39 protein-coding genes and 1 pseudogene are annotated in these 48,999 nt (G+C 74.1%); 17 read left to right on the forward strand and 23 right to left on the reverse strand.

Annotated features, from left to right (window positions below):
* The coding region (locus OO48_RS37700; RefSeq protein ID WP_280842437.1) for a non-reducing end alpha-L-arabinofuranosidase family hydrolase at positions 1 to 150 on the forward strand (150 nt) is incomplete at its 5' end.
* A 97-nt stretch (positions 151 to 247) separates the two neighbouring features.
* Here OO48_RS37700 and OO48_RS28215 read toward each other — a convergent pair.
* The 7 genes from OO48_RS28215 to OO48_RS28245 all read right to left on the reverse strand — a co-directional run bounded on the left by OO48_RS28215 (position 248) and on the right by OO48_RS28245 (position 8,983).
* Entirely contained in the window at positions 248 to 1,951 is a 1,704-nt protein-coding gene (locus OO48_RS28215) for an ABC transporter substrate-binding protein (protein WP_033221299.1), read from the reverse strand.
* Between the two features lie 59 nt (positions 1,952 to 2,010).
* Positions 2,011 to 3,048 (reverse strand): ABC transporter ATP-binding protein, encoded by a 1,038-nt coding sequence (locus OO48_RS28220; RefSeq protein ID WP_081952440.1) that lies wholly within the window; start codon positions 3,046 to 3,048, stop codon positions 2,011 to 2,013.
* The gene (locus OO48_RS28225; RefSeq protein ID WP_033221301.1) at positions 3,045 to 4,100 is read right to left on the reverse strand and encodes an ABC transporter ATP-binding protein; all 1,056 of its coding nucleotides are present in this window, start codon (positions 4,098 to 4,100) and stop codon (positions 3,045 to 3,047) included. The genes OO48_RS28220 and OO48_RS28225 overlap by 4 nt, the downstream gene beginning before the upstream one ends.
* Positions 4,097 to 5,059: an ABC transporter permease gene (locus tag OO48_RS28230; protein ID WP_051732973.1), complete on the reverse strand. Its 963-nt coding sequence runs from the start codon at positions 5,057 to 5,059 to the stop codon at positions 4,097 to 4,099. The genes OO48_RS28225 and OO48_RS28230 overlap by 4 nt, the downstream gene beginning before the upstream one ends.
* A 3-nt stretch (positions 5,060 to 5,062) precedes the next feature.
* Positions 5,063 to 6,052, reverse strand: coding sequence for an ABC transporter permease (locus OO48_RS28235; RefSeq protein ID WP_033221303.1), 990 nt, complete (start codon positions 6,050 to 6,052; stop codon positions 5,063 to 5,065).
* 91 nt (positions 6,053 to 6,143) lie between these two features.
* Positions 6,144 to 7,586, reverse strand: a complete 1,443-nt coding sequence (locus OO48_RS28240) for a GH1 family beta-glucosidase (protein ID WP_033221305.1) — start codon at positions 7,584 to 7,586, stop codon at positions 6,144 to 6,146.
* A 329-nt stretch (positions 7,587 to 7,915) separates the two neighbouring features.
* On the reverse strand, positions 7,916 to 8,983 hold the full coding sequence (locus tag OO48_RS28245) for a LacI family DNA-binding transcriptional regulator (protein ID WP_209439551.1): 1,068 nt from the start codon (positions 8,981 to 8,983) through the stop codon (positions 7,916 to 7,918).
* Positions 8,984 to 9,287: 304 nt separating this feature from the next.
* Between OO48_RS28245 and OO48_RS28250 the strand changes: the two genes are divergently transcribed.
* Together OO48_RS28250 and OO48_RS28255 are read left to right on the forward strand one after the other, a co-directional pair.
* Positions 9,288 to 10,259 carry a glycoside hydrolase family 6 protein gene (locus OO48_RS28250; RefSeq protein WP_033221306.1) on the forward strand — a complete coding sequence of 324 codons (972 nt, stop codon included), beginning with the start codon at positions 9,288 to 9,290 and terminating at the stop codon, positions 10,257 to 10,259.
* Between the two features lie 102 nt (positions 10,260 to 10,361).
* Positions 10,362 to 11,654, forward strand: a complete 1,293-nt coding sequence (locus OO48_RS28255) for a glycoside hydrolase family 6 protein (protein WP_245194836.1) — start codon at positions 10,362 to 10,364, stop codon at positions 11,652 to 11,654.
* A gap of 470 nt (positions 11,655 to 12,124) precedes the next feature.
* On the opposite strand, the gene OO48_RS28260 is transcribed toward OO48_RS28255, so the two are convergent.
* The 3 genes from OO48_RS28260 to OO48_RS28270 form a co-directional block, all read right to left on the reverse strand.
* Positions 12,125 to 13,009 (reverse strand): fructosamine kinase family protein, encoded by an 885-nt coding sequence (locus tag OO48_RS28260; protein WP_245194837.1) that lies wholly within the window; start codon positions 13,007 to 13,009, stop codon positions 12,125 to 12,127.
* Positions 13,010 to 13,151: 142 nt separating this feature from the next.
* Positions 13,152 to 14,300: a LacI family DNA-binding transcriptional regulator gene (locus OO48_RS28265; protein WP_033221308.1), complete on the reverse strand. Its 1,149-nt coding sequence runs from the start codon at positions 14,298 to 14,300 to the stop codon at positions 13,152 to 13,154.
* 232 nt (positions 14,301 to 14,532) lie between these two features.
* A complete protein-coding gene (locus OO48_RS28270; RefSeq protein ID WP_051732974.1) occupies positions 14,533 to 17,637 on the reverse strand; it encodes an OmpL47-type beta-barrel domain-containing protein in 3,105 nt (1,034 codons plus the stop codon).
* 354 nt (positions 17,638 to 17,991) lie between these two features.
* On the opposite strand from OO48_RS28270, the gene OO48_RS28275 reads away from it, so the two are divergent.
* The 5 genes from OO48_RS28275 to OO48_RS28295 are packed head-to-tail and all read left to right on the forward strand — an operon-like array spanning position 17,992 to position 24,256.
* Positions 17,992 to 19,284 (forward strand): extracellular solute-binding protein, encoded by a 1,293-nt coding sequence (locus tag OO48_RS28275; RefSeq protein ID WP_033221309.1) that lies wholly within the window; start codon positions 17,992 to 17,994, stop codon positions 19,282 to 19,284.
* 11 nt (positions 19,285 to 19,295) lie between these two features.
* Complete coding sequence (locus tag OO48_RS28280; RefSeq protein WP_033221313.1) at positions 19,296 to 20,318, forward strand: carbohydrate ABC transporter permease; 1,023 nt, start codon at positions 19,296 to 19,298, stop codon at positions 20,316 to 20,318.
* Positions 20,318 to 21,160 carry a carbohydrate ABC transporter permease gene (locus OO48_RS28285; RefSeq protein WP_033221315.1) on the forward strand — a complete coding sequence of 281 codons (843 nt, stop codon included), beginning with the start codon at positions 20,318 to 20,320 and terminating at the stop codon, positions 21,158 to 21,160. Before OO48_RS28280 ends, OO48_RS28285 begins: the two co-directional genes overlap by 1 nt.
* Before the next feature lie 38 nt (positions 21,161 to 21,198).
* The gene (gene arfA, locus OO48_RS28290; RefSeq protein ID WP_033221316.1) at positions 21,199 to 22,698 is read left to right on the forward strand and encodes an arabinosylfuranosidase ArfA; all 1,500 of its coding nucleotides are present in this window, start codon (positions 21,199 to 21,201) and stop codon (positions 22,696 to 22,698) included.
* Positions 22,699 to 22,735: 37 nt separating this feature from the next.
* Positions 22,736 to 24,256, forward strand: coding sequence for a glycoside hydrolase family 43 protein (locus OO48_RS28295; RefSeq protein ID WP_033221318.1), 1,521 nt, complete (start codon positions 22,736 to 22,738; stop codon positions 24,254 to 24,256).
* A 30-nt stretch (positions 24,257 to 24,286) separates the two neighbouring features.
* Here OO48_RS28295 and OO48_RS28300 read toward each other — a convergent pair whose 3' ends face one another.
* The 4 genes from OO48_RS28300 to OO48_RS28315 all read right to left on the reverse strand — a co-directional run bounded on the left by OO48_RS28300 (position 24,287) and on the right by OO48_RS28315 (position 29,162).
* Positions 24,287 to 25,198 (reverse strand): 2-hydroxyacid dehydrogenase, encoded by a 912-nt coding sequence (locus tag OO48_RS28300; RefSeq protein ID WP_033221320.1) that lies wholly within the window; start codon positions 25,196 to 25,198, stop codon positions 24,287 to 24,289.
* A gap of 121 nt (positions 25,199 to 25,319) precedes the next feature.
* A complete protein-coding gene (tpg, locus tag OO48_RS28305; RefSeq protein WP_033221322.1) occupies positions 25,320 to 25,862 on the reverse strand; it encodes a telomere-protecting terminal protein Tpg in 543 nt (180 codons plus the stop codon).
* 105 nt (positions 25,863 to 25,967) lie between these two features.
* On the reverse strand, positions 25,968 to 28,358 hold the full coding sequence (gene tap / locus OO48_RS28310; RefSeq protein ID WP_063830752.1) for a telomere-associated protein Tap: 2,391 nt from the start codon (positions 28,356 to 28,358) through the stop codon (positions 25,968 to 25,970).
* Between the two features lie 189 nt (positions 28,359 to 28,547).
* The gene (locus OO48_RS28315) at positions 28,548 to 29,162 is read right to left on the reverse strand and encodes a hypothetical protein (protein WP_245194838.1); all 615 of its coding nucleotides are present in this window, start codon (positions 29,160 to 29,162) and stop codon (positions 28,548 to 28,550) included.
* Between the two features lie 51 nt (positions 29,163 to 29,213).
* Here OO48_RS28315 and OO48_RS28320 point away from each other — a divergent pair, with 51 nt between their 5' ends.
* Positions 29,214 to 29,786, forward strand: coding sequence for a hypothetical protein (locus tag OO48_RS28320; protein ID WP_157845556.1), 573 nt, complete (start codon positions 29,214 to 29,216; stop codon positions 29,784 to 29,786).
* 110 nt (positions 29,787 to 29,896) lie between these two features.
* On the opposite strand, the gene OO48_RS28325 is transcribed toward OO48_RS28320, so the two are convergent.
* Entirely contained in the window at positions 29,897 to 30,247 is a 351-nt protein-coding gene (locus OO48_RS28325; protein ID WP_033221350.1) for a 5-carboxymethyl-2-hydroxymuconate Delta-isomerase, read from the reverse strand.
* Between the two features lie 110 nt (positions 30,248 to 30,357).
* On the opposite strand from OO48_RS28325, the gene OO48_RS37705 reads away from it, so the two are divergent.
* Positions 30,358 to 31,434 carry an SCO2583/SCO2584 N-terminal domain-containing protein gene (locus OO48_RS37705; protein WP_063830753.1) on the forward strand — a complete coding sequence of 359 codons (1,077 nt, stop codon included), beginning with the start codon at positions 30,358 to 30,360 and terminating at the stop codon, positions 31,432 to 31,434.
* A 421-nt stretch (positions 31,435 to 31,855) separates the two neighbouring features.
* On the opposite strand, the gene OO48_RS28340 is transcribed toward OO48_RS37705, so the two are convergent.
* The 3 genes from OO48_RS28340 to OO48_RS28350 all read right to left on the reverse strand — a co-directional run bounded on the left by OO48_RS28340 (position 31,856) and on the right by OO48_RS28350 (position 35,435).
* Complete coding sequence (locus tag OO48_RS28340) at positions 31,856 to 33,316, reverse strand: oxygenase MpaB family protein (RefSeq protein ID WP_245194839.1); 1,461 nt, start codon at positions 33,314 to 33,316, stop codon at positions 31,856 to 31,858.
* Between the two features lie 303 nt (positions 33,317 to 33,619).
* Positions 33,620 to 34,471 (reverse strand): DUF4253 domain-containing protein, encoded by an 852-nt coding sequence (locus OO48_RS28345; RefSeq protein ID WP_063830754.1) that lies wholly within the window; start codon positions 34,469 to 34,471, stop codon positions 33,620 to 33,622.
* Between the two features lie 169 nt (positions 34,472 to 34,640).
* Positions 34,641 to 35,435: a GNAT family N-acetyltransferase gene (locus tag OO48_RS28350; protein ID WP_051732980.1), complete on the reverse strand. Its 795-nt coding sequence runs from the start codon at positions 35,433 to 35,435 to the stop codon at positions 34,641 to 34,643.
* A gap of 214 nt (positions 35,436 to 35,649) precedes the next feature.
* Here OO48_RS28350 and OO48_RS34615 point away from each other — a divergent pair.
* Positions 35,650 to 36,559, forward strand: a pseudogene (locus OO48_RS34615) (NlpC/P60 family protein).
* Positions 36,560 to 36,599: 40 nt separating this feature from the next.
* Here the strand turns inward: OO48_RS34615 and OO48_RS28360 are convergent.
* Positions 36,600 to 37,568, reverse strand: a complete 969-nt coding sequence (locus OO48_RS28360) for an EamA family transporter (protein ID WP_280842436.1) — start codon at positions 37,566 to 37,568, stop codon at positions 36,600 to 36,602.
* 81 nt (positions 37,569 to 37,649) lie between these two features.
* Between OO48_RS28360 and OO48_RS28365 the strand changes: the two genes are divergently transcribed.
* From OO48_RS28365 to metX, 3 genes are all read left to right on the forward strand, one after another.
* A complete protein-coding gene (locus OO48_RS28365) occupies positions 37,650 to 38,531 on the forward strand; it encodes a LysR family transcriptional regulator (RefSeq protein ID WP_033221325.1) in 882 nt (293 codons plus the stop codon).
* 291 nt (positions 38,532 to 38,822) lie between these two features.
* Positions 38,823 to 40,142: a bifunctional o-acetylhomoserine/o-acetylserine sulfhydrylase gene (locus OO48_RS28370; protein ID WP_033221326.1), complete on the forward strand. Its 1,320-nt coding sequence runs from the start codon at positions 38,823 to 38,825 to the stop codon at positions 40,140 to 40,142.
* On the forward strand, positions 40,139 to 41,293 hold the full coding sequence (gene metX / locus OO48_RS28375) for a homoserine O-acetyltransferase MetX (protein WP_081952443.1): 1,155 nt from the start codon (positions 40,139 to 40,141) through the stop codon (positions 41,291 to 41,293). Before OO48_RS28370 ends, metX begins: the two co-directional genes overlap by 4 nt.
* A 44-nt stretch (positions 41,294 to 41,337) precedes the next feature.
* Here the strand turns inward: metX and OO48_RS28380 are convergent, their stop codons facing one another.
* A complete protein-coding gene (locus OO48_RS28380) occupies positions 41,338 to 41,760 on the reverse strand; it encodes a DUF350 domain-containing protein (protein ID WP_033221330.1) in 423 nt (140 codons plus the stop codon).
* A 142-nt stretch (positions 41,761 to 41,902) separates the two neighbouring features.
* Between OO48_RS28380 and OO48_RS28385 the strand changes: the two genes are divergently transcribed.
* Positions 41,903 to 42,241, forward strand: coding sequence for a hypothetical protein (locus OO48_RS28385; protein ID WP_063830755.1), 339 nt, complete (start codon positions 41,903 to 41,905; stop codon positions 42,239 to 42,241).
* Between the two features lie 5 nt (positions 42,242 to 42,246).
* On the forward strand, positions 42,247 to 43,476 hold the full coding sequence (locus tag OO48_RS28390; RefSeq protein ID WP_033221332.1) for a glutathionylspermidine synthase family protein: 1,230 nt from the start codon (positions 42,247 to 42,249) through the stop codon (positions 43,474 to 43,476).
* A 16-nt stretch (positions 43,477 to 43,492) separates the two neighbouring features.
* Here OO48_RS28390 and OO48_RS28395 read toward each other — a convergent pair whose 3' ends face one another.
* The gene (locus OO48_RS28395; RefSeq protein WP_033221333.1) at positions 43,493 to 43,729 is read right to left on the reverse strand and encodes a hypothetical protein; all 237 of its coding nucleotides are present in this window, start codon (positions 43,727 to 43,729) and stop codon (positions 43,493 to 43,495) included.
* 232 nt (positions 43,730 to 43,961) lie between these two features.
* Complete coding sequence (locus OO48_RS28400) at positions 43,962 to 46,862, reverse strand: ATP-binding protein (RefSeq protein ID WP_033221335.1); 2,901 nt, start codon at positions 46,860 to 46,862, stop codon at positions 43,962 to 43,964.
* A 592-nt stretch (positions 46,863 to 47,454) separates the two neighbouring features.
* Between OO48_RS28400 and OO48_RS28405 the strand changes: the two genes are divergently transcribed.
* Positions 47,455 to 47,949 carry a DUF5709 domain-containing protein gene (locus OO48_RS28405; RefSeq protein ID WP_063830756.1) on the forward strand — a complete coding sequence of 165 codons (495 nt, stop codon included), beginning with the start codon at positions 47,455 to 47,457 and terminating at the stop codon, positions 47,947 to 47,949.
* Positions 47,950 to 47,980: 31 nt separating this feature from the next.
* Here the strand turns inward: OO48_RS28405 and OO48_RS28410 are convergent, their stop codons facing one another.
* Positions 47,981 to 48,709 (reverse strand): carbon-nitrogen hydrolase family protein, encoded by a 729-nt coding sequence (locus OO48_RS28410; RefSeq protein WP_342449667.1) that lies wholly within the window; start codon positions 48,707 to 48,709, stop codon positions 47,981 to 47,983.
* Positions 48,710 to 48,999 lie beyond the last annotated feature (290 nt).

Here is a 48,999-nt window from a genome sequence, read left to right on the forward strand (position 1 = left end):
CACGGCGACCTGGTCCGCAACAACCCCGACCAGACCATGACCATCGACCCCTGCAACCTGCAACTGCTCTACCAGGGCAAGTCCCCCACCGCGTCCGGCACCTACGACCAGCTCCCCTGGCGTCCGGGTGTCCTGACCCTGCAGCACTGACCGCTCCGACCGCGGCGGGCGCCTCCTGACGGGCGTCCGCCGCACGGAGAAGGGCCCCGGCCGGTCGGCCGGGGCCCTTCTCCGTGCGGCGGCGGGATCAGTCGCGCGGGGTGAGGTGGAGGATGATGTACTCGTACGCCTGGGAGTTCGGCGAGGGGTTGATGTAGGGGTCGCCCTCGTTCGGCCAGCCCGTGAAGTCGGTGTCGTTGTACTCGTACCAGGCCGCGCCGTAGAACACCGGGACGGCGGGGACGTCGTCCGACATGATCTGCTGGAGGGTGTTCAGCGCGGTCTTCTCGGCCTCGGCGTCGCCCGCGTTCTGGAACGCCTTGACGGCGTCGCGGACCTTCGGGGAGTCGTACTTGCTGAAGTCGCCCGCCGCGACCTGGCCGGTCTCGGCGCCCATGCCCGGGTCGAGAACGTACTGCAGGCGCTGGAACGGGGTGCCGCCCTGGCCCCAGTGGATGGCCGCCTCGTAGTTGCCGGTGGTGATCGCGGTGTTCCAGCTGTTGAAGTCGAAGGCGCCGTTGGTGCTGACGTCGAAGCCGAGCGCGTTCAGGTCCTTGGCCATCGCCTGCGCGGTGCACCAGTAGTCGGAGAACGAGTTCGGGTCGATGATGGTGAACTTGATGGTGTGGCCGTCGCGGGTCCACTTGCCGCCGCTGTCCTTGGTCCAGCCCGCCGCGCCGAGCAGCGAGTCGACCTTGGCCGCGTCGGCCTCCGGCTTGAGGTCGTTCGCCAGCGCCGGGTTGACCATCGCCTGGTCGGCCGGCAGCAGCAGCCCGCCGGAGGAGGTGGCGGGAAGGGCGTAGTCGGTCTCGCACTGGCCCGCGTACGCGCGGCGGTTGAGGCCGGCGCTGATCGCCTTGCGGACCGCGGGGTCGGCGAGCGCGGGGGAGGTGGCGCTCTTGTTGTTGAGCATCAGGGAGACCGTGTTGGAGGCCGGGAAGTACGGCGCCGCGGCCTGGAACAGGTGGTGGTGCTGCGGGTCCTTGCCGACGAAGGTGTTCTGGACGTTGGTGATGTTGTTGCCGGTGAGGTCGATCTCGCCGTTGTTGAGCGCCAGGGTGGCGGCGTCGTTGGTGGCGTAGGCGGGGAAGGAGACGTGCTGCACCTTCGGCTTCTCGCGGAAGGCCGGGTTGACCTTGAAGGTGATGTTCTGCGCGGTGAACTTGTCCACCAGGTACGGGCCGGTGCCGATCGCCTGGTCGGCCTTGATGACCGCGGTGCCCGGGTTGCTGATCGTGGACCAGACGTGCTTGGGCACGATCAGCTGGTTGCCGATGCCGATGAAGTTGGCCTTCTGCGGGCCGTCGAAGGTCAGCACCACGGTGGTGGCGTCCGGGGTGGTGATGTCGCTGGGCAGCGGCGCGCCGCCGGTGTTGGTGGCCGGGTTGGCCTTCAGCATCTCGAAGGTGAACTTCACGTCCTCGGAGGTGAAGGGCTTGCCGTCGCTGAAGGTGATGCCGGACTGCAGCGCCAGGGTGAGCGTCCGGTTGCCGTTCGACCACTCGAAGGACTTGGCGAGCCACGGGATCGGCGGCTGGTCGGCCTTGAGGGTGTTGAACTGGAAGAGCGGCTCGAAGACCAGCGAGCGGGCGTTCTGGGCGGAGATGAAGGAGTTTCCGTCGAAGGGGTTGTAGTTCTCGGTGAACGACGGCATCGGGGCCGACTCGACCACCAGGGTCCGGTCGGCGCCGGCGTCGGTGGACTTCGAACCGCCGGAGTCGGTGCAGGCGGTGGCGCCGAGGCCGACGACGGCGGCCAGGGCGACGGCTCTGAGAGCGGTGGAACGGCGCATGGCAGGGTGCTCCTGGGGTGGGGTGTTCGGGTGGGTTCCGGGTGGTGCGTGAGGGTCGTTCAGGCGGACGCGGTGCCCGCTGCCCGCTCGGGGTCGAGCAGCCAGCAGGCGGCGACCTGGTCGCCCGCGGCGGGCCGCACCGGCGGCGCGGTCTCGGCGCACACCGGCATCGCGAGCGGGCAGCGCGGGTGGAAGCGGCAGCCGCTCGGCGGGTCGATCAGGCTGGGCGGTGCGCCGCGCCCGCGCAGCACCACCGGTTCGCGGCGCCGGGGGTCGGGGGCGGCGCTCAGCAGCAGCCGGGTGTACGGGTGCGCGGGGCTGTCGGTGACCTGGACGGCCGGGCCGGACTCGACGATCTGCCCGGCGTACATCACCACGACGGTGTCGGCGAGGTAGCGGGCCGAGGCGATGTCGTGGGTGACGTACAGGATGGCGAGCCGCTCGCGTTCGCGCAGTTCGTCGAGCAGGTTGAGCACGCCGAGGCGGATCGAGACGTCGAGCATGGAGACCGGCTCGTCGGCGAGCAGCACCCGGGGTCGTACGGCGAGGCCGCGGGCGATGGCGACCCGCTGGCGCTGGCCGCCAGACAGCTCGTGCGGGAACTTGTCGAGGTAGCGTTCGGCCGGGGTGAGGCTGACGCGTTCGAGCAGCTGCGCGGCGCGGGCGTCGAGTTCGCTCCCGCGCAGGCCCTGGTGCAGCTTGAGCGGGCGCCGCAGGTGGTAGCGGATGCTGTGCACGGCGTTCAGCGAGGAGAACGGGTCCTGCAGCACCAGGTGCACCTGGCCGGCGTAGGCGCGCCGGGCCCGCGCGGAGCCGCCCACCGGCTCGCCGTCCAGCAGCAGTTCGCCCGAGGTCGGGGCGGTCAGCCGGGTCAGCAGCCGCGACAGGGTGGACTTGCCGGAGCCGGACTCGCCGACCACGGCGGTGACCGTGCCCTCCGGCAGGGCCAGCGAGACGTCCTCGACGGCGCGCACGACCCGGCCGCGCCGCAGTCCCCCGTGGACCGGGAAGTGCTTGGTGAGGCCGCGGGCCTCCAGTGCGGGGGTGCCCGGGCGCTTCGGGCCGTGCACCACCCGGGTGGTGTCGGTGCTGGTCACGGGGTGCTCCCAAGGACTCGGGCGAGCGGCGCCGGGACGTGCTCGCCGCCGGTGTGCAGCCAGCAGGCGGCCGAGCGGGCCGCGGGCGCGCCGTCGGGTTCGGCGGGTTCGGCGGGTTCGGTGAGCCGGGGGACGTCGTGCGCGCAGCGGGCCAGCGCGAACGGGCAGCGCGGGTGGAAGGCGCAGCCGGCGGGCAGTGCGGTGAGCGCGGGCGGGGAGCCCGGGATGCCCTCCATCCGCACCCGTTCGCCGTGCAGGGCCGGGAAGGAGTTCAGCAGCCCCAGCGTGTACGGGTGCCGCGGGCTGTGGAACAGCCTCTGGGCGTCGGCGAGTTCGACGATCCGCCCGGCGTACATGATGGCGATGGTGTCGGCCAGTTCGATCAGCAGCGACAGGTCGTGGGTGATGAACACGATCGCGAAGCCGAGGCGGTCCTTGAGCTGCATCAGCTCGTCGAGGATCTCCCGCTGCGTCACCACGTCCAGCGCGGTGGTGGGTTCGTCCATGATGACGACCCGGGGTTCCAGCGCCAGCGCCATCGCGATCATCACGCGCTGGCGCATGCCGCCGGACAGTTCGTGCGGGTAGCTGCGCAGCCGTTCCTCGCCGATGCCGACCAGGCGCAGCAGCTCCACGGCGCGCTCCCGCCGTTCGGCGGCGCCCAGTCGGGCCCGGTGGGCGCGGAGCGCGTCGGTGAGCTGGGCGTCGATCCGGGCCACCGGGTTCAGCGCGTGCATCGCGCTCTGGAACACCACCGAGATCTGGTCCCAGCGCACCCGGCGCAGCGTGGCGGCGTCCGCCTCCAGCAGGTCGAGGACGCCGTCCGGGCCGTGGAAGCGCACCTCGCCGCCGGTGATCACGCCGGGGGCGCGCAGCAGCCTGGTGACGGCGTAGGCCAGGGTGGACTTCCCGGAGCCGGACTCGCCGGCCAGGCCGAGGACCTCGCCGCGGCGCAGGGTCAGGGTGGCGTCGGTGACGGCGCGCACGCCGCCCGGGCCGACGCCGTAGTCGACGCACAGGTCGCGGACTTCGAGGACGGGCTCGCCGGTCACGGCTGCGCCTCCTTCAGCGGGACGGGGTTCGACGGCGCGGCCGCGGGGCCGGGCGCCGCGGACTTCAGCACGGGGGTGAGGCCGAGGCGGAAGACCACCCCGCGGGCCCGGCCGGTGCGGGCCGAGGTCAGCCTGGGGTTGATCACCTCGTCGATCCCGAAGTTGACCAGGGCCAGGGCGATCCCGACCAGCGCGACGGCCAGCGCCGGCGGCAGGTACCACCACCAGTAGCCGTTGACGGCGGCGCCCGAGGACTGGGCCTCGTTGAGCACGGTGCCCCAGGTCACCGAGGCGGGGCTGATCACGCCCAGCCAGGCCAGCGCGGTGTACGTGCCGATGCCGTAGATGACGGTGAAGATGAACGCCGACGCCAGGATCGGCAGCAGGTTCGGCACCACCTCGAACAGGATGATCCGCCAGGTGCGTTCGCCGATCACCCGGGCCGCCTCGACGTAGTCGGCCGCGCGCAGCGCCAGGGTCTGCGCGCGCAGCACGCGCGCGCCCCAGGCCCAGGCGGTGAGGGCGATCACCGAGCCGATCAGCAGCGGATCGCTGGTCTCCGAGGGCGGCAGCGGCTTCATGATCACCATCAGGATCAGCAGGCCGGGGAGCGCCAGGAAGATGTTGGCCAGCGCGGAGAGCAGGTCGTCCACCAGGCCGCCGACGAAACCGGCGGTGACGCCGACCACGACGGACAGCGCGCAGGCGAACAGCCCGGCGAGGAAGGAGATCAGCAGGGTGTCCCGGCCGCCGGTCAGCAGCCGCGAGAACAGGTCGTGCTGCTGCTGGTCGGTGCCGAGCCAGAACCGGCCCGAGGGGGCGAGCGGCAGACCGCTGGTGCGGTCGGCCTGCCAGTCGGCGGAGTGCGGCGCGATCAGCGGGCCGACCACGGCCAGCAGCAGGAGCACCAGCAGCAGGGCCGAACCGGCGAGCACTTTCGGGGAGCGGAGGGCGCGCATCGCTCAGGCCTCCTTGCGGGCACGGGGGTCGAGGGCGACGTAGGCGAGGTCCGCGACCAGGTTCACGGCCAGCACGGTGAAGACGACGACCAGCAGGATCCCCTGGAGCAGCGGGTAGTCGCCGGTGAGGATGGCCTGGTAGATCTGCCAGCCGACGCCCGGGTAGGTGAAGACGATCTCGGTGACCAGTGAGCCGGTCACCACCAGGCTGATCGACAGGGCGAAGTTGGAGATGGTCGGCAGGATCGCGTTGCGCGCCGCCACCGCGGCCACCCGCCACTGCGGGAGCCCCTTCGCGGCGGCGACCAGGACGTAGTCCTCGTCCATCGTGGTGATCATCATGTTGCGCATGCCGATCACCCAGCCGGCCAGCGAGGCCAGCACCACGGTCAGCGCCGGCAGCGTGCCGTGCTCGATCACGCTGGTGACGAACGGTCCGTTCCACCCCGGCGTCAGGTGGGCGTGCCGGCCGATGTCGTAGCCGTTCTGGTAGGGGAAGAAGCCGCCGAAGTAGCCGAGGGTCATCATCACCAGGAAGGCCAGGATGAAGTACGGCACCGACTGGAAGAAGGTCGCGGCGGGCAGCAGGCCGTCCAGCAGCCCGTTGCGCTTCCAGCCGACGACGATCCCGGCCAGCGTGCCGACCACGAAGGCCAGCGCGGTCGCCGTGCCGACCAGGCCCAGCGTCCACGGCAGGGTGCTGCCCAGGATGGAGGAGACCGGCGCGGACTGCGAGGTGGACAGGCCCAGGTCTCCGTGGAGCAGGCCGGACAGGTAGGTCAGGTACTGGCTCGGCAGGCTGTGGTCGGCGCCGGTGCCGTACTGCGCCTCCAGCGCCCGGATCGCCGCCGGGTCGAGGTTGGCGCCGCGCAGCTTGGCCAGCGCGTTCTGCAGGGCGCTGCCGGGCAGCAGCCGGGCCAGGAAGAAGTTCAGGGTCACCGCGGCGAAGCCGGCCAGCAGGTAGAAGCCGAGGCGGCGCAGTAGCGTCCGCATGCCGATGCTCCCTTCGGGGTCCTCGGGCGCCTCTGGCGCGTGGGTGGTCGGTGCGGCCCGACGGCCGCGGGACGGGTGGGGCGGAGCACGGTCACAGCGAGCGCGGGACGGCGCCCGTGCGGCACGCCCGGCCGTACCAGTACGCGCTGTTCTTCGGGGTGCGCCGCTGGGTGGGGAAGTCGACGTGCACCATGCCGAAGCGCTTCGCGTAGCCGTACGCCCACTCGAAGTTGTCCAGCAGCGACCACAGGAAGTAGCCCGCCACCGGTACGCCCGCCTCGATCGCCTGGTGCACCGCGGTCAGGTGCTGGTGGACGAAGGCGATCCGCTCCCGGTCGTTCACCACGCCCTCGGGGGTGACGTAGTCCTCGCAGGCCATGCCGTTCTCGGTGATGATCACGGGCAGGCCGGGGCGCTCCAGGTGGATCCGGTCGAGCAGGTCGCGCAGTCCGGTCGGGTCGATGCTCCAGTTCATCGCGGTCAGCTCGCCGGGCGGCTGGTGGAAGGCCACGTGCTCGGCGCCGGGCCAGGGCGAGTGGTCGCTGCGGCCGTGGCAGTCGTCGCGGGAGGCGCCGCTGCCGGAGACCACCGCCGGGGAGTAGTAGTTCAGGCCGAGCTGGTCGATCGGCGCGCCGATCGCCGCCAGGTCGCCGGGGCGCACCAGCCGCTCCCAGTCGACCAGGTGCGCGGTGTCCTGGTAGAGGTCCGCGTCGTAGCGGCCGCGCAGCACCGGGCTCAGGAAGATCCGGTTGCCGACCGCGTCGATCCGGCGCACCGCCTCCTGGTCCTCGGGGCTGTCGGTGAGCGGCCGCACCTGGTGCAGGTTGAGCGAGACGGACAGTTCGGCGGTGCCGGGCAGCGCGGCGCGCAGCGCGGCCGCGCCCCGGCCGTGCGCCAGGTTCAGGTGGTGGGCAGCCTTGAGCGCGTCGGCCGGGTCGGTGCGGCCCGGGGCGTGCACGCCGGAGCCGTAGCCGAGGAAGGCCGAGCACCACGGCTCGTTCAGCGTGGTCCAGTGCCGCACCCGGTCGCCGAGGGCGCCGGCCACCAGGGAGGCGTACTCGCCGAAGCGCTCCGCGGTCTCCCGGACCGTCCAGCCGCCGGCGTCCTCCAGGTGCTGCGGCAGGTCCCAGTGGTAGAGCGTGGCCAGCGGGGTGATGCCGGCCGCCAGCAGTTCGTCCACCAGCGCGCGGTAGAAGTCGAGCCCGCGCTCGACGGCCGGGCCCCGGCCGGTCGGCTGCACCCGGGGCCAGGCCACCGAGAAGCGGTACGCGGTCAGCCCGAGGTCCTTCATCAGCGCGACGTCCTCGCGCCAGCGGTGGTAGTGGTCGACCGCCAGGTCGCCGGTGTCGCCGCGGTTCACCTTGCCCGGCGTGTGGCTGAAGGTGTCCCAGATCGACGGGGTCCGGCCGTCCTCGGTGGCCGCGCCCTCGATCTGGTAGGCCGAGGTGGCGGTGCCCCAGAGGAAGTCCGGCGGGAAGTGGAGGAAGTCGTCGGGCTGGGCCTCGACGGCCCTGCGGTCCTGGACCTCGGTCATTGCGGGAGCGCTCCCATGCGTTCGAATCGGAAGCCGCCGCGGGGTCTGAACGATGCGCGCGGCGGGCAGGTAGGAAGGAGAGTCTTGCTGGAAGCTGGAAGCGCTTCCAGGGTGGTGCCGGAAGTTTCTGGCTCGTCAGGTGCGTGTGTCAAGAGTTTGAACAGCCGATACCGGAATGAAACTGGAAGCGCTTCCAGTCGTGACCGGAGCCACCCGCCGGGCGGCGCGGCATACCGGGGCGTCGGACGGCGCGGCGGGGCCGGGCCGCCGGGCGCGGACGGTCGGGCCGCCGGGCGCGGGGCGGCCGGATCACCGGGTGCGGGGGTGGGTCAGACCCCCGTCGGCACCGTCGGCACCGTCGGCACTATCGGCCCCGCCGACGCGTCCGGGGCGGACTCGCGCACGGTCAGGCGGGTCGGCAGGATCAGCGGGCTGGGGTCGTGCCCCTCGATGGCGCCCACCAGCATCCTGGCCATCTCCCGCCCCAGCGACCGCACCGGCTGGTGCACGGTGGTGAGCGGCGGGGCGGTGTGCCGGGCGCTGGCCAGGTCGTTGAAGCCGATCACCGCGACGTCCTCGGGCACCCGCAGTCCGCGCGTGCGCAGCGTGCGCAGCGCGCCGATGGCCATCGCGTCGGAGGCGGTGAACAGCGCGTCCGGCGCGGGGTGGGCCGCGAGCAGCCGCTCCATCGCCGCGGCCCCGCCGTCCTCGGTGAAGTCGCCGGCCTCGATGCCGAGCAGCGGGACCCCGGCCAGGGCCAGGCCCTCGGTGAAGCCCTGCTCGCGGGCGACGGCGACCTGGGTGTCCACCTGACCGGTGATCATGACGGGCCGGCGGCGCCCGGTCCGGACGAAGTGCTCGGCCGCGAGCCGGGCGCCGCCCCGGTTGTCGGCGTCCACGTACCAGCGCGGCTCGCCGGTGAGCGGCAGGCCGCCGAACACCACCGGGAGGTCGGTCTGTTCGGCGAGCCGGCCGAGCGGGTCGTCGCCGCGCAGCGCCATCAGCATCACGCCGTCGGCGCGGCGCGAGCGCAGCAGCCGCTCCAGCCGGTCGCGCCCGCGCGGGGTGTTGGCCAGCAGCAGGATCAGCTCCAGGTCGGTCTGCTCCAGTGCGGCGCTCACGCCGACGATCACCTCGGCGAAGAAGGGGTCCGCGAACAGGCCCGGCTCGTCGCTGGAGACCGCCAGCACCACCGCGCCGACCCGGCGGGTGGCCAGTGCCTGCGCGGTCGGGTTGGGGACGAAGCCGAGTTCGCGCACCGCGCGTTCGACCGCCTCCCGCTTGGCCCGGCTGACGTGCGGGGCGTTGTTGATCACCCGGGACGCCGCCGTGCGCGAGACGCCGGCGCGCTGGGCCACCTCGTCGAGAGTGGGCATGCGCTTGGGTGACGGCTCCATGGAAACGGCTGCTCCTCGGGCTGCGGGGCGTCGGACAGGGGTCATGATTCCACGGCAACCGCAGGCCACGGAGCCCGCGGAGAGCGGAACCCGCCACGGTCCGGCCATGGAAACTGGTAGCGCTTCCAGCGTACTCCCGCCACCGAAGGGTGACAGGGGTCGAAGCGGGGACGGCGGACACCCCTGGTGCAGGAAGTATTGACACAGCTCTCCCCCGGGCCCAATCATCCCAATCACGCGATTCGATTCGCGCGAAACTGGAAGCGCTTCCACTTCTCCGCCCCCACCCACCGGAGGAAGAACCATGCGCAAGTCCACCCGAGCGTCAGCCGCGCTGCTGGCCGGCCTGCTCACCGCCGGCCTCGCCCTGGTCGACGCCGGCCCGGCGTACGCGGCCAACCCCACCACCATGACCAGCGGTTTCTACGTCGACCCGGACAACTCCGCGCTGCGCTGGGCCAACGCCAACCCCGGCGACGGCCGCGCCGCGGCGATCCGCTCCGCCATCGCCAACACCCCCTCGGCCCGCTGGTTCGGCAACTGGAGCGGCGACATCGGCGCGGCCACCGGCGCCTACGTCGGCCGCGCCGACGCCTACGACAAACTGCCCGTCCTGGTCGCCTACAACATCCCCAACCGGGACGTCTGCGGCGGCCAGTCCGGCGGCGGCGCGGGCAGCCGGGCCGCGTACGACACCTGGATCGCCGCCTTCGCCAGCGGCATCGGCAACCGCCCGGCGGTGGTCATCCTCGAACCCGACGCGCTCGGCGACCAGAGCTGCCTGACGCCCGCCCAGGTCTCCGACCGCAACGCCATGCTGAAGAACGCCATCGCGCAGTTCAACGCCAAGGCCCCCAACACCTGGGTGTACCTCGACGCCGGCAACCCCGGCTGGATCAGCGCCTCCACCATGGCGCAGCACCTCGCCGCCGCCGGGGTCGGCGGGGCCCACGGGTTCTCGCTGAACGTCTCCAACTACTTCACCACCGGCGAGAACACCTCCTACGGCAACGCCGTCAACAGCGCGCTCGGCGCGTACGGCTACACCAAGCCGTTCGTGGTCGACACCAGCCGCAACGGCAACGGCTCCAACGGCCAGTGGTGCAACCCGGCCGGGCGCCGGATCGGCACGCCCACCCGGACCGGCGGCGGCGCCGAGATGCTGCTGTGGATCAAGGAGCCGGGCGAGTCCGACGGCAACTGCGGCGTCGGGGCGGGCTCCTCGGCGGGGCAGTTCCTGCCGGAGGTCGCCTACAAGATGATCTACGGCTACTGACGCCGCGCCGGAAGCCCACCGCGCCACCGCGCCACCGGTCGGGCCCGGGGAACCGCTCCCCGGGCCCGCCACCCCCGACACCCGCCCCATCGAAGGAACACCGTGCGCACTCCCCTGCACCGCGCCGCCCTCCCGGCGAGCGCCCTCGCACTGCTGATCGCCGGCGCCGTCCCGGCCGCCGCCGCCGAGCCCCGGCCCGCCCCGGCGTCCCACACGCTCGCTCCGGGCACCCGGTTCTACGTCGACCCCGACAGCGACGCGGCCCGCCAGGCGCTCACCGACCTGAAGCACCACGACCCCGCCGGCGCCAGGGACATGGCGAAGCTGGCCAGTTGGCCCGAGGCCGCGTGGTTCACCGGCGGCACCCCGGCCGAGGTCGAGTCCCAGGTCCGGGACCTGGTGCGCCGCGCCGAGCGCGCCAAGGCGGTGCCCGTGCTGGTGGCGTACGACATCCCGCTGCGGGACTGCTCCCAGTACTCCGCCGGTGGCGCCCGGTCGGACGCCGACTACCGGGCCTGGATCGACGCCTTCGCCCGGGGGCTGGGCCGCAGCAAGGCCGTGGTCGTGCTGGAGCCCGACGGGCTGGCCAACCTCCCGGCCGACTGCGCCCCCGGCGCGGACCCGACCGGCGAGCAGACCGCCGGCCGGCTCGCCGACCTCAACCACGCGGTCGACGCGCTGGAGCGGCAGCCGAACAGCGTGGTCTACCTGGACGCGGGCAACAGCCACTGGCAGAGCGTCGGCACCGCGGCGCAGCGCCTGATCGACGCGGGCGTCGACCGCGCCCAGGGCTTCTCGCTGAACGTCTCCAACTACTTCGCCACCGACCGGTCCACCCGCTACGGCACCTGGGTCTCGCAGTGCGTGTGGTTCGCCACCAAGGGCCCGGACTGGGCCAGGGGCCACGCCGACTGGTGCGCGAGCCAGTACTACTCCCCCGCGGCGCCGAACGACGGGCAGCCGGGCGGCGCGGTCGACGTGGAGGACCCGTCCACCTGGCACTGGACCGACCAGTGGTTCCAGCAGAACGTCGGCAGCCCGTCCGCCGGTGAGCTCGCCCACTTCGTCGTCGACACCAGCCGCAACGGCCGTGGCGACTGGAAGCCCCCGGCGGGCAAGTACAGCGGCGATCCGCAGACCTGGTGCAACGCCCCCGGCAGCGGGATCGGCGACCGTCCGACCGCGGACACCGGCGTGCCGCTCGCCGACGCCTTCCTGTGGATCAAGACCGTGGGCCAGTCCGACGGCCAGTGCAACCGCGGCGTCCCGGGCGGCACCGTCGACCCCGAGTACGGCGTCGTCGACCCGGCCGCCGGCGCGTGGTGGCCCGAGCAGGCCGGGTCCCTGGTGCGCAACGCCAGTCCGGCGCTGACCTTCAACCCCGCCCGGCACTGACCGGCCCCGTTGCACGGCCGGTCGCCGCCCCTTCCCGCCCGGAGGGACGGCGACCGGCCGTATCCCTTCGCGGGCCCGTGCCCGCCGCCCGGCGGCCTACCGCCCGCAGAGCCGGGCGGGCGTTTCCGGCGGCCGGGCGAGCACCTCGGAGAACGCCGGCCCGGCGGCACCGATCAGCACGGTGTCGTCGCCCAGCTCGCCGACCCGCAGGCGCAGCCGTTCCCGGACGGCGGCCGGCGCGTTGGTGTTGATCCGGCTGCGGACCTGGGCCGGCGCCGAGCCGGCCCCGACCCGGTGCAGGGCGGCGCGCGGTGACGTCCCCCAGGTCGGCGGCGGGTCCCGGTCCGTGGGCTCACCCTCAGGAGCGCGGACCGGGAGCCGCCGGAGGTGCGCCGAAGGACAGGCGGCACCGACACCCGAATGTTAGCGCTCACAAAAAGCCTGTCAAGATTCCCGTGGGTCGGCCGGGCTCAGTGCCGCTGCCGGAACGGGGCGAGGGTGGCGCGCACGAGGTCGGCGGCGCCCCAGTCGGGGTCGAACTGGGCGATCACGGCCAGGTGCTGGCGCAGTTGGAGGATCGGCGCGCGTGCGCGCCAGTCGCGGTCGAGCCCGGTCAGTTCGGTGTAGCGCTCGAAGAACACGTGCGCCTCGGGCGGCGGCGCCGTCGTCCACAGGTGGGCCAGATCGACCTCGGCCCACGTGTACGACACTGCCGGGTCGATCAGCGCGGGCCGCCCGTCGGAGGCGGCCATGACGTTCGACGCCCACAGGTCGCCGTGCGTCAGGCAGGCGGGCCCGGCCGGCAGCAGTTCGGGCAGCCGGTCGCACAGCCGCTCCAGCGCCGCCCGGTCCGCGGCGTCGAGCGCCTCCCGGACGCGGCGTTCGCCGAGCCAGCGCAGCAGGCGGTGCCGGGCGAAGAACTCGAAGCCGTCGTCGTGCCAGGTGTTGACCTGCCGGCGGCGGCCCAGCCAGTTGTCCCGGTGCCAGCCGAACCGGGGGTGCCGCGTGGTGGTGTGCAGGCGGGCGAGCTCGTGCGCGAGCCGCTCCCAGAAGGGCTCGGAGGCCGGGCGGGGTCGCAGCACCGACAGCACGAGCACGTCGCGGTCCGCGAGGACGACCTCGGGGGTGGCGAGGCCGCCCGCCTCGCGCAGCGCGGTGAGCCCTTCGGCCTCCGCGGCGAAGGCGCCGTCCGGCGGCGGCCCGCCGAACGCCTTGACGAACACCGACGTGCCGTCGGCGCGGCGCGCGAGTCCGGCGACCGCGGCGAGTCCCCCGGCGACCGGCTCGACCGCGACGACGTCGGTCAGTCCGGCCGCGTGCAGGCGTTCGCGCAGGAAGGGCATCGGGTCCGTCACGGGTGTGCTCCTGTCGTGGTCGGCGTCGACGGCGGTGGCTCCGGGCCCGGACGTCGGCGGGGCGGACGCCCGGCACGGCGGCAGTGGCCCGGACGCACCGGTCGGACGGCGGGGCTTCGAGCGCGACCGCGGGGGCGTCGGGCTACCGGTTCGGCCCCGCTCCCGCCGCGCCGGCTCCCGGCGCACCCGCGCCGGGCCCGCCCGCTCCCGTCGCGTCCGAGAACAGCGCGGCCGCGCTGCCCACGCCCGCACCGGGCCGCCGTCCGCCCGCCGTGCTCGCCCTGACCACCAGCTCCGGCCGGACGCTCACGTGGGCGAGCGGGGCGGCCGGCTCGTCGATCAGCCGCAGCAGCATGCCGATCCCCTCCCGGCCGACGGCGGTGAAGTCCTGCCGGACGGTGGTCAGCGGCGGCGTGAGGTAGGCGCCCTCGGGGAGGTCGTCGAAGCCCGCCACCGCGACGTCCTGCGGGATCCGCACCCCGGCCTCGTGCAGCGCGTGGACGACCCCGAGGGCCATGTGGTCGTTGGCGGCGAACACCGCCGTCGGCCGGGAGCGGGCCCCGCGGCGGAAGACCTCCGCCACCTTCCGGCCGGCCGCGTGGCCCGAGGCGGGGCTCCAGTCGCCCGGCAGGTGCGGGGGCACCGGCAGCCCGGCCGCCTCCAGCGCGGTGCGCCAGCCCTGGAGGCGGCCCTCCGCCTCGATCCACTCGCCGGGCCCGGCCACGTGCCAGATCCGGGTGTGGCCCAGCGACAGCAGGTGCTCGGTGACCGCCCGTGCCCCGGCGAACTGGTCGACTGCCACGCCCGGCAGGTCGAGGTCGTGGCCGCCCTCCACCGTCACGATCGGGAACGGCTGGGGCAGCCGGGCCAGCGCCGCCACGGCGTGCCGGTGCGGCGTCATCACCACCACGCCGTCCACCCCCCAACTGCCCAGCCGCTCCAGGGCCTTGCCCAGGGCGTGCTCGGTCAGCTCCTCCAGGCCGACCGACGCCACCAGGTAGTCCTCCCGCCGCGCCGCCCGTTCCAGGCCCGCCAGGATGCTGGCCGGACCGAACAGCGTCGTGTTGGCCGCCACCACCCCGATCGTCCGGCTGCGCCGGGTCACCAGCGTCCGGGCCGCCGAGTTCGGCCGGTAGCCCAGTTCGGCGATCGCCTGCAGCACCCGCTCCTTGGTGGCCCCGCGCACGTTGGGGTGGTCGCTGAGCACCCGGGAGACCGTCTGGTGGGACACCCCGGCGACCTGGGCGACGTCTGCCATCGTCGGCGGTCGCCGCTCACCGGTCTCTGCCATGGTTCTCCCGTCCCGCCCGGCCCAGGCCGGGCCAACTAACCCGGCGTCCACCCTACTGGCCCTCCGCGCCGGGTGTCCCGCGCCTTCCCGGCGGACGTCTGACGGTGCGCCGGGAACCGGCGGCGCCCGGCCCGGAACGCGGCCGCCGGCCGGACGGGGTGCGTCCGGCCGGCGGTCGGGGCCCGGCGGCTGGCAGCGGCCCGGGCGTGCTGCCCGGGCCGCCGGGCGGGCCCTACGGGCGGTCGGTGACCGCCAGGGCGGCGCACTGGCCGGTCGCGCCCCGGGAGGTGTGGTTCACCGCTCCGCCGTCGACGGGCGCGGGGTCGTTCCCGGTGCAGTCCAGGACGCCGTCGACGCCGTTGCCGGAGACCAGCGGCGCGCTCCCGGTGTTCCGGGCGAGGTTCAGCGACCTGGCGAAGGCGTTGCCGACCAGGCTGATCCGGCCGGTGGTGCCGGAGAGCGTCGCGTTCCCCTCGAAGGTGCTGTCCTCGGCCACCACGGTGTTCCCCCGGTGGACGTTCAGCGGCCCGCGGACGGTGCTGTCGACCACGACCAGGACGGCCGTGTCGTCGACCACCGTGACGGTGCCGACCTCCGCGCCCTTCACGCAGGTCGTCCCGCCGGAGACGACCAGGGCGCTGCGGCTCCGCCCGGTGACGGTGCGGGTGCACTTCGGCACCACGTCCACGGTCGCGGTGCCGGTGGCACTGCGGTTGCCCGCCCGGTCGGTGGCCCGGTAGGCCAGGGTGTGCCGGCCCGGCGCGCCGACGGCGACGGTGCCGGTGTACGGCCGCCAGTCCCCGCCGTCCGGGGCGTACTCCAGCGCGCCGGGGCCGGAGCCGGTGTCCGCGCCGGTCAGGGTGAGGGCCGCGGAGCCCTCGTACAGGTGGCCCAGGGTGGGTTCGGACAGGTGCGCGGCGACGGTCGGGGCGGTGGAGTCCCGCTTCACCGCGAGGCGGGCCTCCTCGCTGGTGTTGCCGGCGCTGTCGGTCGCCCGGTAGCCGAACGCGGTGCTGCCCTCGGGCAGTTGGACCGGGGTGTGGTAGGGCTGCCAGACGCCTTCGCCGAGGCGGTACTCGATGCCGGCGACCCCGGAGTCGTCGGTGGCGGACAGCTCGACGGCCACCGGGCCGGTGAACCAGCCGTCCTGTCCGTCGGGCGCGGCGGGGGTGGTGCGCGCCGTGACGGCGGGGGCGGTGCGGTCGAAGCCGAAGCGCCAGTCGTCGACGTCGAACAGTTCGCCGGTGCCGGGGCCCTGGGCGACGAAGAAGACGTCGTGCACGCCGGTCACCCGGGTGGTGAGGTCGGTGCGGACCTCGGTCCAGGCGCCGGTGGACGAGGCGGGCACGGTCAGCGTGCCGACGGGGGTGCCGGAGGCGTCCGGACCGTCGAGGCGGACCTGGATCCGGCCGCCGGCCTTCGGCAGCACGTCGGCGGCCAGGGTGGTGGCGCCGTCCGGGCCGAAGTCGACGCCGGCCAGCGAGGTCCACTCGCCGTCGTGGACGTTGGTGAGCTTCTGCTCGCCGGTGGTGTCGGTGCCGGTCGGCAGCACCCGGATGCCGGACGAGGGCGCGTAGGCGTCCTGGATGCCGGAGTCCCAGGCGATCGTCTCGGCCTCGATCCGCCGGTGCGCGTCGAGCGTCCCCTGCTGGGACGGGCCGCGGTAGGTGCCGGTGATCGGCGCGATGGCGCCGTCGGCGTTGACCGTCACCTTGTCGATGTGGGTGGACCGGTAGCCGTGGGGCTTGTCGAGGGAGCCGCCGGCGACCAGCGCCGACTGCACCGTCTGGGTGTGGTAGGTGATGTAGGTCTGGCCCTTGAACTCGAACATCGCGTGGTGGTTGTTGCCGCCCGCGCCGAAGAAGGAGCCGGGGTTGTCGAGGATCTGGCCCTGGTAGGTGAAGGGGCCCATCGGGCTGTCGGACACCATGTAGGCGATGTTGCCGTAGCCGATGGTGTGGCCGTCGATGGTGCTGGAGTGGCTGAAGTTGGTGCAGTAGCTGTAGTAGTACTTGCCGTTGATCTTGTTGATCCCGGAGTCCTCGAACACCGCGGGCGCGTCGATGGTCGCGGCCGCGCCGACCGTGCTGGTCATGTCGTCGCCCAGCTTGATCACCCGGGTGCTCCTCGGGTGGTCGGTCCCGCCGTTGGGCACGCCGCCGCCGAAGTAGAGGTACGCGGAGCCGTCGTCGTCGACCAGGACCGCCGGGTCGAACATCCACACCACGCCGGCGGTTCCGGGCGTCGCGCCGCTCACCAGCGGCTTGCCGATCGGGTCGGTCCACGGGCCGACGGGCGAGTCGGAGGTCAGGACGCCGATGCCGCCGCCGCTGTTGGCGAAGTAGAGGAAGAACTTCTCCTTCCCGTCGACCGTCCGGTGCGCGGCGGCCGGGGCCCAGGAGTTGGAGGCCCACGTCGCGGCACCCGGCGCGCCCGCGACCTTGACCTGGCCCTCGTTGGTCCAGTTGACCAGGTCGGCGGAGGAGATGACGGTGAGCGTCTTGATCTGCCCGTAGCCGTTGTCCTTGATGTTGCCCGCGTCGTCGTACTCGTAGGACTGCGTGACGCCGCCGTTCGCGTCGTAGGCCGATCCGTCCGAGGTCATGTACTCGTACACGCGCCCGTCGTAGACCATCGCCCACGGGTCGGCCCCGTACTGGTAGTCCATCAGGGGGTTGGCGTTGCCGACGGTCTTGGCCGGCGCGGCGTGGCCGGCCGGGTGGGCCGCCGAGGAGTCCGCCTCCGTCAGGGAGACGTCGTCGGCCTCGAAGTCCATGAGGTTGGCGTGGGGGGCGCTCGCCGGGTCCTGGACCCAGGGCGTCTCCAGGAAGAGCTGCGCGGTGCTGACGTCCTGTCCGGCCGGGACGGTGAACGTGCCGCGGACGAGCCCCCACTGGCCGCGGGGCACCGTCACCGTGCCGAGGTTGGTGTAGGTGGCGCCGCCGTAGTGCATGGTGGCGAAGAACTGCTTGGCCGCCGGGGCCGCGGGGTCGTCGTACTTCACCCGGGCCGTGACGGTGTAGCTCCGGCCGGCCTTCACCTTGCCGGAGACGTCCTGCATCGGTCCGGAGCCGGTGGTCCTGCGGCCGGTGACGAGCACGGCGGCGGATCCGGAGTAGGCGTCGGCGGTGATCGACAGCGCCGCGCCGTCGGTGGGGTTCCCGTGGTTGGCCGACCAGTTGGCGAGGCCGCTCTCGAAGCCGCCGTTGACGACGAGTTCCGGGGCGGCCGCCTGGGCGGGCACCGCCGCGGCGACCAGGCCGGGGGTCAGCAGGGCGGCGGCCGTCGCGATCGCCGCGGTTCTCCGCCGGGTGGCCCTGAGCCAGCGTCTGTACATGGACATCCTTGGGTGGAGGGATCGGCCCCCCATGTTGTTAGCGCTAACAAAACCTGTCAAGCCTCGTAACAGGACGCCCGGGCCGCAGACTTCGAAATGTTTCGGTGTTATCCCCCCGTAATCTGCCGCAACTTTCGGATACTTTTCGGAAACAAGTTATTGACGGCCGCTCCGCGGCGAGCACATACTCTCCAGCATTCGAACCGCCCCTGCCGACCGCCTCACGCCCGGTCACACCGGTCCACCCACCCGCGACCGGGCCGCAGGAGCCGCGGCGATCCCCACCTGACGTGCCTTCACTTCGCCCACTCCCACCCGGGTGCCCCCGGCGACGACAGACAGGAAGTCCCCACGATGACGAGAAAGACCCGCCGCACGGCGGCCGCCGCGATCGCCCTGGGCATCACGCTCGCCGTCACCGGCTGCGCCGGCGGCAGCGACGGGAGCGGCGGCTCGTCCGACGGCAAGGTCACGCTGACCTTCTGGGAGAACGCGCAGCCCGGAGCGGGCGCCGAGTACTGGAAGAGCGCCGTGGCGGCGTACGAGTCGCTGCACCCGAACGTCAAGATCAACATCCAGACGATCCAGAACGAGGACCTCGACGGGAAGCTGCAGACCGCGCTCAACTCCGGTTCCGCGCCGGACATCTTCCTGCAGCGCGGCGGCGGCAAGATGCAGGCCATGGTCCAGGCCGGCCAGGTCCAGGCGCTGGACCTCACCGACGCCGACCGGGCGAACGCGGGCGCGGCGGCCATCGCCGGGTACTCGATCGACGGCAAGGTCTACGCGATGCCGGTCGACACCCAGCCCGAGGGCATCTACTACAGCAAGGACCTGTTCAAGCAGGCCGGCATCACCGCTCCGCCCACCACCATGGACGAACTCCGGGCCGCCGTCGACAAGTTGAAGGCGATCAACGTCGCGCCGATCGCGGTGGGCGCCAAGGACGCCTGGCCGGCCGCGCACTGGTACTACAACTTCGCCCTGCGCGAGTGCAGCCAGGACACCCTGAAGAAGGCCGCCCAGTCGCTGAAGTTCAGCGACCCGTGCTGGACCAAGGCGGGCGAGGACCTCGCCTCGTTCCTGGGGACCAACCCCTTCCAGCAGGGCTTCCTGACGACCTCCTCGCAGCAGGGCGCCGGCTCGTCCGCGGGCATGATCGCCAACCACAAGGCGGGCATGGAGCTCATGGGCAACTGGGACCCGGGAGTGATCGCCAGCCTGACCGCCGACCAGAAGCCGCTCCCCGACCTGGGCTGGTTCCCCTTCCCCGCCGTGCCCGGCGGCCAGGGCGACCCGGCCGCCATCATGGGCGGCCTCGACGGGTTCTCGCTGTCCAAGAAGGCGCCGAAGGAGGCCCTCGGCTTCCTGCAGTTCCTGGTCACCCCGGAGCAGCAGAAGGCGTACGCCAAGGCGTTCGTCGCCATCCCGGTGAACAAGGAGGCCCAGGCCGGCATCACCGACGACTACAACGTCTCGGCGCTGCAGGCGTTCAACAAGGCCCCCTACTCGGTGCTGTTCCTCGACACCGAGTACGGCCAGAACATCGGCAACGCCATGAACACCTCCGTGGTGAACCTGTTCGCCGGCAAGGGCGGCGCGGCGGACATCGCCAAGGACACCAACGCCGCCGCCGCGAAGGGCTGAGTAAGCACACGATGAGCAAAACCCTGGGTACTGAGCCGGTCGACGGCCCCCAGTCGCAGGGCACGCCCGGAGTCGGCGGCGCGGCCTCGTCCGCGCCGCCGGCCCCGTCGGCGGCGGCCGCCCGCCGCCGCGGCCGTGCCAAACTGCGGTTCGAGATCGCGCTCCTGTCCGGACCGGCGGTCATCGTGTTCCTGGCGTTCGTGATCTTCCCGGTGGCGCTCGCCGCGTTCTACGGTTTCTACCGCTGGCACGGCTACGGGGCGCCCACCGACTGGGTCGGTCTGAAGAACTACCAGCTGATCCTCACCGATCCGGCGTTCCAGCAGGTCCTGTGGCACACCGGCGTGATCCTGGTGCTCTCCCTGCTCGTCCAGGGTCCGCTGGCGATCGCCCTCGCGCTCCTGCTCAACCAGAAGATCCGCGGCCGCTCGGTCATCCGCGTCCTGATCTTCGTGCCCTACGTCGTCTCCGAGGTCATCGTCGGCACCGGCTGGAGCCTGATGCTCCAGAGCAACGGCGCCGTCAACGACCTGCTGCGGCACCTCGGTCTGGGTTTCCTGCAGGCCGACTGGCTCTCCGACCCGAAGCTGGCCATCTGGACGCTGCTGGGCATCATCTCGTGGAAGTACATCGGCTTCGCGGTGATCCTGATGCTCGCGGGCCTGCAGTCGATCCCCGAGGAGCTCTCCGAGGCCGCCCAGCTCGACGGCGCCTCCTACTGGCAGATCCAGCGCCGCATCACGCTGCCGCTGCTGGGGCCGACGATCCGCATCTGGGCGTTCCTGTCCGTCATCGGCTCGCTGCAGCTGTTCGACCTCGTCTACATCATCTGGGGCCCGTACGTGGCGGGCACCGCGGGCACCTCGACCATGGCGATCTACATGGTCGCCCAGGGCCGCAACGCGGGCAACTACGGCTACGGGAGCGCGATCGCGGTCGTGATGTTCCTGATCTCGCTCGTCGTCGCACTGCTCTACCAGCGCTTCCTCCTGCGCCGCGACCTGCAGGGTGCCATCACCGAAGGAGCCTCCTGATGAGCGCGACGACCGCCGACAAGCCGCAGAGGTGGGGCAACCCCTTCGCCTACTTCGTGGCCCTGCTCTTCATCGGGGTCTGCGTCATGCCCGTGCTGTACATCGTGCTCGGCGGGTTCCGCACCAACTCGCAGATCAGCACGAGCCCGGCCGGTCTGCCGCAACCGTGGGTGGTCGCCAACTACCTGAACGTCCTGAAGTCGGTGACGTTCTGGGGCGAGTTCGCCAACTCCGTCGTCGTGGCGCTCGCCAGCACCATCGGCACCGTGGTCCTCGGCCTGATGGTGAGCTTCGTGCTCGCCCGCTACGACTTCAAGCTCAAGGGGGCGATGTACTCCCTGTTCGCCGCCGGCCTGATGTTCCCGATGGTCATCGCGATCACCCCGCTCTACATCGTCGTCAAGGACCTCGGCCTGGTCGACAACCTGCTCGGCGTGATCATCCCGCAGATCGCCTTCGGCCTGCCGACCACGGTCATCATCCTGGTGCCGTTCCTGCGGGCCATCCCGAAGGAGATCGAGGAGGCCGCCTCGATCGACGGCACGAGCCGGCTCGGGTTCTTCTTCCGGATGGTGATCCCGCTGTCGCGCCCCGGCGTGGTGACGGTCGGCATCCTCGGGTTCATCGGCAGCTGGAACAACTACGTGCTGCCGCTGTACATCCTGAACTCGCAGGCGAACTTCACCCTGCCGCTGGGCGTCCAGGCGTTCTCCTCGCAGTACTCCGTGGACACCGCGAAGGTCCTCGCCTTCACCTCGCTCGCCATGCTGCCCGCGATGGGCTTCTTCGCCGCCTTCCAGAAGAAGATCGTCGGCGGCCTCACCGGTGCCGTGAAGGGCTGACCCCCCGCCCCGCACCGACCCGCTGAAAGGACCCTCACTTGCCCCGCGCCCACATCGAACTCGACCGACGGGCCGTCATCGCCCCCGTCCGGCGCCGCACCTTCGGCTCGTTCGTCGAGCACCTCGGCCGCTGCGTGTACACCGGGCTGTACGAGCCGGGCCACCCGACCGCGAACGAGGACGGGTTCCGGATGGACGTCGTCGAACTCGTCCGGGAACTCGGCACCACGACCGTCCGCTACCCCGGCGGGAACTTCGTCTCCGGCTTCCGCTGGGAGGACTCGGTCGGCCCGCGCGCGAACCGCCCGGTGCGGCGCGACCTCTCCTGGCACTCGCTGGAGTCGAACCAGGTCGGCCTCGACGAGTTCGCCAGGTGGCTCAAGCTCACCGACTCCGAGCTGATGCTGGCGGTCAACGTCGCCACCCGCGGCATCCTGCCCGCCCTGGACCTGCTCGAGTACGCCAACCACCCGTCCGGCACGGCCCTCTCCGACCTGCGCGTCGCCAACGGCACCCCGGAGCCGCACAACGTGCGGATGTGGTGCCTCGGCAACGAGATGGACGGGCCGTGGCAGACCGGCTTCATGACGGCCGACGACTACGGCAAGATCGCCGCCCGCACCGCCGCCGCGATGAAGGCCGCCGACAAGGACCTCGAACTCGTCGTCTGCGGCTCCTCCGGATCCGGCATGCCGACGTTCGGCGACTGGGAGCGCACGGTCCTGGAGCACAGCTACGACTACGTCGACTACGTCTCCTGCCACGCCTACTACCAGGTGCACGACGGCGACCTCGGCTCCTTCCTCGCCTCCTCGGTCGACATGGAGTTCTTCATCGACACCGTGCTCGCCACCGCCGACCACGTCGGGCACAAGCGGCAGTCGAAGAAGCGGATCGACATCTCCTTCGACGAGTGGAACGTCTGGTACCTCGAGGAGCACAAGGCGTCCGAGGACGTCAACGACGAGTGGCGGCACGCCCCCCGGCAGCTGGAGGACAAGTACACGGTGGCGGACGCCGTCGTCGTGGGCAACCTGCTGATGACGCTCCTCAAGCGCGGCGACCGCGTCACCTCGGCCTCGCTGGCCCAGCTCGTCAACGTGATCGCGCCGATCATGACCGAGCCCGGCGGCCCGGCCTGGCGGCAGACCACCTTCTATCCGTTCTCGATCACCAGCCGGCTCGCCTCCGGCGAGGTGATCCGGCCGGTGATCGACGCCCCGACGTACCTGACGGCACGGCACGGCGAGGCGTCCGTGATCGACGCCGTCGCGACCGTCGACGAGGACCGGGCCGCGGTCTTCCTCGTCAACCGCGACCTGGCGGAGCCGGCCCGGATCACCGTCGACGTCCGCGGCCTCCCGGTGTCCCGCGTCGTCGAGGCGCTCACGCTCGCCGACCCCGACCCGTACGCGAAGAACACCTTCGAGGAGCAGCTCCGGGTGACGCCGTCCGCGAACCCGAGCGCGACCCTCGCCGACGGCGTGCTCAGCGTCGAACTGCCGCCGGTGTCGTGGACCGCGATCGCCCTCGGCTGAACGACGGCACGCAGCAGCTCTTCGAAAGGACCGCCCCGTGCGGACGTACGACAACCCCGTGATCAGCGGGTTCCACCCGGACCCGAGCGTGTGCCGGGTCGGTGACGACTACTACCTGGTGTGCTCCAGCTTCGAGTACTTCCCCGGGCTGCCGGTCTTCCACAGCAGGGACCTGGTGCACTGGCGGCAGATCGGCAACGTGCTCGACCGCCCCGGGCAGCTGCCGCTGCCGCTGCCCGGCAGCACCGCCTCGCGCGGCCTCTACGCGCCGACGATCCGTCACCACGACGGCCGCTTCTGGGTGATCGACACCAACGTCACCGAGGGCGGCAACTTCATCGTGACCGCGGAGCGGCCCGAGGGCCCCTGGTCGGACCCGGTGTGGATCGACCTGCCCGGGATCGACCCGGACCTCGCCTGGGAGGAGGACGGCACCTGCTGGGCCGCCTTCACCTCCCCCGGCATCCAGCTCGCCCGGATCGACCCGGTCGGGGGCCGGGTGCTGGAGGGGCCCTTCCCCACCTGGTCGGGCACCGGCCTCAAGTGGCCCGAGGCGCCGCACCTCTACCGGATCGGCGACTGGTGGTACCTGCTGATCGCCGAAGGGGGCACCGAACGCGGCCACGCCGTCTCCGTCGCCCGCGCCCGTTCCCCGCGCGGCCCCTGGGAGGGCGCGCCGGCCAACCCCGTGCTGTCCCACAGCGGCACCGACCGGCCCGTCCAGAGCACCGGCCACGGCGACCTGGTCACCGCGCCCGACGGCACCTGGTGGATGGTGCTGCTCGGCACCCGGCCGCGCGGCTTCTCGCCCAACTTCCACGTGCTCGGCCGGGAGACCTTCCTCACCCCCGTGGAGTGGGACGAGGACGGCTGGCCCGTCGTCGCGCCCGTGGCCGAGCGCCACCCCGCACCCGGCGGCGCCTGGCACCCGTTCCCCGGGCCGCCCGTCCGCGACGACTTCGACGCACCCGCGCTCGCGCCGCACTGGATCTCCCCGCACGCGCGCCCCGACGGCTCCTGGTCGCTGACCGGGCGCCCCGGCTGGCTCTGCCTCACCGCCACCGGCCCCACCCTCGACCGGCCCGGCCACACCTTCGTCGGCCGCCGCCAGCAGCACCACGACTGCCGCGTCTCGGCCCGGCTCGACCCCGGCACCGGACGGGGCGGCCTGAGCGTGCGGATGGACGAGGCGCACCACTACGACCTGGAGGCCGGCGCGGGCGAGGTCCGCGTGGTCGCCCGGATCGGCCCGCTGCGCCGGACGCTGGCCCGCCGCCCGGTACCGCCGGGGCCGCTCACCCTCACCGTGACGGTCCGCACCACCGACCTGGTGCCCCCGTCCCCCGAGCTCGCCGGCACCGAGCCCTTCGGCCCCGACACCATCGCCTGCTGGCTCGGCGACCCCGACGCCCCGGGCGCGGAGCCGCTCGCCGAACTGGAGGGACGCTACCTCTCCACCGAGGTCGCCGCCGGTTTCACCGGCCGCGTCATCGGCATGTACGCCACCGAGGGCACCGTCGCCTTCGACTGGTTCGACTACCTCGCTGCGGCGCACTAGCCTCCGGCGAGCCGCCCGGCGGCGGGCGGGTCAGTGCCCGGCAGCGGGCGGCTCGCCGTTCTCGAACCGCAGGACCTGCTCGCGCAGCAGCCGCTTGGCCCGCGGCAGGAAGGCGCTGCTGGGACCGCCGACGTGCGGGGTGATCAGCACGCCGGGGGCGTGCCAGAGCGGGTGGTCGGCGGGCAGCGGCTCCGGGTCGGTGACGTCGAGCGCCGCCCGCAGCCGCCCCGCGGAGAGCTCCGCGAGGAGCGCCCCGGTGTCGACGACGGGCCCGCGGGCGACGTTGACCAGCAGGGCGCCGTCCTTCATCCGGGACAGGAAGCCGGCGTCGACCAGGTGCCGACTCTCCGGGGTCAGCGGCGTCAGCAGCACGACGACGTCCGCGTCCGGGAGCAGGTCCGGCAGCTCCCGCACGCCGTGCACCCGCTCCTCGGGGCGGGCCCGGCGGGCGACCTTGACGACCTCGCACTCGAAGGGCTCCAGGCGGGCGGCGAGCGCGCGGCCGATCGAGCCGTACCCGAGGATGAGCACCGTCCGGTCGGCGAGGGACTGGTGGAACTCCAGGTTCCACCGGCCCTGGTCCTGGAGCCGGGTGAAGTGCGGGATGCCGCGCAGCGAGGCGAGGGCCAGCGTCACCGCCAGCTCGGCGGTGCTGGCGTCGTGCAGCCCGTGCGCGTTGCGGGCGACGACACCGGCCGGCACGTGCGGCAGCACGTCGTCCATCCCGGCCGTGAGCGTCTGGACCACCTTCAGCGACGGCAGGCGCCCGATCAGCGGGAGCGCGGCGGCGTGCCGCAGGTAGGGCAGGCAGAAGAACTCCACCCCGCGCAGCGCCTCGTCCGGCGGCACCGGGCCTTCCCCGTCCCACACGAGGGCGTCGATGCCGGCGGGCAGGCCGCCGATCACGTCGGGGGCGTACGGGAGGAGGTAGCGAGCGCTCATGCCCCGACCTTAGCCACCCGACCGGCCGCGCCAGCGTCCGGGCCGCGCCGTTCGAACCTCGCCGCCCGGGCCGCGCCGCTCGGGTCGCGCCGCCCCGTCCGGTTGTCGGCGCGACGGCGGGTCAGACCTCCAGCTCCAGCCAGCCCAGGTCGTTGATCTCGGCGGTCAGGCCCTCCGCGCGGCGGCCCCGGTCCTTGAAGTAGTGCTCCTGGAGCCCGGCGGCCAGGATGCGCTGCTGCTCGGCCTCCGGGGCCCCGGCGTCGCGGGCGGCGTAGAGCTCGCGGGCGACGTCGCCGGGCAGGTGCTGGGTGATCAGCCGCTCGCGCGGGTCGTCGGTGGAACCGCCCGCCGCGCTGTACCCGAACCTGGCCTGGATGTGCAGCATGAAGCCCTGCTCCTCGGCCCGGCGGCGGACCCGGCGGCGCACGCCGGGCTGCCAGGTGGCCCGCACCCGCTCCTCGATCCGGCGGGCGGCGTCCGGCTTGGGGGCGATGGTGCCCTTGAGCCAGCGCTGCACGGTGCGCTGGGAGACCCCGAGCTCGGCGGCGACCGCCCGGGTGGAGCCCTTGGCGCGCTTGACCAGGTACCGGACCCGGGCGGGCACGGTGCGCGGGATCGGCCTGGTCCGCTCGACCCGTTCGAGTCCTTCGTCGATCTCCCCCACGGGGCGTCACTTCCTCACTGCTGCGCCGGGACGGTCCGGCCCGGACGGTCCGGCCCGGACGGTTTGACTGGGACGGTTCGGCCGGGTCGGCTCGGCCGGGACGGCTCACTCGTCGGCGGAGACCAGGCCGCCGGTCTTGATGTGGCGGGCCGGGTTGGCGCCGTCGGCGAGCAGTTCGCGGATCTCGGCGAGCGGCCGGCTGCCCTCGAACTTGACGTGCCCGGGCGAGACGCCGAGCCGCAGCGCGCCGCTCAGGCCGCCGTCGGGGCGGCGCAGCACGTCCAGCGCGGACGGCCCGGGGGCGGCGAAGACCGCGCAGTCGGAGAGCACGGCGAACGGCGGGGTGCCGAGTTCGGCGTGCAGCCGGACGAGTTTGCGGTGCAGGTTGACGGTGGCGGTGTCGATCACCAGGGCGCGCACCAGCGGGTCCCAGGTCGGGCGGTCGAGTGCGGCCCAGCGCTGGCCGGGGCGGTAGCCGAGGCCGCGCGGGCGTTCGCGGAACTTGCCGATGGTGCCCTTGGCGGTCTGCTTGACGGCGCCGAGCACGGCCAGTTCGGCCGGGTCGCCCTCGCCGAGCGCGGCCATCGCCGCCAGGAAGGCCGCCGGGTCCCGGTCGGCGAGGTCGAGCGGGACGCCGAGCGCGGCCATGGTGTCGACGTACGCCTGCCGCAACCGCTTGTGCCACGGGCCGAGGTAGGGCCCCGACTCGTGGCGCAGCCAGCCCTCGCTGGGGTGGACGTCGGCGCCGAGCTCGACGGCGTACGCGAGTTTGGCGGTGCTGTACCAGGCGGGGCCGGTCGGGGCGCTGCCGTCGGCGGTGAACGGGTTGGGCAGCAGCGGGTCGAGGACGAGGCCGCTGAGGTCGGCGCGCCAACTGCCGGGGACCTTCTTGTCGAAGACCGGGTCCAGCTCGTGGACGGGCTCGGAGAGCGGGACGTTGAGCCGTCCGGCGGCGGCGAGGAAGGCCGTGTTGACGTCGAGTCCGACCGCGAACGGCGCGGCCTCCTCCTCGTCGGTGAGCGGGCGGTGCCAGTCCCAGGCCTCGGTGACCAGGACGGCGTCGTCCTCGCGTTCGGCGGCCAGCGGGTGCTCGTCGGGGACCTCGGGCGGCGCGGCGTCGAACGCCCGGGCCCGGGAGCCCTCCACCGGCCCTGACGTCCAGCCGCTGCCGGTGCGCACCGGCCGGGTCGGCGGGCGCAGCGCGGTGACGAGCTCCAGCCCGGAGACGGCGGTGGAGCCGCGCGGGGTGTGCACCCGGCGGGCGTACGTGCCGAGCAGGCGGGCGAGTTCGGGCGCGGCGAGCCCGTCGGGGACCTTCCAGCCGCCGCCGTCCAGCGCGCCCCAGGGCAGCACGCACAGCTGCACGCACTGCCGGCGGCCGGCCTCGGGTTCGCGGTAGATCCGGGCCCAGGGGCCGAAGCCGCGCCGGGTGAGTTGCCAGCCGTCCTTGGCCAGCGCCTTGACCTGCTTGTGGGTGTCGGGCAGCCGGCCGAGCCGGGCGACGTACTGGGTCTTCTCGTCGCGCCCGGCGGGCGGCAGGCCGAGTTCGGTGGCGGCGGCGTCGGTCAGCACCACCAGCGGGTCGCCGTCCTTGCCGTACCGGTGCAGCCGGGCCGATCCGAGCCGCGCCGTCAGCGCCCACTCCAGCAGCCCGGCCAGGCCGCGTCCGGTCGGCCGCTCCCCGGGCAGCTCCGCGCCGTCCGCGCCGTACGCCACCAGCCCGAGCCCGTCCGGCGCCACCTCCACCACGGCCAGCGGCCCGGCCGGGAAGCGCGCGGCGGCGGCCTGCTCCCAGTCCTCCGCCCCGGCGGCCGGCCTGCGCGCCTTCCCGGCCACCGGCCTGGCCCTGCGGGCAGGCGCCGGCGGCGCGTCCGGCGCGGGCGCGAGCGTGGGAACGGACGCGGGAACGGGCGCGGGCGTGGCAAGGGGCGCGGGAACGGGCGTGGCTGCGGCTGTGGGAACAGGCGCGGGTACGGCCGCGGGAACGGACGTGGGCGCGGGTGGCCGGCAGAAGCCGCCGAGGTGCATCGGCCTGCCCTGCGCGCGGTACACCGACGGCTGCCCGCACTGCACGCACGGCGCGGCGGCGGCCATCACCAGCGAACCGTCCGGGTGCTGATCGAGCATCACGGCCTGCTGCGGCGCCGCCACGGGCTCCGCCACCACCACCGTTCCCGGCTGCGGCTGCGGCTCCGGCTCCGGCTCCGGCCCCGGCTCCGGCGCTGCGGAAGGCGGCTCTTCCTCCGGTCCGAGCTGCGCGGCGATGCCCTCCAGCAGGCGCGCGTACGCGGCGCGGCCCTCGCCCTGCGGGTCGCGGCGTCCCTGCTCCCAGGCGGTGAGCGTGCTGGCGCTGATGCCCAGCGCCTGCGCGGTCTCGGCCTTGCCCAGCCCGTACCGCACCCGCAGGCGCTCGCGCTCGGCCGGTTCGGGGAGCGGGACGGCCCGCCGGGGGCCGGATCCGAGCAGGGCGCCGATGGCGTCCGGAGTGCCGGTCACCTCACGCCTCCTTCGCCCGCGGAGCGCCGGTCGAACCGGCTCCGCTCCCGTGCCGCGCTGCCGGGCGGGGGCCACACATCGTGCCGCTGCACCTCTTCTTGCATCCTGCCGAACGGTCGAACTCCCGCCCAACATAGACATGCCCCGAGCAGCGGCACAAGCAAGCCCGCCCCGAGCCGCCGTTCCCGGCTACGCCCCGACCTCGGCGACCCGCACGGGGAACGGTTCGGGCTCCGGCTCGACCAGGTCTCCGCTTCCCTCCAGGTCGTCCCACGGCACCGAACCCGGACTCCCGTCGGCCAGGTGCCCATCGATGATCGGCTTCAGATCGGTCACCGGGTAGTACGGACCGCCGAACGGCAGCCTCTCCCGGTCCACCGAACCGGTGGGGCGACGCAGTTGGCCGGCCTGCCGGTCGTGCCAGACGTAGAAGGCGGCGGGCCCGCCGTAGGGCAGTTCCGCGATGCGGCGCCGGATTCCGTCGGCGGTGTCCCGGAACGCTGCCACCACCTCGGTGGCGGACGGGGCCGGTCCGCTGCCCGGACCGATCAGCCAGGTGTCGACCCGCAGTTCCTCCGTCCGGTGAGAGGGATCGAGTACGAGTGCTTCGTCCGCCACTTCGGCGATCCAGGTCGGCATCACCTCGCAAGCACGTCCCGCCAGCGGACAGGCGAACGGTCCGACCGGCGCCGAGCCGGGCGCTCGCCTGTTCGTCGGGTGAAAGCGGCAGTTCAGATGTGACACTTCAACGCCATGTCGTGACGCTGAGTACGGAAAGCCGCCGCCCGGGTGACGGCCCGTCATGAAAGGCGGTCCTCCGCGTACCCGGTCCGTCGGGGTCTCGTTGGGTGGGGCATGGAAAAGATGATCACTTGCGCGGCGGCCGGGCTCTTGCTCCTGACCGCCGCGGCGGGCCCCGCGAACGCGGCCGGCACCCAACGCTCCGACGCCCAACGCTCCGACACCCACCTGGTGTTCGGACGCGGCGTCGCGGCCTGCCCGAGCGACGCGTTCTGCCTCTACGAGCACGAGGACTACAACGAACGGCAGACCGGCCGGATCCGGGTGTTCCGACAGGAGAAGCGCGGCGCCACCACTCCCCGGCTGGACCTGGCCCGCACCGGGACGTTCGGGTTCGGGCGCTCGGCGGTGGCCAACGACAAGGGCTTCGCCACCATCCGGCTCTCCCCCAACACCTGCTCCACGGTGCACAACCCGGCCCGCGACTGGGAGTACCTGATCTTCCTCCCGGACAGCGGCTACCCGGAGCGCACCGCCCGCGTCCCCGACCTGGGCCGGGCGAAGGGCATCCACCACACCGCGCGGGAGGTGGACGGGCAGGGCCGCCAGGTGGTCTCCGGACGCACCCTCGATCTGAACGACCGGGCCCGCTGCCTGCTCTTCGACGAGTCCACCCCTGGACTGTGAAGCCCCGCCAACGGCCCCCGCCTGACCCTGCCGGGCCCGGTCGCCAGGCGGGTCTCGGCCCACCCCGGCTCGGCACGGCCCCGCCCCTGCCCTGTCGTCGGGCCCTTCCCTCACTGCCCGGGGTGGTCGACGAACACGTAGGTCTCCCGGTCGAGTTCGGTGACCTCCACGCAGAACGCGGCCGGCACCCGGACGTACCCGCGCAGCAGGTCGGTCACCCGGGCCGTGAGCGCGCCCCTGGCCCCGGCACTGCGGCCGGCCAGGACCTTGATCTCCACCATCACCACGGCGTCCGTCGACGCGCCGTCACCGACCAGGTGCCGCGCGGCCGGACGCACCAGCGTCTTGCAGTCGTCCAGCCGGGCGTCGATGACCTCGGGAATCAGCTGGTGCACCTCCTTCGCGAAGCCCAGCACGTCGAACTCCAGGCCCGGCGAGTGGTCAATCAGGATCTGCGGCACGACGGTCGCCCTCCCCGGACGGCGGGCCGCACCGGGGCCTTCCCGGGTCGCCGCGTCCGTGATCCAGAACATAGTCCCGCGACGACACCACCGGCGGGCATACTGGCGCAATGCCCGACCGCCGCCAGCCCGATGCCGTCGAGCCCCCGGACCCGTTCGAGGGGCTCGTCCTGGACGAGGATTTCGTCCGCTCCGCGACCGTGAGCGAACCGTCCGCCCGGGCCCGGATGCTCGCCGAGCGCTGGCGCCGCGAACCCCCGGTCGACCCCGGCGGCCGCCGCTGGTCCATGGACGGCCCGGCCGCTTCCCGCCGCTCCGGCCGGGGCCGTTCCGCCGGGCGCCCCGGACGCTTCTCCCGGCTCCGCGGGCCGCGCCGCCGCCGGGACGGCGAACCGCTCGGCGCCCGGTTCCGCACCCTCAGCCGGGGCGAGCGCTGGACCGCCGTGCTCGGCACGCTGATCGTCCTGCTGGTGGTCGGCGGGCTGCTGTTCGGCCCGAACCGGGCGCACACCCCGCAGATCGCGTCCCCCGGCGCCCAGCCGGGCAGCCCGCGCCCCGCCGGCGACCGGACGCTTCCGGGCGGCGGCACGTTCGCCGGCAGCGAGTGCGGGCAGCACGGCTACCACCGTTTCCCGGCCGCCGCCGACCCGCTTCCTGGCGGGGAGTCCACCGGGCCCTGGCTGCGCTTCGACTCCTACGGCTACCGGCCTGCGGAGGCCGGGCTGCCCGACCAGCCCGGTGAATTCGCGTTCGACCTGCGGCTCGGCTCCGGTTCGGACGTCGCGCTGGCACTCGCCGCACCGCTGGGCGGTTCGGGCGTGGCGGTCGAGATCGAGGGGCCGGACGGCGTGGTGGCCGCCGCGTACGGGCTGCCCGCCACGGTGCGGGGCGCCGACCACACCCCCGACGGCCAGGGCTGGCTGGTCACCGAGGACGGCGCGTCCGCCCACGTGGTGCTGCCGGCCGCCGCCCTCTGCCCGGGCGTCGACGCACAGGCGCTGGCCGCCGGCCTGATGCCGCGGACCGACGGCGGCAACACGGTCACCGGGCCCGCGCCCTACACCCTCACGGTGTCGGTGGCCGACTCCGAGGTCGCCGAGGTGCGCCGCACCGCGGGCTCGAAGCTCCACGGCGAGGTGCTGGCAACCACCAACCAACCGCCGCAGCAGACCGCGAAGCCGGTCTGACCGGAGCACCGACCTGACCGGAGCACCGGTCCGGCTGTGAACCTGGCCCGCCCAGGGAGGAGCCTCGGCCGCGCAGCGGGGGCCGCCCGCCCGGCGGAGGCGAGGATGACCCCACCCCGGAGCCACCCGCCGCCTCCGCGGTGGGTGACCTGCGGTTTTCCTAGCGTTGACGGTGTCCCGGAACGAGCCTCACCGGGGCGCCGTCTCCCAGGAAGGCCTCACCATGTCGCCCCGCCTGCGCCGTTCCGCCTCCGGTCGCCGCCTCCTTCGCCGACCGCGCGGTCTTCCTGGCCGACGGTGCCCTGGTCCGCGAGATCCGCTTCCCCGGCCCGCGCGCCTTCGCGCTGTCCAGTTGTCAAGGACCCGATCGCCGGTGGTGGAGTTCCCGGTGGGCGGCGGGCCGGGCGCCAGGGTCATCCCGTCATGGTCGGCCGAGCAGCTGGGTGCCGGCGGTGCTCGCCGTCCGGGTGGTGAAGAAATCGGTGAACCCGTTCACGAACTCCTCCTCGGTGATCTGGCCGTCCCCGTCGGTGTCCAGTTGCCGGAAGCCGTGGGTCAGTTCGGCCGGGTGCACGCGGGAGCCGCCGAACAGGGTGCGGTACTCCTCCGCGTCCAGCAGGCCGCTGTGGTCGAGGTCGGCGGCTCTGAACATGGCGCGGACCGCGACGTGCAGGCCCTGGGCGAGATAGGTCGGGTCGCGGTCGATGCCGGCGAGCATCGCGGTGACGAACTCCTCGCAGGAGATCTCCCCGTTCCCGCCGGTGTCCGCGGTGGCCAGCAGGTGGTGCCACCAGGCGTCGAAGGCCGCGTAGACGGCGGACTCGCCGGCCTGGTCCAGTTCCAGGGGCCAGCAGACGTTGTGCGCCATCGCCTCGAAGTCGGCGGAGGTCAGCCGCCCGTCCCCGGTCTGGTCCATCACCTGGCGGTAGAACGCGGCGATCCGCCCCGGCCGGTTGTCCCGGCGTGGTCGGACGGGCCGGACCGGACGCGGCGCCCCGGCCCGTTGCGGCCGGGCCCGGTCGCCGCTGGGCAGGGTGCGGTAGCGCAGCCGGTCGGGCAGTTGCGCCGCGACCACCCGGGCTCCGTGGTGGACGGCCCAGGAGAGCGCGGCCGCGCCCCGGCTGCGTGGCAGACCGAACTTGGCGCGGAACTCCGGTGGCAGGTCGGCCAGCGTGAGCGTGGTCAGGAAGCGGGCGACGAGTCCGCGCAGCAGCGGCCAGGCGGGGCGCAACCGGCCGAGGCGGCGCGGGGCCGGTGCGCGGGTCAGGACGGTGTACAGCATGTCCTGGGCCGTTTCGGTGAGTTCCAGGGTGTCCCTGATGGTGGCGTCGATGTACGCGGGGACGTCGGCGGCGGTGGGCGGGAACAGCTCGTCGGGGAGTTCGAAGGCCGCGCAGACCTGGCGGAACTCCCGGTAGAGTCGGTCCAGTTGGGCGGGTGTCAGCGGGCGCCCGGAGAGGGCCCGCAGGGCGGTCATCGCCTCGTACAAGGTCACCAGCACCCAGACCCGGACGGCCGGGTCGAGCGCGGTGTAGGGGCGGCCCCGGCTGTCGGTCCCGGTGATCCGGCGGTGGCTGCGTTCGAGCCGTTGGATCTCCCGGCGCAGTGCCTCCTGGTCGGAGAAGAACAGGCGGCGGCCGCTGTCCATGGTGTGCTCGATGCGGCGCCACGGGTGGCTGCGGTAGGTGGAGAGTTGGCCGACTCCGGCGGCGACCGCCGGGTGCGCGTTCTGCAGGACCAGCAGCCGCCAGGCGACCAGTACGATCCGCTGCTCGCCCAGGGTGCGGCGCAGCATCGAGCCCGCTCCGGCCGCTGCGGCGGCCGCCCCGGCCCGGCCCCGGCTCCCGGTGGCGCCGCCGCCCGTGCTGGTGGTTCCCGTCATGGTTCGCTCCCCCCTGGGCACTTCGGGCCCGGTAGTCCGACCTGCGCCGCGTGCTGCCTTTCGTCTCGTCGGCAACCCTAGGGGCCGCTGTGGCGGGAACCCTGGCCTACGGAGGTCAAACCACCCCGTGGAGCGAATCTTCGTGCGATTCTTCACTCGCCCGAGCGGAGCGCGGTCAAGCACAATTGACGCCTCGTCAGCAGTCGTGCCGCAGGCCGCGCCGGGAACCGTTCCGGAGGTCGCGCCGGGAACCGCGGCGGGGCTCTCGCCGAACGCGGGGGGACCGCCCGGCCGCGGGGCCGGTCAGTCCCACCAGAACGACCACCGCTCCGCCCCGATCAGCCCGGCGGCGTACTCGGTGAGCGTGCCCGCGCCCTGGAAGATGTTGTCGGGGCAGAACGCCAGGTGCTCGGCGGCGATCCGGAGCGCGCCGCGCTCGTCGCCGGGCGGCGCGGCCACGCTCAACTCCAGGTCCGCGAAGCCGACCTGGACCAGCCGGGTGCCGTAGCGGCGCTCCCAATCCAGCAGGACGGCGGACACCTTGGCGATGTCGTCCTCGTGGTTGACCGGGCCGGACCACCCGCAGGCGGTGAGCGCCCCGGCCCCGCTGCCGGCGGCGACCAGTCCGATCCGCAGCCGCGCGTCGCGCGCGAGCAGTTCGCGGGCGAGCGCCCGGGCCGCCCCGTCGGGGTCGCCGACCCGCTCGGCGGCGGGCGCGGTGCCGGGCCAGCCGTCGAGGAACGGCGCGATGGAGCTCCCGAGTTCGGAGGCCTCCTCCGGGTCGAGCGGCTCGCCGTCGGAGTCCACCACCGTGGAGTACTCCCAGCCGGTGCGCAGCAGTGCGGCCGGGTCGTACCAGTCGGGTTCGCTGGCGGAGGCGGTGCTGAGCTCGCCCGTCCCCCACGGCCTGAACTCCTCGTCCTCCGCCCGCAGCGGCGCGAGCAGCAGTGGCCACAGCCCGGTGCGCGGGTGCGCGCGGTGGAGTTCCTCCCACAGCCCGAGCGGTGCGGGCCCGTCGCTCAGCCAGAGCACGGGGGCGGTGTCCTCTCCGCCGTCGAGGGGGCTGATCAGCCGCCCGGCCGGCAGCAGCCCGGCCACGGCGCTCGGGTCGCCGCCTGGCAGGAGACGGCGCAGATCGTGCTCGGCATCGGTCATGCGAACACGCTAGCGACCACCGCCGACGATCCCCGCCACCGCACCGCCGCACCGAACCCCCGCACCCCCGCACCCCAGTACCGAACCCCCGCACCCCCGCACCGCACCAGTACCGCACGGCCCGCCCACTACCGCGACCGCCGCCTCCCCGGGCGCCGCAGCCGCCCGCTCAGCGCCCTTCCGCCGCACCCCGCTGCGCCGCCGCGCCCAGCGACCGGTGTTCGAGGCCGAGTCGCCGGTAGAGCCCGATCGCCGGTCCGTTCCAGGCGTCCACCATCAGTGCGGCGTGCGTCGAACGTCCGAGGATCCCGGCGAGCACCAGCCGGCAGGCGGCGGCCGCGTGCCCGCGTCCGCGCCCGTGCGCGGGATCGCTGACGACACCCGCGAGCAGGCCGACGCTCGGGGCGGGCCAGGCGTCGGCGGCGACGGCGGTGAGCCGCCCCTCCTCGTCGCGGACGCCCGCCCAGGCCCGGACGCCCGGCCGGTGCGGGTGGGCGTGCGAGGCCGGGAAGTGCCGGTCGATCAGCTCCGCCGCCTCGTCCAGTTCGCCGGGCGCGAGCCAGCGCGCGACCGGCCGCCCGCCGTCGCCCCGGTGGGCACCGGCCCCGTCGAGGCCGCCGAGCGGCGGCAGGCCGGTCGCGGTGCGCTGCATCCACCCGAAGCTTCCGAGCGGTTCCAGGCCGTCCCGGTGGGCGCAGAGTTCGGCGAGCAGCCCGGCGTCGCCGAACGGGCGGTAGCCCGGGCCGACGAGGGCCAGCACCTCGTCCAGCAGCGGCAGCAGGTCCGCGAGGGGGCCGCGGACGGCGATCCGGTCGCGGCCGGAGAGGGCGGGGGTGGTGACGGCGACGGCCCGGCCGCGGGTCCAGGTGCGGGCGCCGCCGGCGAGTCCCTGGGCGGCCCAGACGAGCACGCTGTCATCGTCGGTGGCGGCGCGGAGTCGTTCCTCCGTGGTCAGTTCGAGCACGCACCCATTCTGTGTCCGGCCCCGTCCGCCGCCGCGCCCGGGGTCACCGCCCGGCCCCGGCCGGGGTTGACGTACAGTCAGTGACCACCGTCCGCAGCACGGTTCGAGGGCTTCGGGGGTGGACGCGGCGCCGGTATTTCATTACGGTCTGGCGTCAAACCTATATTCGGACGATCACTCGAACGAATGAGTCTGACCGGAAGAAGGAGCCTCGATGGCCTCCCACCGCCGCCCCAAGCAGCCGAGTCGCGCCCGGGTGGTCGTCCTCACGGGCGCCGCCGCGACCGCGGTCGCCCTCTCGGCCCAGGTCGGCGCGCAGGCGGCGCCCGCCCAGCCGTCCAAGGACGAGGTGAAGGCCCAGGTCGACAAGCTGTCCGAGGAGATGGAGCAGGCCACCGAGAAGTACAACGGCGCCAAGGAGCGGGCCGACCAGCTGCGCCAGCAGGCCGGGCAGCTGCAGGACCAGGTGGCCCGCAGCCAGGAGCAGCTGACCGAGCTGGCCTCGGGGCTCGCGGTGGTCGCCGCGGACGAGTACCGGCAGGGCGGCGTCGACCCGTCGATGCAGCTGATCCTCTCCGCCGACCCGGACCAGTACCTGGCCAAGGCGTCCTCCTTCGACCAGGCCGCCATCCAAGCTCGCCGAGTCGCGCCGGCTGCTCAACCAGCTCAGCGCCGCCGACCGCGCCGCGATCCTGGCCGACAACGAGGGCACCGCCTCGCGCGGCTCCGACCGGGTGGACCTCGGCTCCCTGCCGAAGGCGGGCAGCGCCGCCGCCCAGGCCGCCGTGGAGATCGCGCTCGCCCAGCGGGGCAAGCCGTACGTCTGGGGCGCCCAGGGGCCGAACAGCTTCGACTGCTCCGGGCTGATGGTGTACGCGTACGCACAGGCCGGCGTGCACCTGCCGCGCACCTCGCAGGAGCAGGCCGGCGCCGGCAGCAGCGTGGGCCGCGACTGGCACAACGCCCAGCCGGGCGACCTGGTGATCTACAACGTGCACGGCGCCCAGGACCACGTCGGCATGTACATCGGCAACGGCACGGTGGTGCACGCACCGAAGCCCGGGGCGCCGGTCCGCACCATGGCGGTCGACGCCCTGACCATCAGCACCATCCGCCGGATCTGACCCGGGCGCCCGCGCCCGGCGGCCGCTCAGCCCCGGCCGCTCAGCCTCGGCCGGCCGCGCGCCGCTCGGGCAGCTGCCCGGCCACGATCGACGCCAGCGCCAGCGCGAAGCCCAGCAGTTGCACCGGCCCGAGGGTCTGCCCCAGCAGCAGCGCACCCAGCACCGCCGCGACCAGCGGCGACAGCAGGCCCAGCACCGCGACGCTGGTGACCGGGAGCCGGCCGATGCCCTGGAACCAGAGCGCGTACGTGAGCAGCCCGCCGATCAGGCCGAGCCACAGGTAACCGAGCGCGGCCCGGCCGTCGACCGCGGGGGCCGCACCCTCGAACAGGAAGGTGGCGGGCAGCAGGAACAGTCCGCCGGCGGTGAGCTGCCAGCCCGTCAGCGCGAGCGGGCCGACGCCCTCGGGGCGCCCCCAGCGCTTGGTGAGCGTGACGCCGAGGCCCATGGTGGCGGCGCCGCCCAGCCCGGCGGCCACCCCGACGGCGTCCAGCGCCGCGGCCGGGCCGATCACCACCAGCCCGACGCCGAGCACCCCCACCAGCGCCCAGCCGAGCCGCCTGGCCGACAGCCGCTGCCGGAGCACCGGAACGGCGAGCAGCGCGACGACCATCGGCTGGGCCGCGCCGAGGGTGGCGGCCACGCCGCCGGGGAGGCGTTCGGCGGCGGTGAACAGCAGCGGCAGGAACAGGCCGATGTTCAGCACGCCGAGCACGGCGGCCTTGCCCCACCAACTGCCGCGCGGCAGCGTCCGGGTGAGGGCGAGTGCGATCAGTCCGGCGGGCAGGGCGCGCAGCAGGGCGGCGAACATCGGGTGGCCGGGGGGCAGCAGTTCGGTGGTGACCACGTAGGTGGTGCCCCACACCATCGGGGCCAGCGCGGTGAGCGCGGTGCGGCGCAGGGTGCCGGATCCGGTGTCCGCGCCGCTGCCGTTCCGGGGCGGACCGGCGTGCGGGGCAGGGGTGTCGAGCGGGCTGGGGGTCGAGGTGGTGCCGATGTTCGCTCTCATGTCCAGCAGTCTGACCCCGGCCCGATCGATGAGTCCAACACATGTTTGTCAGCTCATTGATCTCGATTCAAGATGGATCCCATGGAACTCCAGCAGTTGCGCTACGTCCTCGCGGTCGCCGAGACACTGAGCTTCACCCGGGCCGCCGAGCGCTGCCTGGTCGTGCAGTCGGCGCTCAGCCACCAGATCGCCCGGCTCGAACAGGAGCTGGGCGCCCGTCTGTTCGAACGCACCAGCCGCAAGGTCCGGCTGACCGACGCCGGGGAGGCGTTCCTGCCGGCCGCCCGGCAGTGCCTGGAGGCGGCCGAGCGGGCGGCCGCCGAGGTCGCGGCGGCGGTCGGCGAGGTGCGCGGGCGGCTCGCGGTCGGGCTGATCTCGACCGTCACCGCGGTGGACATCCCGGCCGGGCTGCGCGAGTTCCGCGGCCGGCACCCCCGGGTGCGGATCAGCCTTCGGGTGGGCGCCAGCAAGGACCTGGTCGAGCAGGTCCGCCAGGGGGCCCTGGACGTCGCCTTCCTCGGGCTACCCACCACCTTCCGGCCCGAGGGCGTCACGGCCCGCGAACTCGCCCGCGGCCGGCTGGTGGCCGCCGTCTCCCCGGACCACCCGCTGGCCGCCCGGGAGCGGGTGCCGCTGCGCGAGCTGGCCGCCGAGCCCTTCGTCGACCTCCCGGCGGGCAGCGCGGGCCGGGCCCAGACCGACCTGGCGTTCGCCGCCGCCGGGCTGGTGCGCGACGTGGCCTTCGAGGTGGACGAGGCCTCCTACATCCCGCGCCTGGTCGGACCGGGCCTGGCGGTGGCCATGCTGCCCGCCGCGTACGTCCCGCAGTTGGCCGGCATCGCGGTCGTCGAGGTCACCGACGCGCCGACCCGGATCGAGACGGTGGTCTGGCCGCGCACCGGGCCCACCCCGGCGACCGCGGCGTTCCTCGCCCTGCTCGGCATCCCGGGCGAAGCCGGCTGAACCGGGCCGCCCGATCAGTAATTCACATGACACTACGATCAGATGATGACCCGTCAGGTCTCCGGTGCGTTGCGCCCCGTGTCCTCCCGTTTCCGCTTCCGCGATCCGCTGGCGGGCCGTTCACGGCCTGTGCTTACCTGACGCCGTGACCGTCCGGCGGCGCCGCCGCGCCGCCGGCACGGAGGGCACCCCGGGCCGTCCGGCCCGTCGACGGTGCCCCTCCCCGCCCTCCCGCGCCCGAGCGACGGCTCCGCCGTGCCCGCCCGCGCCCGTGACCCGTACAGGAGCAGCATGTCCGAGCAGAGCCCCGAGGCCGTTCCCGGCTGGTCGTTCGAGACCCGGCAGATCCACGCGGGCGCGCAGCCCGACCCGGCGACCGGGGCGCGGGCGGTGCCGATCTACCAGACCACCTCCTTCGCCTTCCGGGACACCGCGCACGCCGCCGACCTGTTCTCGCTCGCCGAGCCGGGCAACATCTACACCCGCATCCACAATCCGACCACCGACGTGCTGGAGCAGCGCCTGGCCTCGCTGGAGGGCGGCGTGGCGGCGGTCGCGCTGGCCTCCGGTCAGGCGGCCGAGACGCTGGCGCTGCTGACGGTGGCCCAGGCGGGCGACCACCTGGTCTCCTCGGCCTCGCTGTACGGCGGCACCTACAACCTGCTGCGGCACACGCTGCCCAGGTTCGGCATCGAGGTGAGCTTCGTCGAGGACCCGGACGACCCGGAGGCGTGGCGGTCGGCGATCCGGCCGAACACCAAGGCGCTGTTCGCGGAGTCGCTGGGTAACCCGCGCGGCAACGTGCTGGACGTGCGCGGCGTCGCGGACGTCGCGCACGCCGCCGGGGTCCCGCTGATCGTCGACAACACGGTGCCGACCCCGTACCTGCTGCGGCCGCTGGAGCACGGCGCGGACGTCGTGGTGCACTCGGCGACCAAGTTCCTCGGCGGGCACGGCACCACCATCGGCGGCGTGGTCGTGGACGGCGGGAGCTTCGACTTCGGCGCCCACCCGGAGCGCTTCCCCGGTTTCAACGAGCCCGACCCGAGCTACCACGGCCTGCGCTTCTGGGACGCCCTCGGCCCGGGCGCGTTCGCCGCCAAGCTGCGGGTGCAACTGCTGCGCGACCTCGGCCCCGCGCTCTCCCCGCACTCGGCCTTCCTGCTGCTCCAGGGCGTGGAGACGCTGTCGCTGCGGCTGGAGCGGCACACCGCGAACGCCCTGGAACTGGCCCGCTGGCTGGAGCAGCGCGACGAGGTCGCGGCCGTCCACTACCCGGGCCTGCCGTCCAGCCGCTGGTACGCGGCGGCCCAGCGCTACCTGCCGCGCGGCGCGGGCGCGGTGCTCTCCTTCGAGCTGCGCGACGGCGTCGAGGCGGGCCGGCGGTTCGTGGACGGGCTGGAGCTGTTCAGCCACCTCGCCAACATCGGGGACGTGCGCAGCCTGGTGATCCACCCGGCCTCGACCACCCACAGCCAGCTGGACGCCGAGCAGTTGACGGCCACCGGGACGGCGCCGGGCCTGGTGCGGCTGTCGGTCGGTCTGGAGAGCGTCACGGACCTGCGGGCCGACCTGGAGGCGGGTTTCCGTTCGGCGAAGGGCGCGTCCTGAACGGCCTGGCTCAGCACGCCGTCCCACCGGCCTCCGGGGCCTGGCGGGACGGCGACCCGGTCGGCGGGCGGCGCTGGTTCGCGCTGCCCGGGCCGCTCGCCCTGGAGGCGGGCGGCACCCTGCCCGGGGCCCGGCTGGCGTACCAGACCTGGGGATCGCCGCGCCCGGACGGCTCCAACGCGGTGCTGGTGCTGCACGCGCTGACCGGGGACAGCCACCTCACCGGGCCGGCCGGACCCGGGCACCCGACGCCGGGCTGGTGGACGGAGCTGGTCGGACCGGGGCGGCCGCTGGACACCGACCGCTGGTTCGTGGTCGCGCCGAACGTGCTCGGCGGCTGCCAGGGCTCCACCGGCCCGGCCTCGACCGCACCGGACGGGCGGCCGTGGGGCAGCAGGTTCCCGTTCCTCACCCAGCGCGACCAGGTCGCCGCCGAGGTGCGCCTCGCGGACGCCCTCGGGATCGGCCGCTGGGCGCTGGTGGTCGGCGGGTCGATGGGCGGGATGCGCGCCCTGGAGTGGGCGGTGGCGCACCCGGAACGGGTCGGGGCGCTGCTGGTGCTGGCCACCGCGGCGGCCGCCTCGGCCGAGCAGATCGCGCACGCCTCCGCGCAGTTGCACGCGATCCGCGCGGACCCGGGGTGGCACGGCGGCGACTACCACCACCTGCCGCCGGGCCGCGGCCCGCACCGGGGCCTGGGCCTGGCCCGCCGCCTGGCCCAGATCACCTACCGCAGCGAGAGCGAGCTCGCCGCCCGCTTCGGCCGCGCCCCGCAGTCCGGCGAACACCCGTGGCGCGGCGGGCGGTTCGCCGTCGAGTCGTACCTGGACCACCACGCCGCGAAACTCGCCCACCGCTTCGACGCGGGGAGTTACGTCGTCCTCAACCAGGCCATGAACGCGCACGACCTCGGCCGGGGCCGGGGCGGCACCGCCGCGGCGCTGCGCCGGGCCGCCGTTCCGGCGCTGGTCGCCGCGGTCGACTCGGACCGGCTGTACCCGCCCGCCCAGCAGGCCGAACTGGCGGCGCTGCTGCCGGACGCCGACGCGCCGCGGGTGCTCTCCTCGCCGTACGGCCACGACGGGTTCCTGCTGGAGACCGGTCAGGTGGCGCCGCTGCTCGCCGAACTGCTGCCGGCCGTCCGCCGCTGACCCGGCCCTCCGGCCCTTTCGGTCCTGCTCTTCCGGCCGCTCGCTCAGGCGATCGAGGCGGCCACGATCGCGGCGGCGGCCAGGTTGCAACTGGCCGAGACCCACACCGCCGGGTGCGGCTCGGTGGAGACCAGGATCGCGCCGAGCCGCCCGGGCGTGAGCAGGTCCAGCAGCCAGAACGCGAGCGCCATCAGCAGCAGGCCCAGGGCGCCGAAGCAGAGCGTGGACAGCAGGCCCTTGCCGAAGTCCTCGTAGGTGTACCGGATCGCGGTGTACACGATGCCGCCGACGCCGAGCAGCGCCGAACTGAGCAGCACGGCCGCGTTGCGGTTGCCCTCGGCCCAGATCAGCCGGCCCAGCTTGCCGGGGGTGAGGACGTCGATCAGCAGGTAGCCGAGCAGCAGCAGCACCAGGCCGACCAGGCCGTAGACGGCGGCCGCGCCGAGGCCGTGGAGTATGTCGTTCATCTGCGGGGGCTCCCCGGGGGTCGGGCGGCCGGGAGCCGCGCCGTGGTCAAGGATCGGCAAAAGATATCCCATGCCCCTGGCGTCCCGTCAGTTTCCGGGGCACCTCCCCCGCCCTCCGGCGGCACGCGTACGATGATCCGCCATGACACCGCCGCCCTCCTCCTCCGCCGGACCGGACCGGTCGATACCCGGTGCCCGCCGCCGCTCGGGCTTCGTCGCCCTGGGAATGGTCGGCACCCTCGCGCTGACCCTCTCCGGCTGCTCCTCGTCCACCAGGACGCCCAGCCGCTGCGTCGACCCGAACACGCTCAAGGTCCTCGACTCGCACTCCTGCTCGGCCGGCGGTTCGGGCGCGGGCCAGTGGTACTACTGCGGCTCCGGCACCGCCACCGCCAGCGGCGGCACCTTCAGCAAGTCCGCCGCCAAGCGCGGCGGCTTCGGCTGCCCCAAGGGGAGCAGCAGCGGCTCGGGCGGGGGCTGATCCGGGTGCGCCGCCACACCATCGCCCCGCGCCCCGACTGGCTGGCCACCGTCGAGTCCCAGGGCCTCGTGTACGCGATGTGCTCCGACCCGTGCAACCAGGGCGGCCCGCACGCCTACTGGGACGAGAGCGCCTACTACGAGTTCTCGCTGCCCGAGGTCGAGGCCCTGGAGGAGGTCGTCGAGGAACTCCACGAGCTCTCCCTGGCCGCCGCCGACCACGTGGTGCGCACCGGCCGCTTCGCCGACTTCGGCATCACCGACCCGCGCCTGGCCGCCGTCGTCGCCGAGTCCTGGCGCCGCCGCGACGAGCAGCCCAGCGTGTACGGCCGCTTCGACCTCGCCTACGACGGCACCGGCCCGGCCAAGCTCTTCGAGTACAACGCCGACACCCCCACCTCGCTGATCGAGGCCGCCGGGCCGCAGTGGTTCTGGATGGAGGAGCGCTTCCCCGAGGCCGACCAGTGGAACTCGCTGCACGAGCGGCTGGTCGAGTCCTGGGCGAGCCAGAAGCACCTCCTGCCGCCCGGGCCCGTCCACTTCGCCCACTCCCGCGGCGACACCGAGGGCGAGGACTGGCTCACCACCCTCTACCTGCAGGAGTGCGCCGAGCAGGCCGGCCTGCGGACCGTGGGCATCGCGATGGAGGACATCGGCTGGGACGAGCTGTCCGGCCGCTTCGTCGACCTCGAACACCGCTTCATCCGCTCCGCGTTCAAGCTCTACCCCTGGGAGTGGCTGGTGGACGACGAGTTCGCCGACCACCTGCTGGACGTCATCGACCTCGGCGGCGGCACCGGCTCCACCCTGTGGATCGAGCCCGCCTGGAAGATGCTGCTCTCCAACAAGGCCCTGCTCGCCGTCCTGTGGGAGCTCAACCCCGGCCACCCCAACCTGCTGCCCGCCTACCTCGACGGCCCGCGCGAGCTCGCCGATCCGGACGGCCCGGGGTACGCGGCCAAGCCGCTGCTCGGCCGGGAGGGCGCCGGCATCCGCATCGTCGAGCCCGACGGCAACCAGACCCGGCTGGCCGACTGGGCCGGCGACCCCGACCGCTACGGCGCCGAGGGCTACTGCTACCAGCAGTACCACCCGCTGCCCGACTTCGACGGCAACCGTCCCGTCCTGGGCACCTGGGTCGTCGACGACGAGTCCGCCGGCCTGGGCATCCGCGAGACGGACGACAGCCCCATCACCCACCAGGGCGCGCGCTTCCTCCCCCACCTGATCCGCTGAGCCCCGTTCCCCCTCCTCAGCCCTCGCAGGCCGCGGGGCGGCCCCCGTACGACCGCTGTGCGGGGATCCGCACCGCCGGGCCGCCCGCCGCCGGCGCCGGGTACCGGGGGGTGATCCGCGCCAGCGAGGCCAGCCGGGCGCGGCTGGTCTGCCGCTCCACCGTCCCCCGATAACGGGTCCGGCGGCCGGTGGACACGTCCGGGGCGGTGAAGTGCTCGGCGGCGTAGCGGCGGAAGAGTTCACGGCGGGTCATCGAAACCTCCTGGGCGGCTGTCATCGGGGACGCTCCAAGCAAAACCCGCCCCCCGGGGCCGAACAATGCGTATCTTCTACCCAACCTCCGCCCCGAACCCTGGGTACCCGCGCCCGCGCCGCGTCCGACCACTGACCACCCGTCAGCCGGGGGCGGCCGCCCCGCACCGCCCGCACCGCCCCGCGCGCCACCCGTGGCCATGGCCCTTCCCGCTCCGGGCGCTTCCTCCCGCTCAGCCCCCGCTCTCGGCCAGCGCCTCCGCCACGCCCTTCCGCCCCACTCCCAGCTTCCGCAGCACGCTGGCCACGTGGTGCTCGACCGTGCGCGGTGACAGGAACAGGGCTTGGGCGATGTCCTGGTTGCTGACGCCCTGCCCCACCAGTTCCGCGACCTGCCGCTCGCGCGGCGAGAGCGCCTCGCCGTAGCCGCGCCGCCCGGGCGAGGCCGTCCGCCCCAGGCCCGAGTCCCGCCGGACGTGCTGGCAGCGGGCGGCGTCGGAGGCCGCCCCGAGCGTGTCGTAGGCGGCTTCGGCGGCGGCCAGCCGCTCGGCCGCGGTCTGCGGTTCGCGGTCGGCGAGCGCCCGCGCCAGCCGTTCCTCCGCCTTCGCGGCCTCGTAGGGGCGGCCGATGCTCCGCCAGGCGTCCCGGGCCCGGCGGTAGGACTCGACCGCCCCGCCCGGGTCCGTCCCCTCCAGCAGGACGCCCCGCGCCTGGTGCAGCCCCGCGTGCGCGGCGGGTGCGTCCACCCCGTCGAGCGCCTCCGCCGCCTCCTCGGTGAGGTGCCGGGCCGCACCCTCGTCACCCACGCCCCGGGCGACCTCCACGGCGATCGGCAGCACCTCCCCGCTGCGGGCCCACGCCCCGGCCTGGCGCAGGACCGCGACGGCGGGCCCCAGCACGACGGCGGCGGCCTCCGCGCCGTGCTCCGCCAACTCCACCCCGCCCAGCCCGGCGGCGGCCCGGATCGCCGCGGTGACCTGCGACTCCCGTTCCCCGTACCTGGCGGCGGACTCGAACTCGGCCCGGGCGACCGCCAGTCGGCCCCGCGAGGCGGCGATCCGGCCGAACAGCATGGCGCGTTCGCCCTTGGCCATCGCCACGTCCGGGTACTCGGCGCAGAGCGCCTCGAACCGCTCCTCCAGCCCCCGCCAGCGCCCGGCCAGGCCGTCGAGGCGCAGCAGGGCGATCCGGCTGTAGCACTCCAGGTAGGAGACCGCGGCCTGCCGGGCCAGGGCGCGGCTCTCGGCGAGCAGCCGTCCGGCCCGTTGGTCGTGGCCGGTCTCCAAGGAGATGTCGCCGACGTTGAACAGGGCCCGGGTGGTCTGCCGGACGAGTTCGGGGCTGGAGGCGTCGCGCGGCAGCCGGTCGAGTTCGGGCCACAGCCCGGGGTCGCCCTGGCGGGCTCGGAAGGTGAGCCGGGTGGCGCGGTAGGCGGCGGCCACCTCTTCGTCGGGCTCGGCCTCCAGCGCGGCGGCGGCCCTGGCCATCCGCTCCCAGGCCGCGGAGCCCTCGCCGTCGCGTTCGTTCATCGCGAGCGCGACCAGGGCCCGGGCGGCGCGGGCCGGCCGGGCGGCGATGAGCTCGTCGGCGGCCTGTTCGATCAGCGCGAAGCCGTCGCGGTCGCCGCCCTGGACGGCGATCCGCAGTCCGAGGGTCAGCCGGACCTCGCCGCGGTCGGCGACCGGCAGCCGGGGGTCGGCGATGATGCCGGCCAGCACGTCGGTGCTGGCGGCGTCGTAGGCGGCGTTCGCGGCGAGGCCGGCCAGCGCCCGGGCGGCCCGGCCCCGGCGCTCGGGGGTGAGGTCGGCCTCGGCGAGCAGTTCGCGCAGCAGCGAGCCGGCGGCCGCGGTGTCGCCCTGCTGCACGGCCTGCTCGGCGGCGGCTTCGGCGGCCCGCGACCAGGCGTCCCGGTCGCCGAGGGCGCGGGTGTGCGCGGCGATCCGGACGAGCGGCTGCGGCTCCATGGTGCGCAGCGCCTCAATGGCCCGGCGGTGGAGCGCGGAGCGGATCGGGCCCGGTATCCGCCGGTACGCCACCTGCCGGGCCGGTTCCCGGCGGAACGCGTACCTGGCCGGGGCGGGCTCGTCCAGCACGGCCGCGCGCAGGGCCTCCACCAGGCCGGGGGAGACCTGTTCGGCGGGCAGCCCGGAGACCTCGGCGATCAGTTCCTCACCGGCCGGCTCGTCCAGCACGGCGGCGGCCTCCGTGACCCGGCGGGCGTGTTCGCCGAGGCCCGCCAGCCGTTCGGTGACCGCCTCGCGCAGGCCGCGGGCCGGCTCCGCGCCGGTCAGGGCCGCGACGGGGTCGGTCCGCCGACCGGCCTCGGGCAGGGCCGCCAGGTCCTCGAGGATCGTGGCCGGGAGCCCGCCCGACCGTTCGTGCAACAGGGCGGCGAGCGCGGCCGCGGTACCGGCCGCACCACCGGGCCCGGGGGCCCCGGCGGGGCCGACCGCGCTGCCGCCGAGCGCGGCGCGGGCCAGTTCCAGCACCTCCGCCTGCTCCAGGGGGCCGACCCGGAGCGACCCGCCGGAGACTCCCGGCGGGCAGCGGTAGGCCGTTCCCAGCACGGGCGCGCCGTCCGGCAGTTCCTCCGGCCGGTAGGTCACCACCAGCGAGAGGCCCGGGTGCGGGTCCCTGGCCAGCAGCAGCAAGAGCTCCCGGGTCGCCCGATCGGCCCACTGCGCGTCCTCGACCAGCAGCACCGCCTCGCCCAGCACGTCGAACAGCGCCTCGAACAGGGCCCGCAGGCCCCGGGTCAGCCGGTGGCCCTCGTCGCCCGCCGCACCGGGGGCGTCCTCCGGCAGCAGGTCGGCCAGGTCCGGCAGCCTGCTCCGGAGCGCCCCGGTGCTCGGCGGCAGCCGGGCGGCCTCCGCCAGCGCCGGACGGCTGCGCCGCAGCGCGTCCAGCAGCGGGCCGTAGGGGGTCGGCTCGGCCACCGGGTGGCACCGGCCGGTCAGCACCCGCTCCCCCGGTATTCCGGACTCGATCAGTGCCCGCCCGACCAGCGCGGACTTCCCGGCCCCGGCCTCGCCCTCCACCAGCACCACGGACGGTGCGGCCCGGAGCGCCCGGACCAGCCACGCCACTTCGCGCCGCCGTCCGACGAAACCCGGCACTCCGCCGTCCTGCCTCATCACCGCACGCCTCGCCCGCACATCCGGTCCGACCGCACAGACCGGCGAGAGCGCGTACGTTCCATGGGCCCCATCATGCCGTGCCGCCCTGCCGCCCCGGATAGCCGCGCTCCGCCCCGGCCCGGCCCGCCCCGCTCCGCCCTCACCCTCCCCCACTCCCGCGATCCGTCCGCTCCGCCGTCTCCCGCGTCTCCCGCGATCCGGGCCGCGCCCGGCCGGCACCCGGTCACCGGGCGTGTCCGCCATCTCCATCACCGTTACCACCTCGCTGTCCTTCCGATCCGTCCGGCACCTCCCGGCCCATCTCCGCTGACGCGTTCTCGGCCGCCGGCCGCCGGCCGCCGCCTGCCGGACCCGGACATCGTCCGCTCCGTAACGCCCCTCCCGGCCGACCGGCGGTCGACCCGCTGCCGGGCCCCCCACCTGCGAGGCAGCCTGTTTCCCGTCCTTCCGCGCCTCTTCCGGAGGCCGTTCGCCCCGGTACCGGGCCCGGGTCCTCGCCGCCGCGCCGTGTTGCGGGCGGGGTGGCTCCCTGGCGAGCATGAAGAAACTGCGTGCGACCTCACCCCGAGTGACGAGGACAGGTGCTGTCATGACCGACTGGGACGACCAGGACCCGGAGCCCGCGGAGGATGACGGCGTCCTCGAACCTGCCGATTCCCTGCTCACCGATCGGCTGGACGACGACCCGCTCGACACCGGGGTCATCCCGCCGGACGGCTACCAGGGCGCCACCGCGTACGGCACCACCCCCGAAGAAGCCGAGCGCGGCGAGTCCCTGGACCAGCTGCTGGCGGAGGAGGAACCCGACGACAGCCCCGAGGCGGTCGACGACCGCTGGGCCGACGGACCTTCGCCCCGGGCCGGCCGCCTGGTCGAGGACGGTATCGACACCGAGGGCACCGACGTCGGCCCGGACGCCGGCGCCGCGACCGCGGAGGAGGCCGCCGTGCACCTGGTGTACCCGGACGAGGACGCCGAGGCCGAGTTCGACGACGCCGAGCCGGACGAGCCGCTGCGCAAGGCGGTCCGGTTCACCGTGCTCGACGACCTGGCCGACCGCGTGCCCGACGACGACTACCGCTGAGCCCCGGCCCGGCACGCCGGGCTCTCCGTTCTCAGTCGCGCACCTCCACCTCCAGGTCGGCCACCAGCAGCCGGGGCCCGCTCTCGTCGGCCTCGACCACCACGGCCCCGTCCGGTGCCCACGCGGCGCTGCCCCCGCAGCCCGTCCACGGCCCGGCGGGGCCGACGTGGTTGGCGAGCACCACGTACATCCCCGTGGCCTTCGCGATCGCCGGATGGACGGCACCGCGCTCCTCGCGTCCGCCTCCCGTCCCGTACAGCGAGCTCGCGAGGTGGACCCGGCAGCCCTGGGCGGCGTTCCGCGCGGGCACCTCGGGGAAGTGGTTGTCGAAGCAGGTGCCCAGCGAGTAGCCGATGCCGTCCGCCCAGAAACGGCCGCCACCGCTGCCCGGTTCGAACACCTCCCGCTCGTTCTCGTACAGGTGCTCCTTCGCGTACACCGCCACCACGGCGCCGTCCGGCGCGTATACGGTGCTGACGATCTGCGGCCGGCCTCCCGGCCCCGCCGCGGCCCCGTTGACCACCAGGGTGATCCCCGTGGCGCGCAGCGGGTCGAGGCGCGCGTCCTCCGCTTCGGTCCACAGCGTCCGGTCCGCGCCGATCAGCCCAGGCGCGTACCCGGTGAGCGCCAGCTCCGGACAGACCATCACCGTGCTGCCGGCCTCCCTCGCCTCCGACGCCAAGTCGGCGATCCGCCGCACGTTGGCCCTCACGTCTCCCTCGACGCACCCGAACTGGGCCGCCGCCACCCGCACCCGCACCCGCCCGCTCCCTTCTCCGCCGCTCCGACCGCCCGAACGCTACCGGCCGCACCTGCGCCACACTGCTCCCCGTCCGGCTTTCGCCCGATACCTGTAACGGCCCGGCCCACTGGACTGCGCCACCGGGCGTCACCGTCCTCACCACCGACCCCGGATCGTGACCGCCGCCCTCCAGACCGACCGGCTGCCGGCCAGGGCTGTTGCAAAGTCCCAGTGAGCGCATGAGTCCGCAGGTCATAGCGGGGTGAGAAGCGGGGGTCGACCCGTCACGTACGCATCGAAGCTCCGGT

The sequence above is a fragment of the Kitasatospora phosalacinea genome, assembly GCF_000716545.1.
GTDB lineage: Bacteria > Actinomycetota > Actinomycetes > Streptomycetales > Streptomycetaceae > Kitasatospora > Kitasatospora phosalacinea.

Bases quoted from the DNA above. Each gene is read 5' to 3' on its own strand.
- OO48_RS28215 (WP_033221299.1), bottom strand. From the start codon at position 1,951: ATGCGCCGTTCCACCGCTCTCAGAGCCGTCGCCCTGGCCGCCGTCGTC.
- OO48_RS28230 (WP_051732973.1), bottom strand. From the start codon at position 5,059: ATGCGCGCCCTCCGCTCCCCGAAAGTGCTCGCCGGTTCGGCCCTGCTG.
- OO48_RS28235 (WP_033221303.1), bottom strand. From the start codon at position 6,052: ATGCGGACGCTACTGCGCCGCCTCGGCTTCTACCTGCTGGCCGGCTTC.
- OO48_RS28240 (WP_033221305.1), bottom strand. From the start codon at position 7,586: ATGACCGAGGTCCAGGACCGCAGGGCCGTCGAGGCCCAGCCCGACGAC.
- OO48_RS28245 (WP_209439551.1), bottom strand. From the start codon at position 8,983: ATGGAGCCGTCACCCAAGCGCATGCCCACTCTCGACGAGGTGGCCCAG.
- OO48_RS28250 (WP_033221306.1), top strand. From the start codon at position 9,288: ATGCGCAAGTCCACCCGAGCGTCAGCCGCGCTGCTGGCCGGCCTGCTC.
- OO48_RS28265 (WP_033221308.1), bottom strand. From the start codon at position 14,300: ATGGCAGAGACCGGTGAGCGGCGACCGCCGACGATGGCAGACGTCGCC.
- OO48_RS28270 (WP_051732974.1), bottom strand. From the start codon at position 17,637: ATGTACAGACGCTGGCTCAGGGCCACCCGGCGGAGAACCGCGGCGATC.
- OO48_RS28275 (WP_033221309.1), top strand. From the start codon at position 17,992: ATGACGAGAAAGACCCGCCGCACGGCGGCCGCCGCGATCGCCCTGGGC.
- OO48_RS28280 (WP_033221313.1), top strand. From the start codon at position 19,296: ATGAGCAAAACCCTGGGTACTGAGCCGGTCGACGGCCCCCAGTCGCAG.
- OO48_RS28285 (WP_033221315.1), top strand. From the start codon at position 20,318: ATGAGCGCGACGACCGCCGACAAGCCGCAGAGGTGGGGCAACCCCTTC.
- OO48_RS28300 (WP_033221320.1), bottom strand. From the start codon at position 25,198: ATGAGCGCTCGCTACCTCCTCCCGTACGCCCCCGACGTGATCGGCGGC.
- OO48_RS28315 (WP_245194838.1), bottom strand. From the start codon at position 29,162: ATGACGGGCCGTCACCCGGGCGGCGGCTTTCCGTACTCAGCGTCACGA.
- OO48_RS28320 (WP_157845556.1), top strand. From the start codon at position 29,214: ATGGAAAAGATGATCACTTGCGCGGCGGCCGGGCTCTTGCTCCTGACC.
- OO48_RS37705 (WP_063830753.1), top strand. From the start codon at position 30,358: ATGCCCGACCGCCGCCAGCCCGATGCCGTCGAGCCCCCGGACCCGTTC.
- OO48_RS28340 (WP_245194839.1), bottom strand. From the start codon at position 33,316: ATGACGGGAACCACCAGCACGGGCGGCGGCGCCACCGGGAGCCGGGGC.
- OO48_RS28345 (WP_063830754.1), bottom strand. From the start codon at position 34,471: ATGACCGATGCCGAGCACGATCTGCGCCGTCTCCTGCCAGGCGGCGAC.
- OO48_RS28360 (WP_280842436.1), bottom strand. From the start codon at position 37,568: ATGAGAGCGAACATCGGCACCACCTCGACCCCCAGCCCGCTCGACACC.
- OO48_RS28365 (WP_033221325.1), top strand. From the start codon at position 37,650: ATGGAACTCCAGCAGTTGCGCTACGTCCTCGCGGTCGCCGAGACACTG.
- OO48_RS28370 (WP_033221326.1), top strand. From the start codon at position 38,823: ATGTCCGAGCAGAGCCCCGAGGCCGTTCCCGGCTGGTCGTTCGAGACC.
- OO48_RS28380 (WP_033221330.1), bottom strand. From the start codon at position 41,760: ATGAACGACATACTCCACGGCCTCGGCGCGGCCGCCGTCTACGGCCTG.
- OO48_RS28385 (WP_063830755.1), top strand. From the start codon at position 41,903: ATGACACCGCCGCCCTCCTCCTCCGCCGGACCGGACCGGTCGATACCC.
- OO48_RS28395 (WP_033221333.1), bottom strand. From the start codon at position 43,729: ATGACCCGCCGTGAACTCTTCCGCCGCTACGCCGCCGAGCACTTCACC.
- OO48_RS28400 (WP_033221335.1), bottom strand. From the start codon at position 46,862: ATGAGGCAGGACGGCGGAGTGCCGGGTTTCGTCGGACGGCGGCGCGAA.
- OO48_RS28405 (WP_063830756.1), top strand. From the start codon at position 47,455: ATGACCGACTGGGACGACCAGGACCCGGAGCCCGCGGAGGATGACGGC.